At 45.8% G+C, this 57,671-nt stretch carries 50 protein-coding genes (2 of these 50 running past the window's edge); 25 read left to right on the forward strand and 25 right to left on the reverse strand.

Annotated features, from left to right (window positions below):
• Together OJ16_RS01330 and OJ16_RS01335 are read right to left on the reverse strand one after the other, a co-directional pair.
• Positions 1-382, reverse strand: the beginning of a protein-coding gene (locus tag OJ16_RS01330; RefSeq protein WP_236688467.1) for a UxaA family hydrolase. It extends 791 nt beyond the left edge of the window; the window shows 382 of its 1,173 coding nt (coding positions 1-382); its start codon is at positions 380-382; its stop codon lies off the left edge, out of view.
• The gene (locus OJ16_RS01335) at positions 382-711 is read right to left on the reverse strand and encodes a UxaA family hydrolase (RefSeq protein WP_040986607.1); all 330 of its coding nucleotides are present in this window, start codon (positions 709-711) and stop codon (positions 382-384) included. The genes OJ16_RS01330 and OJ16_RS01335 overlap by 1 nt, the downstream gene beginning before the upstream one ends.
• A 652-nt stretch (positions 712-1,363) precedes the next feature.
• Here OJ16_RS01335 and OJ16_RS01340 point away from each other — a divergent pair.
• Positions 1,364-2,284 carry a sensor domain-containing diguanylate cyclase gene (locus OJ16_RS01340; protein WP_040986611.1) on the forward strand — a complete coding sequence of 307 codons (921 nt, stop codon included), beginning with the start codon at positions 1,364-1,366 and terminating at the stop codon, positions 2,282-2,284.
• Positions 2,285-2,411: 127 nt separating this feature from the next.
• Here the strand turns inward: OJ16_RS01340 and OJ16_RS01345 are convergent, their stop codons facing one another.
• From OJ16_RS01345 to OJ16_RS01365, 5 genes are all read right to left on the reverse strand, one after another.
• Positions 2,412-2,618: a hypothetical protein gene (locus tag OJ16_RS01345; RefSeq protein WP_040986613.1), complete on the reverse strand. Its 207-nt coding sequence runs from the start codon at positions 2,616-2,618 to the stop codon at positions 2,412-2,414.
• Positions 2,619-3,844: 1,226 nt separating this feature from the next.
• Positions 3,845-4,198, reverse strand: coding sequence for a DUF3147 family protein (locus tag OJ16_RS01350; RefSeq protein WP_040987106.1), 354 nt, complete (start codon positions 4,196-4,198; stop codon positions 3,845-3,847).
• 217 nt (positions 4,199-4,415) lie between these two features.
• The gene (locus tag OJ16_RS01355) at positions 4,416-4,922 is read right to left on the reverse strand and encodes an AAA family ATPase (protein WP_040986615.1); all 507 of its coding nucleotides are present in this window, start codon (positions 4,920-4,922) and stop codon (positions 4,416-4,418) included.
• Between the two features lie 213 nt (positions 4,923-5,135).
• Positions 5,136-6,023, reverse strand: a complete 888-nt coding sequence (locus OJ16_RS01360; protein ID WP_040986617.1) for a lipase family protein — start codon at positions 6,021-6,023, stop codon at positions 5,136-5,138.
• Positions 6,024-6,277: 254 nt separating this feature from the next.
• Positions 6,278-7,063 (reverse strand): class I SAM-dependent DNA methyltransferase, encoded by a 786-nt coding sequence (locus OJ16_RS01365; protein ID WP_052810420.1) that lies wholly within the window; start codon positions 7,061-7,063, stop codon positions 6,278-6,280.
• 705 nt (positions 7,064-7,768) lie between these two features.
• Between OJ16_RS01365 and OJ16_RS01370 the strand changes: the two genes are divergently transcribed.
• Positions 7,769-11,176, forward strand: coding sequence for an Ig-like domain-containing protein (locus tag OJ16_RS01370; RefSeq protein WP_040986619.1), 3,408 nt, complete (start codon positions 7,769-7,771; stop codon positions 11,174-11,176).
• A gap of 148 nt (positions 11,177-11,324) precedes the next feature.
• Here the strand turns inward: OJ16_RS01370 and OJ16_RS01375 are convergent, their stop codons facing one another.
• The 4 genes from OJ16_RS01375 to OJ16_RS01390 form a co-directional block, all read right to left on the reverse strand.
• On the reverse strand, positions 11,325-12,341 hold the full coding sequence (locus OJ16_RS01375) for a helix-turn-helix transcriptional regulator (RefSeq protein WP_040986621.1): 1,017 nt from the start codon (positions 12,339-12,341) through the stop codon (positions 11,325-11,327).
• 187 nt (positions 12,342-12,528) lie between these two features.
• Positions 12,529-13,527 carry a DUF2860 domain-containing protein gene (locus OJ16_RS01380; protein ID WP_040987111.1) on the reverse strand — a complete coding sequence of 333 codons (999 nt, stop codon included), beginning with the start codon at positions 13,525-13,527 and terminating at the stop codon, positions 12,529-12,531.
• A gap of 112 nt (positions 13,528-13,639) precedes the next feature.
• Entirely contained in the window at positions 13,640-15,223 is a 1,584-nt protein-coding gene (locus OJ16_RS01385; protein ID WP_040986623.1) for an amidase, read from the reverse strand.
• 197 nt (positions 15,224-15,420) lie between these two features.
• Positions 15,421-15,765: a hypothetical protein gene (locus OJ16_RS01390; protein WP_040986625.1), complete on the reverse strand. Its 345-nt coding sequence runs from the start codon at positions 15,763-15,765 to the stop codon at positions 15,421-15,423.
• Between the two features lie 249 nt (positions 15,766-16,014).
• Here OJ16_RS01390 and OJ16_RS01395 point away from each other — a divergent pair, with 249 nt between their 5' ends.
• The 3 genes from OJ16_RS01395 to fdhF all read left to right on the forward strand — a co-directional run bounded on the left by OJ16_RS01395 (position 16,015) and on the right by fdhF (position 22,320).
• Positions 16,015-16,878, forward strand: coding sequence for a helix-turn-helix domain-containing protein (locus OJ16_RS01395; RefSeq protein ID WP_040986627.1), 864 nt, complete (start codon positions 16,015-16,017; stop codon positions 16,876-16,878).
• 97 nt (positions 16,879-16,975) lie between these two features.
• Entirely contained in the window at positions 16,976-17,587 is a 612-nt protein-coding gene (locus tag OJ16_RS01400; RefSeq protein ID WP_040986629.1) for a GNAT family N-acetyltransferase, read from the forward strand.
• Between the two features lie 341 nt (positions 17,588-17,928).
• Positions 17,929-22,320 (forward strand): formate dehydrogenase subunit alpha, encoded by a 4,392-nt coding sequence (gene fdhF, locus OJ16_RS01405; RefSeq protein ID WP_040986631.1) that lies wholly within the window; start codon positions 17,929-17,931, stop codon positions 22,318-22,320.
• 149 nt (positions 22,321-22,469) lie between these two features.
• Here the strand turns inward: fdhF and OJ16_RS01410 are convergent, their stop codons facing one another.
• The 7 genes from OJ16_RS01410 to OJ16_RS01440 all read right to left on the reverse strand — a co-directional run bounded on the left by OJ16_RS01410 (position 22,470) and on the right by OJ16_RS01440 (position 30,325).
• A complete protein-coding gene (locus OJ16_RS01410; protein WP_040986633.1) occupies positions 22,470-23,222 on the reverse strand; it encodes a 5'-methylthioadenosine/adenosylhomocysteine nucleosidase in 753 nt (250 codons plus the stop codon).
• A 196-nt stretch (positions 23,223-23,418) separates the two neighbouring features.
• The gene (locus tag OJ16_RS01415; protein WP_040986635.1) at positions 23,419-24,258 is read right to left on the reverse strand and encodes an SDR family NAD(P)-dependent oxidoreductase; all 840 of its coding nucleotides are present in this window, start codon (positions 24,256-24,258) and stop codon (positions 23,419-23,421) included.
• Between the two features lie 56 nt (positions 24,259-24,314).
• Positions 24,315-25,544: a permease gene (locus OJ16_RS01420; protein ID WP_040986637.1), complete on the reverse strand. Its 1,230-nt coding sequence runs from the start codon at positions 25,542-25,544 to the stop codon at positions 24,315-24,317.
• A 220-nt stretch (positions 25,545-25,764) separates the two neighbouring features.
• Positions 25,765-27,144 carry a GTPase HflX gene (gene hflX / locus OJ16_RS01425; protein WP_040986639.1) on the reverse strand — a complete coding sequence of 460 codons (1,380 nt, stop codon included), beginning with the start codon at positions 27,142-27,144 and terminating at the stop codon, positions 25,765-25,767.
• A gap of 242 nt (positions 27,145-27,386) precedes the next feature.
• A complete protein-coding gene (locus OJ16_RS01430) occupies positions 27,387-28,379 on the reverse strand; it encodes a D-cysteine desulfhydrase family protein (RefSeq protein WP_040986641.1) in 993 nt (330 codons plus the stop codon).
• A 98-nt stretch (positions 28,380-28,477) separates the two neighbouring features.
• Positions 28,478-28,963, reverse strand: a complete 486-nt coding sequence (locus tag OJ16_RS01435; RefSeq protein WP_040986643.1) for a GNAT family N-acetyltransferase — start codon at positions 28,961-28,963, stop codon at positions 28,478-28,480.
• A gap of 474 nt (positions 28,964-29,437) precedes the next feature.
• Positions 29,438-30,325 (reverse strand): PA4780 family RIO1-like protein kinase, encoded by an 888-nt coding sequence (locus OJ16_RS01440; protein WP_082030205.1) that lies wholly within the window; start codon positions 30,323-30,325, stop codon positions 29,438-29,440.
• A gap of 532 nt (positions 30,326-30,857) precedes the next feature.
• Here OJ16_RS01440 and OJ16_RS01445 point away from each other — a divergent pair.
• The 3 genes from OJ16_RS01445 (at position 30,858) to OJ16_RS01455 (ending at position 34,494) form a co-directional block, all read left to right on the forward strand.
• The gene (locus OJ16_RS01445) at positions 30,858-31,277 is read left to right on the forward strand and encodes an Hsp20 family protein (RefSeq protein WP_040986645.1); all 420 of its coding nucleotides are present in this window, start codon (positions 30,858-30,860) and stop codon (positions 31,275-31,277) included.
• A 291-nt stretch (positions 31,278-31,568) separates the two neighbouring features.
• A complete protein-coding gene (gene dnaK, locus OJ16_RS01450; protein WP_040986647.1) occupies positions 31,569-33,464 on the forward strand; it encodes a molecular chaperone DnaK in 1,896 nt (631 codons plus the stop codon).
• Between the two features lie 130 nt (positions 33,465-33,594).
• The gene (locus OJ16_RS01455) at positions 33,595-34,494 is read left to right on the forward strand and encodes a DnaJ C-terminal domain-containing protein (RefSeq protein WP_040986649.1); all 900 of its coding nucleotides are present in this window, start codon (positions 33,595-33,597) and stop codon (positions 34,492-34,494) included.
• 98 nt (positions 34,495-34,592) lie between these two features.
• On the opposite strand, the gene OJ16_RS01460 is transcribed toward OJ16_RS01455, so the two are convergent.
• Positions 34,593-35,810, reverse strand: a complete 1,218-nt coding sequence (locus OJ16_RS01460; RefSeq protein WP_040986651.1) for an acetyl-CoA C-acetyltransferase — start codon at positions 35,808-35,810, stop codon at positions 34,593-34,595.
• Positions 35,811-35,820: 10 nt separating this feature from the next.
• Positions 35,821-36,555, reverse strand: coding sequence for a beta-ketoacyl-ACP reductase (locus OJ16_RS01465; protein WP_040986654.1), 735 nt, complete (start codon positions 36,553-36,555; stop codon positions 35,821-35,823).
• 317 nt (positions 36,556-36,872) lie between these two features.
• On the opposite strand from OJ16_RS01465, the gene OJ16_RS01470 reads away from it, so the two are divergent.
• From OJ16_RS01470 to OJ16_RS01530, 13 genes are all read left to right on the forward strand, one after another.
• Positions 36,873-37,781 carry a LysR family transcriptional regulator gene (locus tag OJ16_RS01470; protein WP_040986656.1) on the forward strand — a complete coding sequence of 303 codons (909 nt, stop codon included), beginning with the start codon at positions 36,873-36,875 and terminating at the stop codon, positions 37,779-37,781.
• Between the two features lie 173 nt (positions 37,782-37,954).
• Positions 37,955-39,559 (forward strand): acyl CoA:acetate/3-ketoacid CoA transferase, encoded by a 1,605-nt coding sequence (locus tag OJ16_RS01475; protein ID WP_040986658.1) that lies wholly within the window; start codon positions 37,955-37,957, stop codon positions 39,557-39,559.
• A gap of 115 nt (positions 39,560-39,674) precedes the next feature.
• The gene (locus OJ16_RS01480) at positions 39,675-40,091 is read left to right on the forward strand and encodes a MaoC family dehydratase (protein ID WP_040987116.1); all 417 of its coding nucleotides are present in this window, start codon (positions 39,675-39,677) and stop codon (positions 40,089-40,091) included.
• A gap of 19 nt (positions 40,092-40,110) precedes the next feature.
• Positions 40,111-41,313 (forward strand): enoyl-ACP reductase FabV, encoded by a 1,203-nt coding sequence (fabV, locus tag OJ16_RS01485; RefSeq protein ID WP_040986660.1) that lies wholly within the window; start codon positions 40,111-40,113, stop codon positions 41,311-41,313.
• Between the two features lie 198 nt (positions 41,314-41,511).
• The gene (locus OJ16_RS01490) at positions 41,512-42,714 is read left to right on the forward strand and encodes an MFS transporter (protein WP_040986662.1); all 1,203 of its coding nucleotides are present in this window, start codon (positions 41,512-41,514) and stop codon (positions 42,712-42,714) included.
• Positions 42,715-42,723: 9 nt separating this feature from the next.
• Positions 42,724-43,668 carry an alpha/beta hydrolase gene (locus OJ16_RS01495; RefSeq protein ID WP_040986664.1) on the forward strand — a complete coding sequence of 315 codons (945 nt, stop codon included), beginning with the start codon at positions 42,724-42,726 and terminating at the stop codon, positions 43,666-43,668.
• Between the two features lie 87 nt (positions 43,669-43,755).
• Positions 43,756-45,018, forward strand: coding sequence for a hypothetical protein (locus OJ16_RS01500; protein ID WP_040986666.1), 1,263 nt, complete (start codon positions 43,756-43,758; stop codon positions 45,016-45,018).
• A gap of 776 nt (positions 45,019-45,794) precedes the next feature.
• On the forward strand, positions 45,795-48,230 hold the full coding sequence (locus OJ16_RS01505; protein ID WP_040986668.1) for a DMSO/selenate family reductase complex A subunit: 2,436 nt from the start codon (positions 45,795-45,797) through the stop codon (positions 48,228-48,230).
• 12 nt (positions 48,231-48,242) lie between these two features.
• Positions 48,243-48,869: a DMSO/selenate family reductase complex B subunit gene (locus tag OJ16_RS01510; RefSeq protein ID WP_040986670.1), complete on the forward strand. Its 627-nt coding sequence runs from the start codon at positions 48,243-48,245 to the stop codon at positions 48,867-48,869.
• Positions 48,866-49,708: a dimethyl sulfoxide reductase anchor subunit family protein gene (locus OJ16_RS01515; protein ID WP_040986672.1), complete on the forward strand. Its 843-nt coding sequence runs from the start codon at positions 48,866-48,868 to the stop codon at positions 49,706-49,708. Before OJ16_RS01510 ends, OJ16_RS01515 begins: the two co-directional genes overlap by 4 nt.
• A 91-nt stretch (positions 49,709-49,799) precedes the next feature.
• The gene (locus OJ16_RS01520) at positions 49,800-50,453 is read left to right on the forward strand and encodes a TorD/DmsD family molecular chaperone (RefSeq protein ID WP_040986674.1); all 654 of its coding nucleotides are present in this window, start codon (positions 49,800-49,802) and stop codon (positions 50,451-50,453) included.
• A gap of 69 nt (positions 50,454-50,522) precedes the next feature.
• Positions 50,523-51,092: a 4Fe-4S binding protein gene (locus OJ16_RS01525; RefSeq protein ID WP_040986676.1), complete on the forward strand. Its 570-nt coding sequence runs from the start codon at positions 50,523-50,525 to the stop codon at positions 51,090-51,092.
• Between the two features lie 341 nt (positions 51,093-51,433).
• Positions 51,434-52,375 (forward strand): Dyp-type peroxidase, encoded by a 942-nt coding sequence (locus OJ16_RS01530; protein WP_040987117.1) that lies wholly within the window; start codon positions 51,434-51,436, stop codon positions 52,373-52,375.
• Between the two features lie 100 nt (positions 52,376-52,475).
• Here the strand turns inward: OJ16_RS01530 and OJ16_RS01535 are convergent, their stop codons facing one another.
• Positions 52,476-52,697 carry a hypothetical protein gene (locus OJ16_RS01535; RefSeq protein ID WP_040986678.1) on the reverse strand — a complete coding sequence of 74 codons (222 nt, stop codon included), beginning with the start codon at positions 52,695-52,697 and terminating at the stop codon, positions 52,476-52,478.
• 304 nt (positions 52,698-53,001) lie between these two features.
• On the opposite strand from OJ16_RS01535, the gene OJ16_RS01540 reads away from it, so the two are divergent.
• The 3 genes from OJ16_RS01540 to OJ16_RS01550 all read left to right on the forward strand — a co-directional run bounded on the left by OJ16_RS01540 (position 53,002) and on the right by OJ16_RS01550 (position 54,552).
• A complete protein-coding gene (locus OJ16_RS01540) occupies positions 53,002-53,346 on the forward strand; it encodes a YajD family HNH nuclease (protein ID WP_040986680.1) in 345 nt (114 codons plus the stop codon).
• Positions 53,347-53,495: 149 nt separating this feature from the next.
• Positions 53,496-54,173, forward strand: coding sequence for a winged helix-turn-helix domain-containing protein (locus OJ16_RS01545; protein ID WP_040986682.1), 678 nt, complete (start codon positions 53,496-53,498; stop codon positions 54,171-54,173).
• Positions 54,151-54,552 carry a hypothetical protein gene (locus OJ16_RS01550; RefSeq protein WP_040986684.1) on the forward strand — a complete coding sequence of 134 codons (402 nt, stop codon included), beginning with the start codon at positions 54,151-54,153 and terminating at the stop codon, positions 54,550-54,552. The genes OJ16_RS01545 and OJ16_RS01550 overlap by 23 nt, the downstream gene beginning before the upstream one ends.
• A 228-nt stretch (positions 54,553-54,780) precedes the next feature.
• On the opposite strand, the gene OJ16_RS01555 is transcribed toward OJ16_RS01550, so the two are convergent.
• Positions 54,781-55,803 (reverse strand): leucine-rich repeat domain-containing protein, encoded by a 1,023-nt coding sequence (locus OJ16_RS01555; protein WP_236688466.1) that lies wholly within the window; start codon positions 55,801-55,803, stop codon positions 54,781-54,783.
• Positions 55,804-56,223: 420 nt separating this feature from the next.
• Here OJ16_RS01555 and OJ16_RS01560 point away from each other — a divergent pair, with 420 nt between their 5' ends.
• Positions 56,224-56,484, forward strand: coding sequence for a hypothetical protein (locus OJ16_RS01560; RefSeq protein ID WP_040986686.1), 261 nt, complete (start codon positions 56,224-56,226; stop codon positions 56,482-56,484).
• 70 nt (positions 56,485-56,554) lie between these two features.
• Here the strand turns inward: OJ16_RS01560 and OJ16_RS01565 are convergent, their stop codons facing one another.
• The 3 genes in view from OJ16_RS01565 to OJ16_RS01575 are tightly spaced (at most 3 nt apart) and all read right to left on the reverse strand, a layout consistent with a single transcriptional unit that may run on beyond the window.
• Positions 56,555-56,869 (reverse strand): hypothetical protein, encoded by a 315-nt coding sequence (locus OJ16_RS01565; RefSeq protein WP_040986688.1) that lies wholly within the window; start codon positions 56,867-56,869, stop codon positions 56,555-56,557.
• Positions 56,866-57,204: a YidH family protein gene (locus tag OJ16_RS01570; RefSeq protein ID WP_040986690.1), complete on the reverse strand. Its 339-nt coding sequence runs from the start codon at positions 57,202-57,204 to the stop codon at positions 56,866-56,868. Before OJ16_RS01570 ends, OJ16_RS01565 begins: the two co-directional genes overlap by 4 nt.
• 3 nt (positions 57,205-57,207) lie before the next feature.
• Positions 57,208-57,671, reverse strand: the 3' portion of a protein-coding gene (locus OJ16_RS01575) for a MurR/RpiR family transcriptional regulator (RefSeq protein WP_040986692.1). 388 nt of this gene lie beyond the right edge of the window; only the last 464 of its 852 coding nucleotides appear in the window; its start codon lies off the right edge, out of view; its stop codon occupies positions 57,208-57,210.

Consider the following 57,671-nt stretch of genomic DNA (forward strand, 5'->3'; position numbering starts at 1 on the left):
TTAGCTCTTTTGCTAGCTCAACACCATCTTTAATTGTTTCGATGGTACCTTTGTTTTTGATCACAGTCAGAGCGTGAACAGGTAAACCTTCTTTGCGTACTGGTTCAGCAATCATTTGTGGGTCAATTGAGCCACAACCCATTGCGATAACAAGAACACCCGCAATGTTCGGGTTGGTTGCAGTGTGGATGATGGTATCGATCATCTCTTCATTGCCGCCGTACATACAGGTGTAGTGGTTAGTCACAACAACTGAATCATCAATTTCTTTGCTGATATTGCGTGCAATACCTTCGCAGCATTCATCAATCGCAATAATTAGTACACTGTTGCGCACACCAAATGTACCGTTTGGACGAGGGTAACCTTTAAATGTCGTCATTATTGCTCGATCCCCATTTGCTTGATGATTTCTTCAATGATTGATTCTGGAATGTCTAAACGCTCACTACGAACGTTTTGTACATGAACAAGTTGGCCTAATGGAATTTCAACAATCGACTTACCAATTGAATGGCCACATTTCAAAATGTGCTCGCCGTGTGCAATGCCGCAAAGCGCGATCTTATTGCCGAAGGTGATTTTTTGCAGTGCATTCACTTCTGCGATCACTTCGTTTTCAGCCGAAATAATTTCTACTAGTTGATTTTTTTCCACGTCACCTAGTAGCGTCGCTACATTGTCTGTAGGAGAAAGTTTTATTGCTTTCATTGTTCGATTCTCTGTTTAGCGATTAACAGTTAACTGTCTATTGTTCGACAATCGGCAGTATACAGATCTATCTTTGACAAAATATGATGCACATCACAAGTTTCAATATATTTTGCAATATATTGATATTTGCACTAACAACCATTCATAACAATGAAGCGAAAAAAGCAGAAAGAACAATCGCAAGACATTGAATTTAATAAAAATAAAGCACTACAAGATCAGTTAACTCTGGAGAGAGTGCGCATTGAAATCACCCGATAAAAAATTCATTTTTTATCGCAAAACCGTTCGGATGACGGAAAATTCATTGTCGTGTGAAGATTTATAGGCGTTGTCGCATTGAGGTATCGCGATTAAATCGCAAGCGGCGGTTGAGCCGATGAATGGGTAACCGCGGTGATTATTTAGCGGTTGTCGCGTGTATTTTCGGTCTTATGTGTATGAAAATTGCGACTTGTTAACAAGGATTTTTCAGATAAATATTAGCAACTTATCACGCAGACTAAATTTTTGAACCTATACTCTAAGAAGAGACATTAACAAGATAGAATGCCTGAATACTCGACATCACAATACTAGGTATAAGCAGAACCCAGCAAAAGAGCGAGGATTGGAAACGCAAAATGGATTTGCTTAACAGGGATAGGAAATGACAACTCATAGTCAGTATCGAAATGAGGAATATGCAGCGATCATCGCTGCGCTGCCTGATTTGGTTTTTATTTTGACTGAATCTGGCCTGTATGCCGATATTTTAGGTGGTAACAGTTCGGAGATGTATCACAATGGCTTGTCACTCGTCGGTAAAAATTTACACGATGTTTTATCACCAGAACATGCCAACTGGTTTTTAGGGAAAATACACGAAACGCTCGACCAAAATAAACTGATGTGTTTTGAATATTCGCTTGCTGGCACTGATGTAGCTTGCTTAGACGTTCATTCAGGCCCTCCAGGAACCTTGCGATTTGAAGGCCGAGTTAACCCACTAAGATCACGCTATAACGGTGAAAGAGCCGTTGTTTGGGTCGCGCGTAACATCACTTTTCGCCATGAACTGGCACAACAACTCACCTATTACGCTGAAATGGATTATCTCACCGGTGTCTATAATCGTCGAAAGCTCTACGAACATTTTTCTGACGCGTTAACGCATTTTCAGCAGTCTCAACAGCACTACTGCTTCTTACTCATCGACATCGACGAATTTAAGAAAATTAATGACATCTACGGCCACCAGACGGGAGATGATGCGATACGTCAAGCGACCAAAACATGCCAATCGATGCTGGGAAATAACGATATTATCGGGCGCCTGGGCGGGGATGAATTAGGGATCATTCATCAGTGTAGCGAAGCGCTCTCTTGCACTGAATTAGCACGTAAGCTCAATGAGGCTGTGGCCACGCTTTACATTAATGAGAGTGTACCCGAGTACCCGCTCTCGTTAAGTATTGGCATTACCCATTTTGAAAAACACGATGACGACATAGAGGCCATCTATCAACGAGCCGATCTCGCACTCTATGAATCAAAAAACAATGGCAAGAACCAATACTCGTTCAAGTAGCTACCCTCACCTTTTTTGCGCATTCATGCGTTTACAAGCAGATATTTCGTACCGCTTGAACGCGTAAAAAGCGCATAAAAAAAGACAGCCCGCAGATTATGCGGGCTGTCTTTATATACACGTTATATTAATTCTTAACGGAATTGATGAAACGTTCGGCGCTAGCAAAGAGAATGTCACACTGCTTTTGTTGTTTGCTGTGCTCAGCAGTGCCTACCGTTAGCGACTCAAGGATTTCCTTCGCTTTGTTGTATTCGCCAACCATATTTGCGAATCGCTCTTCGAAATCATTTTTGCGCATTTTTTTAACGTTCTTTCTTACCGGTTTTTTCATAACTTCCTCTTACCATCAAAGATCTAATCGTTCTTTCCGTTCTTTTTCCAACAGAATATCTTCGATTCTTCGCCTTACTTGATGGATATTATTTGACTTGTCATCTTTCGCTTCACTCTTATCTTTTTTCGGCTTATCGGTAGGGTTTTTCATTTTCAAAGTTTTACTTCCATTTCTGTTTCAATATGAGAACCCTCAGCCTTAAACCAATGTGGTACACACCATGATGGCAAATAAATAATTTGCTTAAACACTGGCATCCACGGTGGATAAGAGATGACGCTCCAATACATCGCTCGTGAGTCAATGCATTGTTTTAGATAAAGTTTACTTTCCGGTTCATCGAAGATGATTTTTCGTACTAGCGGCTACAATCGTTAACACGTTGTCACACTGAAAAAAACCATCTCGACTATCGATTAAGCGAGAGTAACATCTGACGCGACGAGCTTTCACCGCCCTGACCTTCTGCCAACATTTAAGACTGTCTGTAGCAATAATATTGAAATAGACAAAAAACAACGGCTCGACTCTTTACTGGAGTACAGCCACAATTTTTGTTTCGTAACCATTTAGCGGAGTCTATTGCCTTACTTGGCGAACACCTCGATAACATGGAAATCTAAGATAGAAACGACTCGATCGGGAATGAAGAAAAATTATCTCAGGACAAACAGGGTGGATGACTTAGAGATCAAATGGAGACGTTATCAAACTCAACATTTCATCAATAATTAGGCTACGTTAGCTGTGGCCACTATACACCTGACCTACAGAATAGATAGCTATTTCTAAACCTATTTACAATATATTTAAAAACAGACACTTAACCTTAATAATTTGGCGTGGAATCGACTTAACTCTCCGATTATTGACATATTATCGAGTGTTTAAACGACGATCGGGAAAGAAGAAGCGCTCGTTGAGGACTGACCGCATGGCCAGTTTCGTCGCTTGGGAACGGTCATTATCGCTGTTTTTCAAGCAAGGTTTCGTTGATTTGTTCGGTGTTCTACTGAACCCTTTTCTTTCGCCTGGCGTGCGCGGGCCAGCCACCCTTTGTCTTGCCACCAAGTAACCAGAAAACCGCTTTTGCTTGCTTTAGGACGATGGCAATAACGCTCACTATGACGTCAAGATATGGCGCTATGCGGGATAACAACAGCGGTCAAACGTGCGATTGACGCTATCGATATATGTAAGAGGCAAGGAGCAAGGTTCAAAGCTCAAGATAACAAATTCACGCCAAAAAACTTCGCGACCACACTTATAATGGCAAAGCAAAGAATTGAGATTAAACAACTTATCAGCAAAGTTAACCAAAATGAGTATTTACTCAGTAGATATGGAAACAGCAGAAACATTGGCAACGTTGGAACGACAAACCAAAATGTATAGTAGGCATGATTTGAAAGCTTTTCAGTGCCTTGCCCTTCGATATACATCCAGATCAAAGCCAAGATAGTCACCGTAGGCAGCGCAGCAACCATCGCGCCAAACTTGTCGCTTCTCTTCGCGACCTCAGAGATAAGCACGACGATTGCAGCCGTCAGTAGATATTTAGTCACAAGCCAAACCATCATTACTCTCCTTGCCTGGCATCTAACGTTTCATACATTGTGCCTAGTCGCGTTAAGTTAGTCAGCAACGCCAACCAATCAAAACCATTGTGATATAAACACTGAAACCGAACAATACTAACGCAACGATGATCCGAGAATATTTCACATTATCCAGAGAGCCCCACTTTTGATAACTCGATGTGAGTAACGGCTGGGGTCACCATTGATGAGCTTGCTAAACCGCTAATTTTTCGGTGAGTTCTGCAAACGATTGGTCGACATTTTTGCCTGATGTGTCGATTTTAATAACCTCCGTTTTCCATGACTCATAGTGGCGGCTTTGTACTTGCTGCCAATTGGGAAGCGTCAGATTAACGACTTCACATTGCCGCGTGTTAACCCGCAGCTCATGTTCAGCGCGATCTGAGCAACTCACTTCAATATTAACGAACCGAGCGCCAACACTTTCCGCGACGTCTTGCCACTCGTTACGCGTTAACTCAATAGGATTACAAGAGTCCGAAATACAACTAATCCCAAGCGCCAGATTGTCTCGGATAATACGGTAACTTAAACGATAGCCCTCACCTTCAACCTTGAAACGGCAAAGGTCTCTCAGCCCTTGCTCTACCGTATCAATACGAACATACATCGCGCCCGTTTTGGTCGCTAACAATTTCGCCAGTGTCGATTTACCTGAAGCGGGAAGCCCCGAAAATATGTACAAAATAGGTTGATTCAATAGACCTCCAAACGGTTCCTGTATGGCTCAGAGCAGTGCCCGTCATACCACGTGTTTTTTATACGTGACTTCAACTTATTGATCAATAAGCGCACATTGCCATATTGAGAACACACCGCTCACTGATGCATTGGTTTAGACAAAACGATACAAATAACAGTGCAAACCGCTCGGGCGAGAAAGACGTGATTCTTCACCTTTCTTGAGTCTGTTCTACGCCATAAGATCCCACTTCGTCACGGCCGCTAAGTACTTATCAATATCGTGGTCTTCAACCAAATCGATGCCCTCTTCCAATAAAGCGGAAACCGCGCCATCGACATAATCAACAAACTTAAACCATAACCCGACTTCTTGATGAATTTGCTGCTCCGATGAAATGTACAAATAACGGCCAATGTGGCTATACCCCATCATACGAGCGGGGGCTCGGGTGACAATGTCATTATTGTTATGAAAACGAAAGTAGCGCGATTTACATTCGGCATTAAAGAGACGAGCGGTATCTCGAGTCACGGCGCGCGGCTGGCCAAAAGTGTAAACGCTCGTGAAGGGTTTATCTTCGTGTAACAATTTGGCCGCGGCAATGGTCGCCATAGCCCCGCCTAAACTGTGGCCAGTGATAAATAGCGGTCGAGGCTTTTGCTGCTGTAGTTGGCGAAATCGCGCATTAAGCGGTCGCCAAACATCCTCTAGCGATTGCCAAAAACCACGATGAAACGCACCAAACAAATCGTTAGTTGCAAAGGCGTTAAGGTTATCAAGCCAATCGGCTAATTCATCTGTCCCACGAAAAGTAATGCATAAGTAATCTTGGTGTTCGATTACGGCCGCTTGTGCGCTATTACAACTCACACCAAGCACACTGACAAAGCGTTTGTCGTCTTCCAACAAATTAGCCAGTATGCGCTCTTCATCGGGTTTCGGGTTAGGCGTGGAATCGCTGAGGTAGACTTCTTTTGATAATCGCGCCATCCAATAGGCATTCCCGGCATGTAAACCCGTGGTGTATGGTGCGACGGCTTTATTGCTGACGATGTGGTGCTGTTCGTGTGAACGCTTCGTTGAGGGTTCCGATGATTTAGTCTCAAACGTAGGCATGTTGCTTCCCTATTTATTTACCTTGTGGGTTTTATAGTGGGCAAAAGCGCATTTGAGGAGAATAGTAAGACGAGGTTTTACCGATTTTCGTTGGCCGTTATGAGAGGCACTATTTTGATTGCCATGCTTTCGTTACGTCTTTTCACATTGCGGACGACATCGATTTCAAAGTTCATACGGGGCGCTAGGCTCAAAAAGAACAAAAGCCAGCGGGTTAAGGCTGGCTTCTTAATGTCATTATGGGCACATCTAAATTAGCGTTTTACACAAGCAAAGAACGCATTACCAGATTGACCATCCCACGGTAAGATTTTTTCGTAGTCATGCTCGAAGATATGCACTTCAAAGTACGGTTCGAGCAAAGCACTGAGCTCTTCGTAGTTGACGGCGACCATTGGGTGCTCATCGTTCCACAATTGCTTTTCAAGATCGGTGTGCTTTTCGATGCTCAAGGTTAAGAACTGTTGTTCACCTTCACCACTGTATTTCCAGCCAGAGCTAAAAATAAACTCGCCGTCACTATGCATCGCGCTGTGGCGAACAAATGAACGGTTGTCGATCTTGTTGCGGTTCACCGAGTTAAAGCAGAACATGCCCCCTTCTGCCAATGCAGCGTGCGCATGCACAATGCACTGCTTAAGGTTCTCGATACCATCGCTGTAGTGAATCGAGTATAAGAAGCAAGTGATCAAATCAAGCGGTTGTTCTACGGTGAAATTACACATATTGTGCAGTATAAAGTCCGCTTCAGGGCAGCGAATTTTTGCTAAATCGAGCATCGGCTGGTTCAAATCTAAACCGCTACTTTGGTAACCAAAATCTAGAAAATGTCGAATATGTGGGCCAGTGCCACACGCTAAATCGAGATGTTGTTTACCTTCGTTACCAAACAGTTGGTGCAATCGACGTACATAGCCACTTTGTGCTTGGTAATCGATGTCGGCACACATCAAATCGTAGTAACCAGAAAGGTCGGTATAAAGGGCGTTTGAAGAAGTAGTACCCAATGTCAGATGCTCAAATAAAATTCGGTGGCGCATCCTATATCAATTACACCAATTTACGAAGAAAAATTATTCCCCCGCCCTCTTTTTGTGCCCTCTTTATTTCCGGCCTGAAATCAGCGATGCATAATCAACTCATGGAATAATCAGCTTCATATTTGCTGCTCAGTATTCATTCTTCCTTGTGTGACTTTTATTCCAAACCAATAAATAATTGGAATTAACGTCATAAATTCATAAAAACCTTCACACTGAAAAATCTCTTTGTTTGCTAATATACAAACACAACATGTTTAAATATATTTCCTGATATATAAATTAATGACTCTATATTTATTATTATTTAGATCGCCTGTTTTGTAGCCTATGGATATATTCAAACCTCGTAAGGATCATGAATTATTTAACGCTTTAGTTGTGATAAAAAATCTGACATAAGCGCGCACCTCAAGCCCATGCACCTTGAGGTTTCAACCCATACTCCCTGATGTTTTGGGGCTTAAAAACCAACAATAACAGTACCTTCTAAATTTTAGTATTTGCCTTTCATGTCGGAAATAACTGACAAACGAAGGTGTGGAAATAAATTCAACCGTTCATTTATACTCAACATCGTAGGCAGATAGCCCCCCGCAATGTCGCCTATATTTCGGTTCAGAGGTTTCGGTAACACCATCACTCACCTCTAATCACTAATACATTTATCTGCATGGATAAATAAAAACAAAGAAGATATAAACCGTGAGAAAAATAAATAAAATAACTGCTGTTATTACCAGCGTTATGTTCAGTGGCTATTTATACGCCGCTGACGCAAGCCTAACATCCGGCGTCATCACTTTTGTTCCAGGCGAAACGAAAGTCCAAAATGGCGATATGGTTGCTTATAACGGCGACTGTTTCATCGCTAAAAACAACCCTGGAGTATGGGAAACGCCGAATGCTAGCTCATGGTTTTGGGAAGTCGCTGTATGTTCTGGTGAACCAGAGCCAGATCCTGATCCAACGCCTGACCCGGATCCAACCCCAGATCCTGATCCAACACCGGACCCAGACCCTACACCAGATCCAGATCCAACGCCTGACCCAGATCTAGGCGATGTCATCCCGTTCGTTCCGGGCAAAACCCAAGTAAGCAACGGCGATGTGGTTTCTTTTGACGGCCAATGTTTTATTGCCCAAAACAACCCAGGTGTATGGGAAACGCCAAACGCAAGTTCATGGTTCTGGAAGCTGACTGAGTGTTCTGACGAACCTGGTACAGGTGAACCTGAGCCAACTGAGCTATCAGTACTTTCTCCTGTTTCTGGCCAAGTGCTAAAAATCGATCAACCGGTTGCAATCAAAGCAAATGTTGACGGTGAACTTGCGGCAAAAGTAGAGTTTTGGGTGAACAGCACCAAACTGGCTGAAAAAACGGTTGATCAAAATCAAACGCTTTACTCGCACACTTGGACACCAAAAGATGCGGGTAACAGAGCGGTTAACGTTTTTGTATTCGATAGCAAAAACCAGAAGCTAAAACAGCAATCAGTGAATGTGACTGTCGAAGCCGATGTGGAAGACGATTTCGTTGCGCCTGTTGTTTCTTTCATTACACCAGCAAACGGTACAACCATTAAAGAAACAGAGTCAGTTGCGATTTCAGTAAACGCGACCGATGCGGACAACGATCTGGCTAAACTGGTTGTTAAAGCAAACAATCAGGAAATCTGTCGCTTTGATGCAACGACTACTGAGGCATTTGCGTGTAACTGGCAAGCGACTCAAGCGGGTAACGTAACGCTTAAAGCCATCGCAACTGACGCTCAAAATCTGACGTCTACGGCAAGCGTGAAAATCACCGTGGAAGAAGAAGCGGTTGAGCCGCCACCAGTAACACCACCAGGTGGTTTGTGTGCGGATTTCAATGTTTACCCAGACTGGACGCAAGGTACACATGCGACTGGCGGCGACATCATGGTACATGACAACATCGCCTACTCTGCGATTTACTGGACTCAATCAGTACCAGGTAGTGATGCTTCATGGTCTCTACACCTAAACTGTGATGGTTCAGAGCCAGGTACTGCGCCACTGCTATCACTGCCAAACCCGATGGACCCAGTTCGTCTGGAAGTTGCAGGTTGGCCAAATACATTGGTTGTTGCAAGCCCTGCAACCATGATTTCAACAGACGCTCCAGCAAACGTAACCATCGAAGCGATCAACAGTGCTGATTTGGCTGATTTCGATGCGCTAACCAACGCATTTGTTTCTGTTATCGAGGCGGCAACACAAGCAGGCTCAGCTTCTATCATCATTAGCAGCGACGTGCTTGATAACGCGACTCAAGATCTTGGTTCTATCGCAGTGAAAGAAGCGCTAATCAACGCGGTTGACATCACGGGTAGCCGTATTGATGTTGATGCGATCAACGCGCTAACGAACGATACAAAAGGTTGGGCACAAGCACATAACCTAATCATCACTACCGTTGCACCAGAAGCAAGCTTCGGCTGGTCTCTAAGCATTGGTGAGTTTGCTTTTGATACGCATTCAGGCCGTCAGTCTGTTTGGGATGCTGCGTCTAACCACTCGGCTGATCTACTCGACAAGTTTGAGTTATACAAAGCAGATTCTGCAACTAAAGCGGATTTCATTGCGTTCACTAAATCAGACGCAACAGAAGCATTGTCTTCAGAGCAATGGCACAACGCGCTTGAGTACGTGAAGCAAGTTTCTGATTATGTGAAGACACCTGCAATACTGGCAAATCTGCCAACAGAGCAAGCGGCGACCTACTTCATGGGTAACACCACGAGTGAGCAGCAACTTCGCAAAGCGGCATTTAGCAACGTATTTGCTATTGTGTTCGATAACGATACGGCAGAGCTAACCAGCAAAATTGAACGTTACCAAGATGTAAAAGTGCCACTGTACTACGTGGGTGAAGAGCTTGAAAAAGGTTCTCTAACGCGTATTGAAGCACTGAACATTGAGCTGACCAATGCTGAAGATGTTATGAACAATAAAGCGTTCCTTTACGAAACGCCGCAATCACAGTGGGAACCTTCAACGGTATACAAATGGGCTGACTTCCTAGATGGCCTAAATGCAATGCACAACATTGGTGTGGCGGGTAACAAGTTCTGGCTACTCACCGATGAAGCGGATGATCAAACGAACATCACTTACGCAAAAGTCGCGATCGCCGCTTTCCTTGCGCAAAGTATGCAAGAGACCATCCGTTACAACGCTTGTGATGAGAACAACTGGTCTGAAGTGAAATACGGTGCTCCAGCGGATTACCCAATGACAGCAAGCTGTGGTCAGCTTGGTCAGAAATACGCGGATTACGGTGTAAACCCAGTTTCAGGCCTAGACTACGCTTACTCTTGTCCTCGTGATAACAAGATGGAAGTCAGCGCTCTGACCCACGCGAAATGGTACGGCGCACCAGCTCCTGTATTTGCAGCACCTGACGCGGTACTAGAAGAGAAAGGTCTACTGGTTAACGGTGCGGTTGGTCGTTGGACAAACAACGGTCACTGTAACGATGTTCCAGAAAAAGTAGATACCTCTAAGCAAGTTTGGGAACGTGACGATTGTAAAACGTACGTTGGCCAAAAAGCAGGTAGCTTCATTTGGGATGGCAGCAGCCAAGAAAGCGTTGAAGGTTGTGGTTGGTGGGGTCGTGGTGTAATCCAAACAACGGGTCGCCAAAACTTCGGTACGCTTAACCACTACCTAGGTCGTTCACACGTTGATCCATCAACGATTGGTCAAACGATCGATGGTGTAACCGTTGAAGCGCCACCAGCGAACCCGCTATACGCTGAACTTGATTTCTGTTCAAACCCAGGTCTAATTTGTAGCTCTGAAGAGAACCGTGAAATCAAGTGGATCGCAGGTCTGTTCTACTGGGTAACATCAGTACAAGCGTACAACGATGAAGGCGGCCAATACGGTGACTGGAACTACCACAACGAACTGAAAAAGTACGTGGACAGTGGCCTACAAGGTTCTCAGTTCATTGATGACGTTTCTGGTATCGTTAACCGTGGTTGTCCTGACCTAACGTGTTCAACGGGCGATGTACACAACGTTAAAGAACGTCGCGCTAACTTTAAGCTAGTGCTTGAGCAACTAGGTCTTAACCCGCAATAATCGCTCAGGCGATAAGCCACAGGGCAATTTGCGAGAAACGATTTAGCTGCGGTTGTCATTGGCAACCCTAAATAGAAACACCCGCTGGTGAAAACTGGCGGGTGTTTTTTTATGCTGGGTTAAACGCCTCTTGGTTAACGCCTCTTGGTTAACGACGCTGTGTTGGCGTTTCGCCCGTCCATCGTTTAAACGCGCGGGTAAAGGCACTGGAATCTGAAAACCCTAACTCTAGAGCGACATGCGTAATATTAACGTTGTGCTGGTTAAGCATGTTCAGGCTCTGCTCTAAGCGGTATTTATCATACAAACGACGAAAGCTCACACCTTCTTGTTGCAGCTTACGGTTCAGTGTTCTTCCACTCATATGCAGCTCTTGCGCAATGCTATCAAGCGTGATGTCGACGACGGCTTTACTCTTAAACACCTCATTCACTTTAAAAATGATACTGCGTTCTAGGCTATGCGTCGCTTGCTGCTCCGCCAACACTTTAAGGTGCTCGTGTAACTCAGGATCGTAACGGCGATGGGCTTGCTCAACCAACTGGGGATGAAACAGAAAATAGCGCGCCGCATAACCGGGCTTGACCTCAATATTGAACACACGTTCCAATAGTGGCATGACATCCCCCGCCACGGTAATGCGATTAATGTAAATTGGCAGACGCAAATTGGGCGCTTTAAGATAACGACGGATCAATTTTAAGATCACACTCAAATACAGCCCCAAACTGAGATGAGACATTAAGGTTATTTCATCAACGTATTCTTGAGTTATCGTCCACAGTTCCAATTCCCCATGCTCAGTCTCACGGCAAATAATTTTTAACAGCGGGTGGAGATGAAAAGAGTAACGGCACAGTAAATCGCAAAAAGCGTGCAAGGTAGGCGCAGTAAGCATGGCGAGAACAGGGGCGCCCTGCTCAAGCTCATCGAAATGCTGGGCTGTTTGACTAAACAATTCAATTAGCTCGTCACCATAGCGCAGATATAACTGATTAACGGCAAATTCAAGTTGATAAGCAGAGACCGTTTCCGCCTGACACAATTGCGCATATTGTGTTGACCCTCCCCAAATATCGGCACTCTCCTGACTGCGTTGCTTAATCGCGCTATCAAGGCAGTGAAACCAGAAAATGGGTAATTGGGTACTAAAATCAGTGGTCATAAATACTCGTTAGCCAGTACAGCCTTCGTTAAGCCTATACGTACTGATATTGGTGACGGGATAGCTAGCGAGAAATTGTATCTAAGGGCAGAATAAAAACCATTATCTTGTCCGTTATTTGGGATCTGGCCCGTTGGCGGCCATGACCAGCAATGGCATCATTTCTGCCCGACCAACGGCAACGGCGCTAGAATTTATAATCTAAACCGATAGAGGCGATGTATTGTTCGGATGTGTAGTAATCAATATTCGATTGCGTGGTTTTTGCCCCAACAAACCAAACCAGTGCCCAATCTTGGTAGCCTAAGATATCGGTATATTCGTAAGCGAGGAACAAGCCGTAATCTTTGTCTTTACGTGTTTGGCTAAACACTGGATTTTGCGTGTCGTAATCTCGCAGAGCAGCACTTGCCGTTAGCGCAAAGCCGTGTTTGTCTATTTTGCGCGCATAACTCAACTCCCCACCGTAGCTAACAAAAGAGAACGCATCCCCTTTTGGTCTTGAACTCGTGACATAAAGTGAAGGTTGTAGCAAGGCTTGATGCTCGACTAGGAAGTGACGATAGCCGGCTTTTAGATAGAAATAGTTTCGCTCTCGCGTTAAACGCGATTGTTCTTCAGGCGTAAGATCTAAACCTTTTGTGCCTGATCGCTCTTCATCCACCTTCGATTCTCCTGCCGCCATATCGACACTAAAATTGGATCCCGCGATTTGAGATAACTGCATACGAATAACATTACCGCTTAAGTCGGTTTTGTTACGGGTTTCATCAATAGCGTATGGGTCATCCCACACTTCACCTGAAATCAACGTGGGTAGCGCTGAAATGTCAAATACCATGCCGCTGGAAAACTGCTGACGGTAGCCGACTTCAAACGCTAATGAGCCGGTCACAATGTCGTCTCGCGATGTCCCCATAAACAATTGCTTATTAAGCGAATCGCCAAAAGTATATTGTAGTGTTCCTAGCACGCCCGGCATCACGCTTACCTCACCACTGCCTTTTGAGTTCAAGTCACTGATGCTTTGCCTTTTGTCTTGATCGACATGCAAATTACTGGTGTTGGATGTCACAACAGTGAGCACTGACACATTGCCACTAAAACCTTGCTCTGGTTCCAAAGCGGCCAAACCTGGCGCTGCGGCGAATGCGGAACACAAAAGGATGGGATAAATCGTTTTCATAATCATTAACTCTTAACTCTTAATACTTAGCTCTTAGCGCTGGGTGGTAAAACGTTGACTGGGCCGCGCGCTCGCGATGCCAAACTAGACAAGGATGACTAGACAAGGATGACTAGACAAAGATTGGCGATCTCTTGTTCGCCCATGGGCGTGCCACTTCAAGCTGATACGCCAATTCAAATAACAAGCGGTCATTACCACGAGCGGCGGAGAAATGGCTACCAACTGGCATGTTATCGGCAGTCCAATAGAGAGGAACCGACATCGCAGGGTTACCCGCAACATTTTCTATTGGCGTGTAAGACATCAATTTTTCTGACCGCTTCCAGATCTCTTCTCCCGAGTGTGTTTTCTGATCAAAATAACGGATCTCTTTTGGTGAATGCTGCGCGCAAGGGGTTAACCACACATCGATCGTATTGAAGAACTCTCGATTATGTTTTGCCGCAAAGATGTCACACTGCCCTTTTGATTCTTGGTACAGATTCGGATTCTGCTGCAATCGCGATTGCATGGTGCGCGCTAGATAAGTGACATTCTCACTGACTTTATCTGGCATAGACTCTAACGGGGCGCCCAACGCATCAAACTGAGCGGCAAACTGCGCCATCTTGTTGCCAAATACACCCATGTAACTCTTCATGAACGATTCGCCATCTTTCACTGGCATATCCACCTCTAATACGATGTGGCCCAATTGCTCTAGTAGCGTTACTGTCGATTGAATCGCAGCTTGAGTTGACTCATCGGGTAATCGGCCATAAATATCACGCATTGTGACACCGATGCGGATCGGGCGATTTAACGGCGTATGAATCATGCCAATTGGCGTTCTTGGAAATGCGGTATCAAAACGGTCTTTCGTGTGATTTTCAGTGACTGAGATAGCCAAAGCGGTGTCTCGCACGGTTCGCGACATAAACGATTGGTGGGTAAAATCTTCCATCGTTGACCCGTTATTGAGCCCAGTAATCAATTGTTCGCGACTCGGCTTATAACCAAAAATGCCTGTCGCAGAGGCCGGCATTCTTGATGACCCACCGCCGTCGGTCGAGTGAATGATGGGCGTATAACCCGCCGCCACCGCCGCCGCACCACCACCGGTTGAAGAGTGGACGCCTTTGCGTAAATCCCACGGGTTGCGCGTCGCACCATAAAGCGGGTTTTGCGTACAACCCAGCGTCATCATCTCTGGAATGTTGGTCATGCCAATGGTATTTAAGCCAGCATTGTGCGCAGCTTGGATAAACCACGCGGTATTGTCCGGTTTGCGGCCTTTATTCAAAATCGATCCCAAAGTGCAATCCAGCCCCTCAATATCGACGCAATCTTTCGCTAAAAATGGCACGCCAGCAAACGGCGAATTTGGATTAATTTTATCGGCACGTTGCAAAGCGATGTCGTAGCATTCTGCGACAACAGCATTGACTTGATCGTTCGTTTGCTTAATTTTGTAGATAGCTTCTTGGACTAGCTCTTTTGGCGTGGCTTTTTTATGCCTAACTAATTCGGCCATTGCCGTCGCATCCAGCGGCATTTCAGGGCTTCTAAAATCAGCCGGCACACCTTGGTTGATGGCTGTCGTCGAAGTCGCCGCTGCGGTGAACGAAGCGGGAATCGTCAAAGCCGCAGCTGAGACGGCACCCTTGCCCATTGCTTTAAAGAAGTCACGACGCTTTACGTTATTGTTCATCATTTTTCGCTCTAGGTAAGCCCAACCGATGCACATAGATTACGAAAAACGTTGTATTGCCACTCGACATATAGCGACAGCTTATGAGCCCTTTACGCCAACTTGACCAAATGCACTACGTTTCTGCTCAGCCCAAAAACAAAAAAACCTACACAAGGTAGGCTTTAAACGGTAGGTTTTAAACGGCAGATTTCAAAACGTTAATGCTTAAACGTATTGGCATCATTGGGGCCACTCGCGGTAATATCGCCCGCAGGGTTAAGCAGGTGCGGCAATATTTTTGGTAAATTAAGCTCAATGTCGTTATCTATCACTGGATTAATCACTTCGTTATACCACCCGAGCAAACCAAGCACCGCATAGCCAATCGCATCATCGTCTTCACTGTGATCGAGGATGATTTGAAGAAAGCGCAGGATAGCACGGTCATTCGTTTGAGCCTGTACGCGCGTCGCGTGGAAGATATCCGTCGCTTCAGCCACTAACCCTTCGAACTCAGTCTCAATTGCGACTTTAAATGAGCCACCATCAACAGAAATTTTCATATTCTTGCTCGCCAATTCTTTAATCTGATTAAAAAAGAATAACGCCTTTCTTCTGCGCTGTCCTCAATATGCGCCTTGTAACTGTTGATCTAGATAGGGATTACAGCGCAGATGGTGAATTTATCGCCACTCTGATTTTGCTCCAAGCGCAATACGACCAGAAGCGACAGATAGATTGATTTAACCAGCGTAAACTGAGTTAAACTCTATAGGACTCTGAATTTTAAATAGTTGGGTAAAGGCATACCAATGGTCGCTTGGAAACACGCATTAGCAGGATACGAATGGCTGATCCATCAAGTCTGGTACTTAGAGGTGGAGGCTGGCGTGGAAATCAGTCCAAAACCACATTTGATTCCAAACCCTCGTGCCCACTTATTGTTTACCCCTCACGATCAGCCCTATCGCTATGACAATGGTGAGAACGTATTATCGGGCAAAGGTAGCCACCTACTGACCGCCAACGAGCATCTACTGCTACTCGAAGATCACGCCCCGTTAAAGCGTATCGGCATCACCTTTCGCCCTGAATGTTTATACCTTCTTAATAGCGCAGCAAACAGCACTGCCTCTGTCGTGGAGATAAATCAATGCCAGTGGTTTGATTGGCTAACCTCCTTATTTAACCATGATTTTCAGCAAGGCTTGTGGCAAAACACTGCAAGCCAAGAGCAACTGATATCGTTTATCAAGCAGCACCTCGACACGCTCAATCTTACCCCCAGTACAGACAAAGCTTTTGTGGTTTCACAAAAAGCCATCGCAGCCTCAGATGCCAGTCTACATAATACCGACTTCGCCAATCATCCTATCGATATCGACGCATTAGCCGTCGCCTGCGCCTGTTCACGTCGTACGTTAGAGCGCAGCTTCAAACAAGTAGTGGGATTGAGCGTGAAACAATATTTGCAGATGGCTCGCCTTGAGTTGATGATCCTCGCTTTGTATGAACAAGAAGACGATGTGGACTGGAGTGCTTTTTCGCAACAATTCGGTTTTAGCGACCAATCGCATTTGATTCGTACTTTGAAGCAGCAACTTAAACAAACACCTTCAAAATACCTAAAAAGACGCGACCTCACGATCGATATCTACGGTGATTTTGAGCAATAGACTCAACCACAAAAAACATCACTGAAAACTTGTCGCAAAAATACAATTGTTATCGGCAGCGCTAAGCTACTATGCGCCGTAGATAACGAGGTAACTAATGACTAATTCAAAACAAAACCTATATAACACTCTTAAAAAAGGGCACGCGATCCCATTTGGCGAAACGCTACATATTGCACTTGTCCAACCCAATGACTTGGCCGATATCATTGAGATGCTCAATGATGACAAAGTAAATCAGTATTTGTTCTTTGCCCCTGCGGACAACAGTTTGTACGAAGGTTTCTTTGGCCCAATCATTGAAGGCACTCAGCAAGCCATTCAAGACGGTGTTTGGCCTGACGCCCCTACGTTCGTTCTGCGAGACAAACAAGGCCAATACATGGGAATGACGGCGGTAACGCCAGTGATGTTTCTAGCTGGTAATTATGAAGTTGGGTATCAACTGCCATTCCACGCTTGGGGACAAGGCATTGCCACTCGCGCTTGCCAAATGATGACGGACATTGGTTTTACTGAACTCAACGCGCATAAAATTAGTGCCGATTGTTACGCATCCAATATCGGGTCATACAAAACCATGGAAAAATGTGGCTATGTGCTTGAAGGTCGACAGCTTGATTACTTCAAAACGGAACTCGGTTTTGACGATAAGGTTTATTACGGCATCACGGCCAAGCAATACAATGCGCTTAGCCTAGACGCATAGCCTTACCGAACAGCCTTGCCAAATAATCTCAACGCACAAAGCTATCGCCTAAATCATCAATCAAACCAAGAAAAAGCCATCAATCTCTCATTGATGGCTTTTGTGTATCCGTAACAATACAGAAAACTGAGTGATGACTCGCACGTTGATTTTCGCCATTCATGTACTCAATCTCAGCTAAAAGTGAGCAAATTTAGAACATACCACTTATTTTTCGCTCAAAAATTACTTCAAAATGTGACTTTCTGCTAGGTCGGATTTGTTTTACCCTCAATTATCCTTATAGAATGTACGGATTACGTAAGCCGCTTTGGCTTAGCTTGCAGTACTCCGAGGGTTGCATGATAGAAATCGTTATTGATGGAAAATATCGAATCGTAGAAAAGGGGCGCACCCTTCTAGAAGTCGCGAAAGTGTGTGGTGTTGAAATCCCATCATTGTGCGGCATGAACAGAAGCAATGAGAAAGTGCCTTGTGATTTGTGTGTGGTCGAAGTCGATCGCCAAAGTGCGCAACCTAACGCGTCAGAATCCATCGCATCAAAACCCACTTCATCACTACAGAGCTCAGCACGACAAAGCTCAACGCAAAAAAGTAATGAGTTAACCTCGTATGAGCTAAAACGTGCGTGTGAACTGGAAGTTTATCATGGCCTCAACGTCGTGACGCAATCAGAGCAACTCAGCGCCCACCGCAAGCAAGCGCTTAACCGCATCATGACGGATCACTACGCCGATTGTGAAGCGCCATGCAAAACCGCCTGCCCTGCCGGTGTCGATATTCAATCTTACCTTTATCACATCGCGCAGAACGATCATCAAAAAGCGATTGAAGTGATTAAACGCACTCTACCAATGCCTCTTTCCATTGGCCGCGTCTGCCCAGCATTCTGTGAAAGTGAATGTCGCCGCGCCTTAGTCGATGAACCCATTGCGATTCGTCAGCTTAAGCGCCATGCCGCCGATGCCGATCTGGCCGCGCACGAAGCCTATACACCGGAAAAGAAAGCCGACAAAGAACGTAACATTGCGATCGTTGGCGGTGGTCCAGGTGGATTGACCGCGGGTTATTATTTATCAAACGAAGGCTACAACGTCACGGTCTTTGAATCGATGCCCAAAGCCGGTGGCTGGCTGCGTTACGGTATTCCTGAATACCGCTTGCCAAAAGACATTCTTGATAAAGAAATCGAGTTGATGTGTCGTAACGGCATGCAAATTCAAACCCACCAAAAGCTCGGTGAGCATTTTACCCTTTCGCAGTTGAGCCAAGATTACGACGCGGTCTGCCTTGCGGTCGGCGCGTCACAAGCGGTTGAGATGAATTATACCGGCAGTGATTTGGATGGCTGCTATCTCGGTGTCGACTACCTCAAAGATTATGTCACGGATCAGCACTACATTACGGGGCAAAAAGTCGCCGTCATTGGCGGTGGTAATACCGCCATCGACTGCGCACGTACCGCCCGCCGCGCTGGGGCCGATACCACCTTGATTTACCGTCGTACTCGCGATGAAATGCCGGCAGAAGATTACGAAATCGTTGAAGCGGAACACGAAGGTGTGAAGTTCCACTTTTTGACCAACCCTGCGGAAAATATTGCCGATGATACTGGTCGTGTGAGTGCCATTCGTCTTGAACGTATGGCACTTGGTGAGGCGGATGCTTCAGGCCGTCGCAGCCCAAAAGCCACCGGTGAATTCTTTACCGAAGCCTTTGATACCGTGATTGCCGCGGTATCCCAAAAACCGGATTTAAGCTTCTTAGACAACGACTCACTGAAGATCCCACTGACTCGTTGGAATACCGCCGATGCCGATGACTTAACCATGCATACCGGCACGGGCAACATCTTCAGTATTGGTGATTTTCGTCGTGGTCCTGCCACTGCCGTAGAAGCGGTGGGAGATGGCCGCATCGCCGCCAAAGCGATCGACTTATTCCTCAATGGCGATATGACAGACATGCCAACGCCAGCCTTTAATTCACGCAAAGAGAAGAAACTGGCGCAAGTCGATCCACTGCATTTTGAGAATATCGTAAAAGTCTCGCGTTCAATTATGCCAGAGTTGACTCCAGCACAGCGTGAACAGAGCTTTGCGGAAGTAGAATTGGGCTTTGATAATGAAGAAGCCATGAGAGAAGCGGCGCGCTGCTTAGAGTGTGGCTGTCAAGCAAACACCGATTGCGCCCTACGCGACTATTCCACCGAATACCAAGCTGAGCAGCATTTCGACCAATCGCTAAACGTCTCTGCTGCCAAGCCTTCTCCTGCAACCGTCGTCGATCATCATGATTGGCTTGATCTGCGCGCAACCGATCGTCGCCACAAATACAGCGTGGACCGGAGTTCTGAATTTATCGAGTTTGATGCTAACCGTTGCATTAGCTGTGGCCAGTGTATTCAAGCGTGTCGTGAAACGGCCGTGCATGGCGTCTTAAGTTTTCTGTGTGACAAAAATGGTCGCCCAGCCCTACGACCAGACGATCGCCCGCGCTTTACGATGAACAGCAAAGAGACACGGGGCGCAAATAACCGCTCTGCGGCAAACACAAACTGCGACAGCTTCACCCTAATGGGCGATTCTAACTGCGTACAATGCGGTGCGTGTGTTCAAGCCTGCCCTACCGGGGCGATGGTGGACAGCCGAGATCGCTCTCAAGGCCGCGACGAGCAACTCAAAGCCGTTGACACCATTTGTACCTATTGCGGCGTCGGTTGCAAGCTCACAATGATGGTCGAAGAAGCAAGCAATACCATTCGCTATGTCAAAGGCGGCGACTCCCCCGTCAACCAAGGCATGTTGTGCGTGAAAGGCCGTTTTGGCTTTGATTTTATTCGCAGTGATGAACGTTTAACCACGCCCCTCATTCGTAAAGATGGCTGGCTACAACCGGCCAGTTGGGAAGAAGCGATCGGACTAATTGCCAATAAATTCCGCGACATCAAGCAAGACTTTGGCAGCAATGCGCTGGCGGGTTTCTCATCGGCGAAAACCACCAATGAAGACAATTACGCCTTCCAGAAGTTTATCCGTCGTGAATTGGGCACCAACAACGTCGATCACTGCGCACGCTTGTGTCACGCTTCAACCGTAACGGGCCTTGAAGCCTCGTTAGGCAGTGGCGCAATGACCAACGATATCCCAAGCATTCAGCACTCAGATGTGATTTTTATTATTGGCTCTGATACCACTTCAGCACACCCAATTATTGCCTCTCACATTAAACAAGCGATTCGTCATCACGGGGCTCGTTTGATTGTTGCGGATCCGAAACGCATAGATATGGTTGATCACGCTGAGCTCTATCTGGCTCACCGTCCTGGCACTGACGTCATGCTGTTGAATGGCGTCATGCAGCAAATCATCAAAAACGGGTGGTACGATCAAGAGTACATCGAAGAGCGTGTGGACGGTTTCGATACCTTACTGCAAGAAGTGATGTCTCCGGCTTATAGCCTAGAGAAAGTCGAGTTAGTGACCGGAATCAAAGCGCAAGATGTGTTCGCCATGGCGCGAATGATCGGCACAGCTAAGCGCACTGCCGTTTATTACTCGATGGGCATTACCCAGCACACCACCGGACACGATAACGTCCGCTCTATTGCTAACCTGCAATTGTTGTGTGGCAACATTGGCATCGAAGGCGGTGGTATTAACCCATTACGCGGCCAATCGAACGTGCAAGGGGCTTGTGATATGGGCGCTCTACCAAACAGCTACCCGGGTTATCAAAAAGTGTATAACCCAATGGTGCGCCAAAAGTTTGCAATTGAGTGGAATGCACCAAACCTACCCGAAGAGCATGGCTTAACGCTCACCGAAATCATCGACGGCGCTTGTCATCGTGATGTGCGTGGTTTGTACATCATGGGGGAAAACCCAGTATTGAGCGATCCTAACCAATCGCATGTGATTGAAGGTTTAGAAGCGCTCGATTTCTTGGTGGTGCAAGATATCTTCTTAACCGAAACCGCGCAGTACGCTGATGTTGTACTTCCCTCTTGTTCGTTTGCTGAAAAAACAGGGCATTTCACCAATACTGAGCGTCGTGTGCAACGCATCAATAAGGTGGTAAATCCGCCGGGTGAGGCCAAAGAAGATTGGTGGATTATCCAAGAAATCGCTAAGGCGATGGGCAGTGATTGGCATTACCAAACCGTGGCAGACATTACCAATGAGATTGCTCGTGTTACGCCACAATACGTCGGTTTGCAGTGGAAAAACATCCCACCTAACGGGGTACAGTGGCCAAGTAACAAGAACAATCCGCAAGGCACACGCATCATGCACCAAACGCAATTTACTCGCGGCAAAGGGCAAATGGTGGGCATTCCGTTCCGTTATGCAGCCGAACTGCCTGATGAAGAGTATCCTTTAGTGCTCACCACCGGTCGTGTATTAGAGCAGTTCCACACCGGCACGATGACGCGCAAAACAAAAGGACTGGATAACCTTGCCGGCCCTCGAGCAATGATCAGCGTTGAAGATGCCGAAGCATTAGGGATTGGCAACGGGCAACGCTTAAAAGTGTCCACACGCCGAGGCAGCATCGAAATTGATGCGTTCGTGACCAAGCGAATTCAAAAAGGTGTGGTGTTCATTCCATTCCACTTTGTTGAATCGCCAGTCAACCGCTTAACCTCGACTGCGACCGATCCGCACGCGAAAATTCCAGAGTTTAAAGTAGCGGCCGTGCGGGTTGAAATCTTCGATGCCCAACACGCTTAAACGGAGAGTATTCGTTTAAGCCGCTTGCCATAAAACGCGTTGGCAAAAATGGAAAAAGGGCGATGAATCTCCTACCGATTCTCGCCCTTTACTTCCCGATTCTTCACTCGTGCTGCAATCGCACTTAAGCCAACATAAGTCTGTGGTTATTACATACGTTTAAGCATATTCAGCGTGATATTCGCAGAGTTGTCTGCCGTGGCTTTTTTCAACTCGCTGTACACCATCTCCGCAGAACCATCCGCTTTATCTGAAATGGTACGAATCACAACGTAAGGCACGTGAAACGCATCCGCCACCTGCCCAAGGGCTGCGCCTTCCATTTCAACCGCCATCGCATTAAATTCTTTGTAGATACCCGTCACGATCTCTTTATTGGCAATAAATTGATCGCCTGATGCAATGATACCTTGGTAAACACGCTCTTTCCCTAACACGGCAACGGACGCATCAAAGGCGTATTTTTGTAAATTTTTATCCGCGTAAAAGTGACGGTCTTCATAGCCGGACAATTCACCTTTTGGCTTGCCAAACATGGTTAAGTCAACATCGTGTTGAACGAGGCTAGTCGAAACGACCACATCTAATGGCTCAAGTTTTGGTTCACTCGCACCCGCAATGCCAGTGAAAATCAGTTGATCAACACCGAATGATTGAATCAGTAATGTTGTCGCGACAGCCGCGTTTACTTTACCCACGCCAGATTGAGTGACGACCACTTCTTTACCTTCGATCGTACCGGTATAAAAAGTATGGCTACCGACCTTTGTCACTTGTTGGTTTTCAATTTTTGGCAAGAGCGCTTCAACTTCTACATCCATTGCACCGACGATACCAATCGTTGAAGCCAAAGAAGGAAAAGCACAAAGAGTAAGCATTGTTACAACTGATTTTTTAAACATGGTCACTTTCACTGAATTAACGCATCACCCCTTTGCGATACGCCGCGAACAATACCGTGTAAAAGACAAATGGCAAACGTTTGCTTGCGAGTAAAATCTCATTTGGTGAGAATCAAAAGTGAAGATAGGGTCATAACGCGATCTTCACTTTGCAAGAGTTGGTCGTCACACAGCAGCTGACGCTAAACCGACTTGCTTACTCAAACTGCACCTTATCGACATCAAAATAATAACGAGACGTGGCAATATCCATCCCTCCCGTCACCGGCAAACAGACACCGGTAATAAAACTCGCTTTGTCACTGGCTAAAAAGCTCACCGCATTGGCAATATCATCCGGTTCACCCATGCGTTTGATCGGCTGAGTGGCTAGAAAATGATCAATGTACTCTTGTGTCAGATTTTTTTTCACCGCATCCGTGGCGATCATACCCGGCAAAACCGCATTGCAGCGAATACCAAAATTCGCGTATTGAATCGCGATTTGGCGAGTCATGTGGTTGATGGCATTTTTCGACGTGCCGTAAGCAATACTCGACATTTCCGCGCTTAATGATGACAAAGAGGAAATGTTGACGATCGCGCCCCCACCCTGCTTCACCATCGTCGGAATAACCGCTTTTGATGGAATAAAGACACTGTTGATATTGGCGAGAATGTTCTTCTCCCAACTGGTCACTTCCGTATGGGCTAAATCTCTATCTTGGCGTAAATCGACACCCCCAAAATTATTGATCAACACATCAATTCTGCCTTCTTTTTCAAGAATCGAATCAATTAAAGTGGCGTACGTTTCATTATCAAACGCGTTAAAGAACACCCCGACCGCACTGCCTAGACAGATGCTATTGGCATTGATTTCACCCGCCGTTGCACTGGCCAGATCGAAATCCCAATCAGCGATATACACCTTGGCCCCTTTTGCTGCCAACAGCATACTGCATGCGCGGCCAATGCCCTGTGCGCCCGCTAGAACCAAGGCAATTTTCGTCTCAAAATCATTATTCACTGGATGGTTATTCGTCACTAATGACATATCAATTCCTTACTCAGTTTCATCGCGTCATCGATACGCGATCGTCTAAACAATAATCACATGTTCATTCCCGTAGCCGCATTGGCGCTTTTACCCAAACGGTAGTACCAAATAGAAAGAGGGATAAAAATCAGGTTCATGATGGTGGTCAAATTCCAACCAAACCCATCTTGATTGATGGTTCGCAAACCTTGTGCCGTTGCATCAAGGTTGAGCCCATTAAAGATGACATCAACGCACAAACCGGTAAATAGAATCGCGACAAACAGCAAGCCCACCATCCATTTCGCCGGGCGTTTACCATAGTATTTTTGATAAACACGCATCATAGGAATGGTTAAAACATCGGCCAGAATGAAACCAATCACACCGCCAAATGAGATGCCGCCATGCCACAGCGCCGCCGCCAAAAGTAAATTACCGACAGAACAAACATAGGCGATGACCGCAACAAAAATACCAATAATCACATCAAGAAAGGAGTGTAACCAAACCGGCAAATGGACGTCGTTGCTAATAAATAGCATGCGCCACCCTTCAATGGGCACCACCGCAATCAACACCGATGACACCACCACACCGATAAGGATCTCTTTGCCGATCATCGATAAATCCATTTGGAAGAAACCGGCTGATTTGGTCACTTTTTCCATCAACAGTGACACCGCCGTTTGGGATGCCATGTGCATGGTTTTGTCTGGCGTCGATGACATATCCATACCGCAGTCGCTATCGTCATGCGCCATCGAAGCCATATCCATACCGCAATCGCTGTCACTATCACGATCACTGTCACTCATGCTCGGTTTGTTTTCTTGCTCTGCGGCGATATGTTGACGTAATTCCGCTTCGACTTCTTTAGGATAAAAACGCTGGAAGAGCACGGCCACAGTGACGATCAAAATGAGCCCACCGAGCACTTCCCCCCACAGGAATGTCCAACCCAATAAGGCCACCAGCACGATAAACATTTCAACAATTAAATTGGTACTGGCCACCAAAAATGCCACCGCATTCGCTACGGTCGATTTTTTACTCAGTAAGGTATGTGAGAGCGATGCTGCGGCATAGGAGCAAGAAGACGAAACCATGCCGAGAACCGTCGAATATGAAAGACTTTTTACGTTGGTTTTGCCCAAGTGTTTGACCACCGTTTCAACGGGCAAAAAGTGACGAATCAGAGAGGATAAGATCAAGCCAAACGCCAACGGCCAAAAGATTTGCCACACCATATTGCTAAACACTGAGACAATATGGAAAAGAAGATTACCGCCATCACTTTGCATAAGTGACCCCTTTGTTTTAGGACGATTAAATGCTCTCTAAGCATAGTACGCCTATCACAAAGCTTTGTGTCTTGTCGAAAACTCAATCTATAAATGCAGATTTAACGAGGTGCGGGAGGGGGATTTCATCAGAAGTGACGATATCGATAATGGGGTTGAAGTGGAGGGAAGATTGGAGGATCTCAATCGGCCAAAGCGCTGATTGAGATCCCCTGACCGCTTATTTCATGCGCTTTTTCAATCTTGCCAGTTCAATGGCATTTGAACGCACCGTAAGTTTGATGTGGTCGTATTCATATTCTTCTTTGATCACGCTCATGCTGCTGCGAATTTCACCGATGATGCCTTGCGCGTCATATTGAATAATGAACTCTTCTTCAATCATATCCTGCTGCGATGCATTCACGATATATTGGTGCAGCTTAGCCACATCAAGTGGGTTGCGCGTCGAGGTCATCATCGCATCAGGAAATTCTTCCATCAGCGCTTCTTGCTGCTCAATACTCAGTTGGTCCGATTTGTTCAGTACCAGCAGTTTCTTAATATCTTCTACGCCCACTTCGCCCAACACTTCATGGACCACGTCCAATTGAGTACGGAAAGTGGCATCGGAGGCGTCAACCACATACAACAGCAAAGAGGCATCATGTGCTTCTGCAAGTGTCGAGTGGAATGAAGCAACAAGATCATGAGGTAGCTTTTTAATAAAGCCCACGGTATCGGATACCAGAATACGCGGTTGAGTCGCTGGGTAAAGTGCACGAACCGTTGTATCAAGCGTGGCAAACAGTTTGTTTTCCACCAGCACTTCGCTGCCCGTTAAGGCGCGCATCATCGACGACTTGCCGGCGTTGGTATAACCAACCAGAGCAACACTGAAAAGTTCTGAACGTTGGGTACGACGACCTTTTAATTCATGTTGTACGCTAACCAGTTCACGTCTTAGTTCAGCCAATTGGTCACGCACTTTACGGCGATCGAGCTCAAGGGTCGTTTCACCGGCCCCTTTACCCATTTGGCGCTCTTTGTTACCGCTGGTTGATTCACGTAGACGTGGCGCTAAGTAGTTTAGGCGTGCAATCTCTACCTGCAGACGTGCGGTACGTGTACGAGCATGACGGCTAAAGATTTCAATAATGATGCCGGTGCGGTCAAACACTTCCACGCCAAGTTGGTTCTCAACATTGCGCAGTTGCGATGGGCTAAGATCACAGTCAAACACAACCACATCAGCACAATGCAGAGGCAGGTTTTCTGAAGGGAGATCTTCAAAACGCATCTCGTCGTAGATAGGCGCATCAAATGCCATATCGCCGAACGATTCATCATCGAACAGATCTTCGGTATCGAGATCTTCTTCCATCTCTCCTTGATTACCCGTTAAACGGGCAATTTCTGCCATTTTACCCACACCCAGAACACTCTGCTTCTGAGTCGAAGCAAGGTTTTGCGATTGAGTACCAACAACGTTAAAGCCTAGCGTCGTCACAAGACGTGCTAATTCAGCAAGAGATTCGGTCGCCTCTGCCCCTTTAAATTGCGGTGTGCAGATGGAAATAAGTAAGGCGTTATTCTGTAATGGTTTTGCGGTTAGCTGCATAATTTTTTGTGTTTGCGCACTCGTGTGCGACCTGCGTTTTTATCGATAATTACCGTCGATCCTACGCTGTTATGCGCTTGCTTTATAGAACAATAGAGAACTAAATTGAGAATAAATTCCAACAAGCATTAACCCGTTGAATCTATGATGTTTTATTTGAGGTATTCGTCAATAAAAACCACGAGTCAGCACCGGTATGTCTGGCTCGTGGCAAGAATCGTACTTAAAAGTTGAGGATCAAACTAGAAAGCTTCGCGGTAACCAAACAATCCTTGGCTGCCACCAGTATGTAAAAAGAGTTGTTTACTGCCTGCTTTAATCACGCCTTGTTCACACAAGTCCATAAAGCCAGACATCGCTTTACCGGTATAAACAGGATCAAGCAGTAACCCTTCTTGCTGAGCGCAACGTTTTACCGCCGTGATCATTGTCGGAGTGGTCATGCCATAGCCTTCGCCATAGTAACGACCATCCGCCACCACACGGCCTTCGGCAAGGTTCGGATCAAGACCCAGAAAAACCAAAATTTCGCGGAGTAATCCTTCCACTAAGGCTTGTTGATCTTCGGTTGAGCGACTCACCGTGATTCCCAACACTGGAATGTGAGAGTTGGCCGCAATGAGACCGGCAAGCAACCCCGCTTGAGTGCCCGCGCTGCCTGTTGCCAACACAATCTGATCAATATGAAGATCTTGCTCTGCCAATTGCGCCAGTATTTCATGAGCACAGCGAACATAACCCATGCTCCCAATCACATTTGAGCCACCCATAGGTACAAAATAAGGATGACGGCCTTCGGCTTCTAACGTGGCCATTAAAGAGTGAGCGACCACACTGCAATCGTCCCCCTCTTCAACCGCATGAATGTTCGCACCCAACAGATGATCGAGTAACATATTGCCATTGTTGTAATAATCGGTCTTTGGCGTACCTTGCACATCTTCAAGCACCAATTCACAATCAAAACCAAACTTTGCCGCCGCCGCCGCGGTTTGTCTTGCATGATTTGACTGATAACCTCCGACGGTCACTAACGTATCTGCGCCTTTTTGCTGCGCATCGGCAATCAAATATTCCAACTTACGGGCTTTGTTACCACCACCGGCTAACCCTGTACAATCATCACGCTTAATAAATAACTCGCAACCAAGATCATTGGAAAGTCTTGGCAGGTATTCTAATGGTGTCGGAGTATGGCTAATCACCGTGCGAGGGATCGCATCAAATTCTTTCATTTTTAGTCTTCTTATTCGATGTAGGGATTGAGTTAGCCTCTGCCACTTTCGTCGATTGTCGCCGAAGCTCGCCGAAGAGGCATGACTGTCACTGCCGATTAAAAGGTCAGCAGCATATCGTTCCAGCTTGAACCACCATGACTGGAAGCCGATTGGCCTAAGCGCTGAAAACCTTGCTGTTGGTAGAAATCAACCAAGTAATCTTTGCAGGTTAAAACGATGCCGTGATGGCCACGACTTTTACTCACCGCAATAAACTGCTGAGTCAGTAACGAGGCGTAACCTTTGCGCTGATGAGCAGGATCCACCGCTAAACCAAAGACCGTTTGGTATTTACCCTTTGGGCGATGAAGTGACGCGTCCGCATAAAGCGCATCGGGCAATGTGGGCGTATCATTAATGCACCCATTGATATGGCCGACAATTTCACCGTCAACTTTCAATACAAAGAAGCACTCTGGAAAGACCGCAAAGCGTTGTTTGAATGACGATAAGCTCGCCGCCTCTTCCGCGGGAAAGCAGACATTTTCAATTTCAGAGATTCGTAGAATTTCGTCGGCATTCGCCTGAATAAAAGTCGGCATTTTTACATTTTCCTTTTACGACAAGAACCCAATAGGCAAGCGCCTTTGTTCTAATCCAGATCATATTAGCTCTTCATCATCGTAGTGTACTCTTAAAAACCACATGAAAATAATGCATTTTATTCAACCGACAATGAATCAGGCACAAAGTGACATTACCCAACTATCGACACCCAAATAACGACTCACACTGTATTGGCACAAACGCGCCAAAGTGCTCCAAAAATTCGTTGGTTCATCGAACAATTTTCAATCTTTCATGGGGTTGAGACAACGCGCTATACCCAAATAACGTCAAGTTAGCGGGTAAGGGTAAGGCAGAAATAAAACTAAAATAGGGAGGGGGATATAAGGGACTAACCAGCAAGCACGCGTTATATCATGACATTGCTGGTTATTTAAAAAAGCAGACAGAGACGTTATCGAGCGATGTTGGTTTGTTTTCCACTCTTTCGCGTAAAACAAACCATCGAATTAATCTTCGCTCCAGTTGAACTTACTTTCATCGACACCATGCTTCGCTTCTTTCTGCCGCTCTTTTCTGAAACGTTCTTCATCGCGAGCAGCGTCAATTTCTTGCATGATCGTCGCAATATCCGCTTCTGTTTCGATTTCAGCGAATTGACCCGTCAGCACGGTATCTGGTGTTAACTCGCCTTTCTCATACAGCGCCCACATTTCTTTTGCGTATTCGGTATCACGCAATTCTGGGGCGAACTGGCCGTAATATTCACGGATATTGTTCACATCACGTGCCAACATCCATTCCGCGTTATTGTTTGCTGAAGCATCAACCGCCTGTGGTAAATCGATGATCACTGGACCATTTTCATCTACTAACACGTTAAACTCTGACAAGTCACCATGAATAATGCCTTCACACAGCATTTTCACCACGTAACCCATCATCGTTAAATGATCTTCACGCGCTTGTTCTGCCGACATCTCGACATCGTTTAATCTTGGCGCAACATAGCCTTCTTCATCGGTCACCAACTCCATTAATAGAACGCCATCAAAGCATCCATAAGGGACTGGAACACGCACGCCTGCCGCGGCAAGTTTGTACAAAGCATCGACTTCTGCACTTTGCCAGGCTTGCTCTTGCTGCTCACGACCAAAGCCGGAACCTTTTTCCATCGCACGAGCGCGACGGCTGTTGCGTACCTTTCGGCCTTCTCGATAAGCAACGGCTTTTTTAAAGCTGCGCTGAGTTGCCTCCTTGTACACTTTGGCACAACGGATCGTTTCACCACAGCGCACGATGTACACTGAGGCCTCTTTTCCACTCATTAACTGGCTTGTCACTTCATCGACTAAACCATCGTCAACTAAGGGTTGTATTCTTTTCGGTATTTTCATGGCGTCGTTATACCCTAGGAAGCAAAAGTAAGCGAGTAAATCCATATCTGATTTCGCAAGAAATTCTTCTATTATCACGATTGGTGTCGATTTAAATCGCGTTCACCCTATCGCCCCACCCTCGAGTCGTTCGAGTCTCACGCCCACATCCCCCGCATAACGCCCTTATCGACCTCCAAACGCAAGGAGGCCACCAACGAATCGCTCTGGCGTCGTGAATTGTATTTTTTTTGCATTTCGAGTTAATTTTTCTAATCACTGACTTGACAGCTGAATTACGGAAGCATATATTGATTACACGAACTGCCATATGGAGTTTGTTGATAGCTTGATTCGCCTTATTAAGGGAATGCAAAAGTTATCGGTTTAGAAGCGATGACCTAATCGACCACAGGTTGGTTAGTGGGCATAACTTCTAATTATTCACTGTAGAACGGTATGTCTCAATAAGCCTAAACAAGGCTTAAGAATACGAGTTCGATCTCTTCGCTATCGCGTCGAGAACTATTGCTTATTATTGAAGGATAGTATTATGCGTAATGTAGATATTTCTCCCCTATACCGCCATGCCATTGGTTTTGATCGCTTGTTTAATCTTGTAGAGAACAACGCGAAAAAAACACCTCAAACGGGTTACCCACCCTACAACATCGAACAGAAAGATGAGCACAACTATCGTATTACGATGGCCGTTGCAGGTTTCTCTGAAGATGCGTTAACACTGACTCAAAACGAAAATATGCTGATTGTTTCTGGCGAAATCAAGGCCGAAGAAACAAAAACCACTTACGTCTATCAAGGGATTGCTGAACGCAACTTTGAAAGAAAATTCCAACTGGCTGATTACGTTACTGTATCGGCAGCAAGTATGGAAAACGGTTTGCTACATATTGATCTCGTACGCGAAGTACCAGAAGCAATGCAACCACGTAAGATCGCTATCAACAAGTAGTTCTTTATAAGTGAACACTGGTAGAACATAACTCAGTATTGCCGTTAAACACCATGAGACAAAGCGTAGAAAGAGATCGCTTTAACCCTGGCTAAGATGGGTTTACACCCTAGTCAAACAGGTGGCCAACATTGCGTTACCACCGGTTTAGTGGCAAGACTGATAACAGTATATTTCATTGAGAATGAGCATAGTGATAGCAAAAATGCATTCTATGTTCTTATAAAATCAACATTCGAATTTAGCTAATTTGCATTAATATAACTAATGCAAATTACAGAGGTAATTATTATGGGTAAAATCATTGGTATCGACTTAGGTACAACGAACTCTTGTGTTTCTGTTTTAGATGGCGACAAACCACGCGTCATTGAAAACGCGGAAGGTGAGCGCACCACCGCTTCTGTTGTGGCCTACACAGATGGGGAAACGTTGGTCGGTCAACCGGCAAAACGCCAAGCCGTCACTAACCCAACCAACACGCTATTTGCAATCAAGCGTTTGATTGGTCGTCGATTTGAAGACAAAGAAGTTCAGCGTGACATCGAAATCATGCCTTACAAAATCGTTAAGGCGGACAATGGTGATGCTTGGGTAGAAGCAAAAGGCCAAAAAATGGCAGCGCCTCAAGTTTCAGCTGAAATTCTGAAAAAAATGAAGAAAACGGCGGAAGATTTCCTAGGTGAAGAAGTCACTGGCGCGGTTATTACGGTTCCGGCTTACTTTAACGACGCTCAACGTCAAGCAACCAAAGACGCTGGCCGTATCGCCGGTCTAGAAGTAAAACGCATCATCAACGAACCAACAGCAGCAGCGTTGGCATACGGTCTCGATAAAAAAGGCGGCGATCGCACTATCGCGGTTTACGACTTAGGGGGTGGTACGTTTGATATCTCGATCATCGAAATCGATCAAGTGGAAGGCGAGCAGACCTTTGAAGTGCTTGCAACTAACGGTGATACACACCTTGGCGGTGAAGACTTTGATACTCGTTTAATCAACTACTTGGTGGATGAGTTTAAAAAAGAACAAGGGATCAACCTAAAAGCGGATCCGCTGGCGATGCAACGTGTGAAAGAAGCGGCTGAAAAAGCGAAAATCGAGCTTTCTTCTACCACACAAACTGACGTGAACTTGCCATACGTGACAGCTGATGCAACCGGTCCTAAACACCTAAACGTGAAAGTGACCCGTGCCAAGTTAGAATCGCTCGTTGAAGATCTTGTACAACGTTCGATTGAACCACTGAAAGTGGCACTGGCAGACGCAAAACTGTCTGTAAACGACATCACCGATGTAATTTTGGTGGGCGGTCAAACCCGTATGCCAATGGTTCAAGCAAAAGTGGCGGAGTTCTTTGGCAAAGAAGCACGCCGTGATGTTAACCCTGATGAAGCCGTTGCAATGGGTGCGGCCGTTCAAGGTGGTGTACTGGCTGGCGAAGTAAAAGATGTGTTGCTATTGGATGTTACCCCACTCTCTCTCGGTATCGAGACAATGGGCGGCGTAATGACCAAGTTGGTTGAGAAGAACACCACCATCCCAACCAAAGCGAACCAAACGTTCTCAACCGCGGAAGATAACCAAAGTGCAGTAACGATTCACGTTCTGCAAGGTGAGCGTAAGCAAGCGACCTTCAACAAGTCTCTTGGCCAGTTCAACCTTGAAGGCATTCAGCCTGCACCACGCGGTATGGCGCAAATTGAAGTGACTTTCGACCTCGATGCTGATGGTATCTTGAATGTCTCTGCGAAGGATAAAACCACCGGCAAAGAGCAGAAAATCACTATCCAAGCGTCAGGCGGTTTGAGCGATGCTGAGATTGAAAAAATGGTTCAAGAAGCGGAAGCAAACAAAGACGCGGACAAAAAGTTCGAAGAACTCGCAGCGGCACGCAACCAAGCGGATCAGATGATTCACGGTACGCGTAAACAAATCGAAGAAGTGGGTGAAGCGCTGCCTGCTGAAGAGAAAGCGAAAATTGAAGCGGCAATCAGCGACGTTGAAGTGGCTCGTAAGGGCGATGACAAAGAAGCGATTGACACCAAAGTTCAAGCTCTCGCAGCAGCGGCTCAGAAACTGATGGAGATTGCTCAGCAACAAGCACAAGCACAGCAATCTCAAGGCAATGATACCCAATCGAAAGACGATGATGTGGTTGATGCTGAATTTGAAGAAGTGAAATAACGCTTTAGCTCAACTATCTGTACCATCTTAGGTGGTTGAGCGATATCATATTAGCAATGGCATTAAGGGCGTAAGAGATTTCTCGTACGCCCTTTTCCAGTTTTAGTCAGGAATAAAGCAAGAGGCTGACATGTCCAAACGAGATTATTACAGCGTGCTAGGCGTCTCTAAAGGAGACGACGTTAAAGATATTAAGAAAGCGTACAAAAAGCTCGCGATGAAATATCACCCAGACAAAAACCCAGGTGATGCAACGGCTGAAGACAAATTCAAAGAAATTAAAGAAGCCTACGAGATTCTGACCGACACCGATAAACGTCGCCAATATGACCAATTTGGCCATAGTGCATTTGACGGCAGTCAAGGCGGTTTTGGTGGTCGCTCTCATCACGGCCATGGCGGTTTTGAAGATATGTTTGGTGGCGGTGGCTTCAGACAGCAAGGCGGCTTTGGCGGTGGTTTTGGTGGCTTTGAAGACATCTTCAATCAAGGTCGTGGCCGACAAGCACGCCCGCAAAAAGGGCAAGATCGTGAATTTACCTTTACGGTCGATTTTGTTGATGCGGTACAAGGCGCAGAAAAAGTCGTTGAGCTACCAATCAACGGTGAACAGAAAAAAATCAACGTCAAGATCCCTGCGGGTATCAAAGACGGTGAGAAGATTCGCTTTGGCGGTAAAGGTGGCCCTGGTGTCAATGGCGGCCCAGCGGGCGACTTATTGTTGATCATTGCGACTCGTTCACACGCTTTCCTAAAACGCGATGAAGACAACCTTATCTGCACTAACCATGTTGACATGATCACCGCAGCATTAGGCGGCGAAACAGAAGTTAACGTATTAGATAGCCGTTTTAAACTGAAAATCCCAGCGGGCACACAAAGTGGCCGTAAGTTTAAAATCACCGGCAAAGGTGTGACTAACCGTAAAGGCGTGACCGGCGACTTGTTGGTGGTGATTCAAGTGGATACACCAACGAATCTGACCGATGAACAGAAAGCAATTCTAACGCAATTCCAAGCAACGCTTTGATCTTGCGATTCTCCGTTCTGATATAACAAAGCCACCATTACGGTGGCTTTGTTTTTCTCTAACAGATCGTTTTCAGTTTTTTCTATTGGGGGCTCTATTTAACGGGAAAACCAGATCTTTTTAATTAGGATTGCGGTCCCCATTCCTCCGCCAATACAGAGTGAAGCAAGGCCAAATTTAACTTCTCTCTTCTCCATTTCATAAAGCAGAGTGGTCAGTACACGCCCACCTGATGCGCCCAGAGGGTGCCCTAGAGCAATCGCGCCACCATTCACGTTAGTTTTATCATCGAACCAATTCATTGGTAAGTCGTAGTGATCACTTAACCCATGCATCACACCTAACGCCTGTGCGGCAAATGCTTCATTCAGTTCAAGAAGCTGAACATCGGCAAGTGTCATATTGGCTCTACTAAGTGCTTGTTTGATTGCCGGTACAGGCCCTAAACCCATGAATGCTGGGTCCAAACCACCTTGACCGTAACTGACGATTTCAGCCAGTGGGGTTAAGCCGTGCTCTTTGACTGCTTTTTCAGAAGCCACGACAAAAGCGACCCCACCATCGTTAATACCCGAAGCATTGCCCGCAGTGACTGAACCGTCTTTTTTAAATGCTGGTCTTAGCTTTCCTAAACTTTCAAGTGACGCATCTGCTCGTGGGTACTCATCTTGCGCAAACGTGACCGTTGAACGACGTTGATGCACTTCAACTGGTACAATTTCATCAACAAAACGGCCTTGCTCAATCGCAGTCATTGCTCGTTGCTGACTACGTAACGCAAACGCATCCTGAGTTTCACGGTCAATCTGGTACTTTTCAGCGATGTTTTCTGCTGTCATACCCATGTGGTAACGATTGAACGCATCCGTTAAACCATCGTGGATCATGGTATCAACCAATTGCTGATTACCCATTTTGCTGCCGAATCGGTTTTGCGCACTCATTAAGTAAGGCGTGCTCGACATGTTTTCCATACCCGCTGCGACCACTAAATCGGCATCGCCCGCTTTGATCTTCGTCGCCGCTTCCATCACTGTTTTCATGCCGCTGCCACAGATCATATTGAGTGTGTAAGCAGGAACCGAATCGGGTACATCGGCAAATTTAGCCGCTTGACGACCTGGGCCCATGCCTTGGCCTGCAGTTAACACATTACCGACAATCACTTCATCAAGTAAATCAGGAGAGACGCTCGCTTGCTCTAGTGCCGCCTTGATTGCATGCCCCCCCAACTCAAATGCAGGAACCAGTGATAAAGATCCACCAAATGCGCCTAAAGCGGTGCGCTTTGCACCAACAATATAAACTTTACTCATCAGTTACTCCTTAAATCACCAAGCCGCCGTCGATTTTTAGTGTTTGCCCAGTAATGAAGCTCGCGCTGTCACTGGCTAAGAACACTACACCGTTGGCAATATCTTCTGGCTTACCCATGCGGCCGAGCGGCGTTTTGGTTTTCATGTAATCTAAGACTTTTTCTGGCAAGTCGATCGTCATTGGCGTTTCAATAAAGCCTGGGGCAACACAGTTCGCACGCACTTGGGCGCCTTTACGAGAAAACTCTTTCGCCCAACCTTTCGTCATTGAAATGACACCGCCTTTGGTTGCACCGTAGTTACTTTGGCCGACGTTGCCATCAGTCCCCACGACAGAAGACATGGTAATGATCGAACCGACGCCATTTTCAATCATAATTGGCGCCACCGCCTGGGTCATATTGAAAACGCCTTTAAGGTTCACATTGATGACCATATCCCAGTCATCTTCACTCATACGATCAAGAAGGTTATCGCGTGTAATACCAGCGTTATTCACCAACACATCAACCCTGCCATGCTCTTGCTTGATTGCTTCGACTAATGAGTGAATATCACCACGTTCACATACGTTCAGCTGTTTAACGCGAACATTGCTGTAAGTCGCTTGTAGTTCTTCAGCAGCTTGAGCATTCATATCACACGCATAAACCATTGCTGCATTTTGCTTGGCAAATGTTTCCACGATGCAGCGGCCAATTCCTTGAGCGCCACCAGTAACGATACAGATTTTGTCAGTAAGCATAGTTTTCACCTTAATCAGGAGGGATGCGAAACTATGTCTTGGCATAGTTCAGTTGTTCGCAGTAGGTGAAATAATTCTATGGATTAACATTCGCTTTGTGGACTAAATTACGATCAAAACACTATTGCAAATATGGGACAATATATGGCAAATACCCGCTTGCTATTTTTGGTTATTTCTCTGTTCGAGCCTTACCTGCACGATATTCTGCTTTAATTTTGACCTACATTAACAAATGAACCTTTTTCGGTTTCCTCAACATTTCCGTTCCGCTATAACGTTGATTAAACGAATTTTGCAATAATTAAGGATGCATCATGTTAGATAAAATCGTTTACTTTCTACATGTTGTACGTACGGGTTCATTCAGCCTCGCCGCAAAACAATATGGCATTTCGGCTTCTGCAGGCAGCCGCTGGATCATTGAACTCGAAGAGAGTATGGGCATCAGCCTATTAAAACGTTCAACGCGAAAAGTCGTCCCAACCCAAGCGGGTTTGAGATTGTTCGAACGCTTTAATCAGGTAAACAGTGAAATCGATGACATTTTCACTGAGATTCAAAACTTAGGGAATGATGATCGCGGTATTATTCGTATCGCCTCTACGCCACTATTTGCACGCGATTTCCTTGGCCAAATTGTCGGAGAATATTTACAGCAATACCCTCACGTCACTTTTCGCATCCTCGAAACCGCTTTCGATATGGACCATTTAGACGAAATCGACTTTGCCATTCGAGCCAGTGCTGTCTACCAAGGCTTCCAAGAGAAAGACAGCTTGTTGGTCAAACGCTCTTTGCTTAAATATCCGCTGATGGCGTGTTGCTCCCCCGAATATATCAACAAGTACGGCCAACCCGAATACCCCGAAGATCTTCGTCGCCACAATTGCCTCTATGCCTCGACTCTCGTCGGTGGAAACAAATGGGTATTTGAACGCGATGGTGAAATGACCACGGTAAACATTTCACAAACGGTAGAAGTGGAAGATAGCCAATTCATCAAAACAGTCGCGTTAAATGGCGGCGGTATTAGCTATCTGCCGGTTAGACTGATTCAAAATGAACTGGAAGATAAGCAATTGGTGCAAGTTTTACAGCAATACACCAACAGCGAGTTTGAGTTCAGCCTCTACTATCGCCCTCGTCGCCAAATGCCAATGCGTTGTGTGAACTTTAAAGACTACCTGATCCGTCGCGTACGAGAAATTTCAGGGCAAGACTGACCACACCACCACCTTTCTAGAGCAGCACCACGCTGCTCTTTTTATTATCCCAAATTCGCAATTATCTTTCCTTTTATTGTCTATTTTTTCATTAATCAGAAATGCTTACACTTTTTTCATTCGCTCTGGATATCAATGCCCAGGCCACAATAAATTTCCAGAAGGAAAGTAGAATGAAAACAAAAGTGTTAACTGCCCTACAAGCAGCAGCTTTGATAAAAAATGGCGACAAGGTGATCTTAGGCGGCTTTATTGGCGCAGTTGTGCCCGAAGCCATTGAGCGCGCCATTGGCGAGCGCTTCATTAACACCGGTCAACCCCACTCATTAGAACTCTATTTTACGGCAGGCCAAGGTGATGGTGTTGATAAAGCCACGAACCACCTCGCTCATCCGGGTATGGTGAGTATGGCTTGTGGCGGCCACTGGGGATTAATTCCGCGCCTTCAAAAACTGGCAAACGAAAATAAAATTCAAGGCTATAACTTCCCTCAAGGTGTTATTGCCCAACTGCTAAGAGACTCTGCCGCAGGCAAGCCCGGCACTCTTTCTCATGTTGGCCTAGGTACATTTGTTGACCCACGTTTAGGCGGCGGAAAAATCAACGCCTGCACAGAAGAAAATCGCGTCTCGTTGATGGAAATCGAAGGCGAAGAATACCTATTTTATAAGCGACTCAACCCAACGGTCGCTTTGATCAGAGGCACAACGGCCGATGAAAATGGCAATATCACCATGGAAGATGAATGCCTATTTCTAGAAAACCTAGCGGCGGCGCAACTGGTCACAAACATGGGTGGTACAGTGATCGTACAAGTAAAGCGCGTGGTGAAAAACGGCGAGCTTGATCCCCAACAAGTGCGTATTCCTGGCATCTTTGTTAACGCGGTCGTTATCGCAGAAGAATCCTTACACATGCAAACGTTCGCGGAGCCAATGAACCCCGCTTATTGTGGCCGAGGAGAAAAAGCGCAAAAAGCCGTTAAACCTCGTCCATTAGATGCGAAGAAAATTATCGCTCGTCGTGCTGCCATGGAGCTGCAACGTGGGGCCATTCTTAACTATGGTATTGGCGTGCCAGAGGTGATTGCACAAATAACCGACGAAGAAGGTATCACCGATCAAATGATCGCGACGGTTGAGCCCGGTGCAATTGGAGGTACGCCAGCAGGCGGTCTTAGCTTTGGCGCCTCTGCGTTCCCTGAAGCGGTGATCACTCAAGACCAAATGTTTGACTTCTATGATGGTGGCGGTATCGATCAAGCCTTCTTAGGGCTTGCTGAGTGCGACCAATACGGCAACCTAAACGTGTCAAAATTTGGCACCAAGATCGCCGGTTGTGGTGGCTTCATTAACATCACTCAAAATGCGAAGCAGGTATTTTTCTGCGGTACGTTTACTGCCGGTAAGCTTGAAATCGAAACTGGAAATGGTGAGTTGTCGATCGTGAATGATGGTCACATCAGCAAACTAATCAATGAAGTACAACAGATCACCTTCTCTGCGGATATCGCCAGACGTAATCACAAACCCGTGCTTTATATCACTGAACGTGCCGTATTTCGTTTGGGAGAAACCACACTTGAATTGATTGAAATTGCACCGGGTATGGATCTTGAGAATGACATTCTCGCCAAGATGAACTTTACGCCCGTGATAAGCCACAACCTAAAAACCATGGACGCGCGTATTTTCCGTGATGAACCAATGGGCCTCACCCTGCCAGAGACGCTCGACGCCCCGGTACAAAAAGCAACCAAACAAGCAATGATCGCATAACCACCTCCCTCTCATAAGAGTCCGCTTTTGTGAGAGGGAAATAATTTTGCCATACAACGGCAGTGCTGTTTTCGCTACGCCACTTTATCGCAAAGTTATTTTAGAGATCAAAACCATGAGTTACTCCATAGAACAGCTCGTTGTTGGCCAACGAGCGCATTTTGAAAAAACCATCAGTGAATCAGACATTCAACTGTTTTGTGGCATCAGCGGCGATATTAACCCCGTGCATGTCAGCCAAATCGCTGGTCAAAACAGTATTTTCGGTAATCGTGTTGCCCACGGCATCATGGTTTCAGGGCTAACGTCTGCCGTCCTTGGCATGCAGTTACCAGGGCCAGGAACCATCTATCTTGGCCAAGAGCTCAAGTTTACGGCGCCGGTTTTTATTGGCGATACGATTCGCGCCGAGGTGGAAGTTATCGAAATTAATCCTGAAAAAAACATCGCTAAATTGGCGACTCGCAGCGTGAATCAACATAACAAAATTGTGATTCAAGGTGTCGCCACGGTTATGCCCCCAAAACACTAATGATTACAAAGGTATTATTATGATTATTGAACCTATTGTTCAGGGCGTGGTTGCACGTTCAGCTCACCCTATCGGTTGCCGCCAAGCGGTATTGAACCAAATTAACTATGTACAAAACGCTCAAACGATCCAACAAGGCCCTAAAAAAGTACTCGTACTTGGTGCGTCATCTGGTTTTGGCTTGGCTTCACGAATTAGCCTTGCTTTTGGTGGGTCAAATGCCGATACCATCGGCGTATCATTTGAACGTGGTCCAAGTGATAAAGGCGTGGGTACCGCGGGTTGGTACAACAACATTTATTTCCGCCAAGAAGCAGAAAAACAAGGTTTGATTGCCAAGAACTTCGTCGGTGATGCCTTTTCAGCGCAAACACGCCAAGACGTTTTAGACTTCATCAAGAATGAATTCGGCGGCACCGTAGATCTGGTTGTTTACAGCCTTGCAACCGGTGTTCGTCCGAATCCTGAAACGGGTGAGCTATGGCGCTCATCCATCAAGACAGTTGGCGAGGCTATCTCTGGACCCACCATCAACATTGAGATGGATTCATTCGAAACCATGGAAATTGGAACGGCTTCTGAATCAGAACTAGAGGCGACGATTAAAGTGATGGGCGGTGAAGACTGGCAGAGTTGGATCACCATGCTTTCTGAAGGGGGCGTATTAGCCCAAGGTTGTAAAACCGTTGCTTACTCTTACGTTGGCCCAGAAGTCACCTACCCTATTTATCATCAAGGCACGCTGGGCCGTGCGAAAGCGCATCTGCACGCCACTGCCGATACGATTAACGAGCAACTCGGTGCCATTGGCGGCGAAGCTTATGTATCCGTTTGTAAAGCGCTCGTCACTAAAGCAAGTGTCTTCATTCCTGCCTTTTCGCCTTACATCCTTTCACTGTTTAAAGTTATGAAAGAAAAAGGCACGCACGAGGGTTGTATTGAGCAAATGCAAAGACTGTTTGCACAACGTTTGTACAGTAACCAAGCGGGTGTGCCGGTCGATAACGCTCGTTTAATTCGTATTGATGACTGGGAACTTGCGCCACAAACACAAGCGGAAGTGAAAGCCATGATGGCCCAAATGACCAACGCTAACTTCCAACAAATTGGCGATTATCAGGGCTACAAACTCGACTTCATGCAGTTGAATGGTTTTGGTTTCGCAGAGGTGGACTATTCCGCTCCAGTCAATATACAAGAATTGGCATTATTAACCCCATAATGGCTCGCTAACCAATCGTTATAGCTCGACTACCCAAGTCGGGTTATAACTCTATATTACTGATTTATAATAACTTTAATTCTATTCTTGATTGAGTTCACACAATTCATTCTTGCAAAATCAGCATAATGCCACAGTTTTTATGGGGTATTATAAATATGAAAAATAATCCAAGTATCACCCTACAAGGTACATAATATGAATAAGAAACATCTTATCGAAATAACGATATTTCTCACCTACGCCCTCTTTGCTATGTCCTGGGTTGCTGGCTCTATGATGACACCAAACATCATGGCTTTTTACAACATCGAAGGTATGGCGGCAGCCACCTGGATGAACAATGCCATCACCATTGCTAAGATCATTGGCAACCTTGCAGCAGCATGGTTATTGGTTAAAATGGGGCCTAAAAAAGCCTTTGCTATTGCTTCCTTGCTCATCGCAGCAGGCGCGGCTGGGGTCTTTGCTGGCAGTTACTCACTGTATGTCGTATCACGCTTAGTGATGGGTTTTGGTGGCGCATTTGCCATTGTTTACTTCAACCCTATCGTCATTAACTATTTCAATGCCGAAGAGCGCCCAATGATCAATGGTATCAATGCGGCAGCGTTCAACATGGGTAACCTACTTGCCTTGCTATTCACCGGTTCACTGCTTTCAACTTTGGGCAACTGGCAAAATGTTATTCTCGCCATTTCAGCGATCAGCTTGGCCGTATTGGTTGTCTGGTGGTTCGTTAGTGATGATTTTTCTCTGTCTGCTAGCGCTTCAGGCGACAAACCACAAGTCACTTACACACTAAAAGATGGGGTAAAAGAGTCTGTAAACTGGTGGTTACCCATTGCTTACTCTGGTCTTCTTTTCTGCTACATCTCTGTTTTTGCGCTTTTCCCATTAGTCCCTACATTCGCTGCCGAAGCTAAATACCTGTCTTCTATCATGATTGGCGCTGGAATGGTGGGAACTATCGCAGGGATTATGATTGTTAAACGCTACCCTCTACGTGTCCCTGTTATCCGTGGTTGTGGCTTGGCGATGACACTTTTTGCCGCGGTGATGATCACCACCAGCAACGCGACTATTGCTTACGCTGCTGCGTTTATGGCTGGCTTCTTCATGTTCATGCCGATGACGGCACTGGTGACACTGCCACAAGAACTGCCAAATATGACCCCTGCCCGCATCACGGTGATCTTCGGCATGTTCTGGTCAATATCTTACATGATCGAAACCGTTTTAATGTTCTTAGCGGGTGTGCTTGCCGATACAACGGGTAATATTGCTTATGCGGCAACCTTCGCCGTGATCTGTTCTTCTACCTTTTTCCTTGCAAGCTTCTTCTTACCAGAGACCGGTAAAAAGCCAGAGCTTACTAATACTACAGCCAAGACAGCTTAAGGAGGCGTTATGCGTCAAGTTAGTCCAAAATTACAAACATGGTTAGAGAACTTTAACATCGCGGTAGGCCAACTGATTGAAAACGGTTTTAAACCAACAGCAACAAACGCTCGTGAAGGTTTAGCGAATTTAACCAAAGGGTTAGTCACCGATATTCCGGCCGTTGCTTGGGTACAAGATGATTTAGTCGCAGGTGAAGCGTACAACGTTCCAGTGCGTATCTACCATCCAGGTCCTGAAACGGCATTGCCTGTACTGGTTTATTACCACGGCGGTGGCCACATGGCTGGTAGCGTTACGGTTTACGATCCTATCTGCCGTAAGTTAGCACTCGCGACGAAACACATTGTGGTCGCCGTTGATTACCGCCTTGCGCCTGAGTGTCCTTACCCTGCGGGTATTGTGGATGCATACACAGTGGTCAGCAACCTATGGGCAACACTAGATGGCCGTGAGCTGAAATACTTACCAACGCTTTCTATTGCCGGAGATTCTGGTGGCGGCGCTCTGGTCGCGAGTGTCAGTGCCCAAGCGCAGTTTGATGAAAACGTTTCTATTACCAAGCAAGTGATGCTTTATCCAAGTCTCGATTACACGATGGACAGTGCTTCAATGGAAGAAAATGCGACAGGCTATCTACTACAAAAAGGGAAGATTGCTTGGTACTTCGATAACTACTTCCATAACAATGAAGATCGTCGCGAAGCATCGCCACTGTATCAACCAATGACGGCGCAACTGCCAGCTACATTGATGATGACTGCAGAGTTTTGCCCACTGCGTGACGAGGGTATTGCCTATGCAGAAATGGCGCAAAGTGCAGGAGCGCATGTTGAGCACTACCACTTCAATGACATGATCCATACCTTCCTTAATATGGAAGATCTGGTCAAAGAAGAGTGCGATACCGTTTACCAAAAAATCAGTGCATTCCTAAACTCAGCACACGCCTAAATAAGTACCCTCTTAAACTTGGTGCTTACTTCTGACCCTCATATGGGTAACTCCCTGAAGTAAGCACCCTATTACACGGAAATTAATATGAAAGCGCATACGTTATTTTTAACGGTAGCGGGGCTTTGTTCGTCTTTTGCTAACCAGGCCGCCATTGTGGAACTCAATGATGACATCAAATTAGACTGGGGAATGGATGCTTATATTCGCGGCCATGCCATCGATGCTAGCGATGAAGAAAGCAGCAATGGCTACACCAGCAGAGTTCGCGTAAAAACCAACCTCATTTTTTCTGATGGCTGGTCAATCAATACACGCTGGCAAGGCTACTACGATTGGTCTGGTGACCGACGTCATAGCGGGGGCGCTGGCAGTAACTATACTGATGGCAGCAATGCCGATGGCCTATCGATGGACTTAGGTTTTGTACAATATGCTGATCAAGGCTTGGTGCTCAGAGCCGGCCGCCAACGTGCCGATTGGGCGTACGGTTTCAATATTGAAAATGATCGCCGTGATCGCTTATTGGCCATGAAATCCTATCAATATGGTAATAACGACCAAATCAGCCTACTCGGCATTTACGATCTCCGTTTTGCCGAAAGTGAATATGAGTCAAGTTTAGATGTTTATGACGATGTTCACATGTACGCACTCGCGGCCGTTGGCAGCCATGGCGTAGTCGATTGGGGCATGCTTTGGGCCTACTTCGACGGGGGTGAAGGTAATATTGGCGACGCAGCGTCAGGCATTCCACAAGCGGGCTACGGCATTGATTACTTCCACAACATTTCACCTTTCATCAATGTCGCAGTGAATGACTTTTCGGTAAAAGCCGCCGCAAACGTTATTTTGTCAGACTCAACCGACAAAAATGGCTACCACACTACTTGGGGTAAAGATGGCTTAGCCGGTTTTTTTGAAACAAGCTATCAATTAACCCCAGCCGTGAAGCTGCAAGCGCAAGCCATTGGTTTTATTGATGGTGGTTTGGTTGGCCGTGGTTTTGATACTTACTCTGGCCTAATTAATAACAGCGATCGTAATGACCCAAGTCCAATTTCGCGTCAATTCTTTGGTGGTTTAGGTCATGAGAATAACGATGGTCAACTGTATGCGGCGCGTATCGATTGGCAAGCCTCTGACCAATGGAACATCAAATTTGCGGGCGGGCAAATGAATATTGATCACAACCTTGGTAGTGATACCGATTTAGAAGCCACCTTCTTAGATCTCAGCACACAATATCAATGGAGCAAGTTTACTGACTTTGTGGTGCAAATGAGTTGGGCAGATAAGGATATTGATGATCTCGCCGTCATGGCGATGGTGAACATCAAATACAATTAACGTTGGGTAGTTCTCTGCGATAAGAACTAAATAAGACGAAATATCAATGACGCTACCTGCTCTTGGCTAGCGTCATTTTTGTATCCATCACTCGTTAATTGTGCATTCCTCCGCCTCTGTGATGAATGAATGACTTCTGACTAAAATATCAGCATCAATCCCCGTTGGTTTGTGTAATAAATCGTCATAATTTCTCTCTATCAGCTACCGCTCGCCTTCTATTTGCAGTAAAAGTCGCCTCGTAACGTCACTTCTGGCCGATCTAGAACCTCTTTAGCATCACTCAGCGGTTCTTTATTGTTAACAGAACGACACATTTGTTGCCTTTCATTGCTGATCATTCGCATGCATAACGACCACGACGAAAGACACTAACAAAGTGATGCCTCATGACTTTTATCTAGTAATTAAGTGGTAGTTTCCAGTCTATTTTATGCAATAAACATTCATTAATTGTGTCGAGTTATGTTTATCTTCTGAATTTTGTTCACATTTTAAAAGAAAGAGCAACACAACATCACAGCAACAAATAAACAGAACATGAAACACTTATGAATAAATACATCAATAAGAGTCAGAATATTAATAGAAGCACCTCAAAGAAATCCCTCCGTCGAGCGTTAACGTGATTTCAATCAAATAAAAGGTTCGCTGAGCTCATTACATTCTCTGTTAGCAAAAGTTTGTTAAAAAACGTCATTTAATGAAATTTAAACAAAGCTTTTCGTGAGCATAAATAATCAAAAATATAAATATTCATTCATTATGGAACTCATATGAAGAACTGGATTAATGAAGCAATTTTGTCGCCTATGAAGCGCCGCACGTTTATGAAGTGGGGAGCAGCTGTCGGTGGAACAACAGCTGCTGTTGGTATGGGTTTACCATTAAAAGCCGCCGCCGCAGAGGCAACAACGCAACAAGATGGCGAAACGAAAACGGTTTGGTCTGCCTGTATGGTGAACTGTGGTAGTCGTTGTGCGCTGCGTGTACACACTAAAGACGGTGTGATCACACAAATCGAAACCGACAACCGTGGTGATGACAACGGCGAATTTGGCACCCACCAAATCCGTGCGTGTCTACGTGGCCGTTCAATCAAACACCGCGTTTACAACCCTGATCGTCTGAAGTACCCAATGAAGCGTGTGGGTGAACGTGGCGAAGGCCGCTTCGAGCGCATCAGTTGGGATGAAGCCATGGACCTTATGGCAGATAAACTCAAGTACACCATCAAAGAATACGGTAATGATTCGATCTTCATTACTTATGGTTCAGGTACGCAAGGCTACCGCACCGACGGTAAAGACTGCTTTAAGCGCCTGTTCAACATGATGGGTGGCTTCCTCGATTACTACGGTAACTACAGCTGGGGTCAAATCATGTTTGCCCTACCTTTCACCTATGGTGACAAAAAGGCCGCAGCTTATGGTTCGTACACGACTGAAATCGAAAACGCTGAACTATTGGTGATGTTTGGTTACAACCCTGCAGAAACTCGTATGAGTGGCGGCGGTGAGATCCACGAACACATTAATGCACAACGTAAAAACAATGTACGCACTATCATCATTGATCCTCGTTACACTGATACCATGTTGGGTAAAGAAGACGAATGGCTACCGATCCGCCCAGGCACTGACGCGGCATTGGTTGAAGGTATTGCACACGTATTGATCACTGAAAACTTGGTAGACCAAGACTTCCTTGATAAATACTGCCAAGGCTACGATGAAAAATCTCTGCCAGCAAGCGCACCGAAAAATGGTCACTATAAAGCGCACATCCTAGGCCAAGGCCCAGATGGCATTGAGAAGACCCCTGCATGGGCGGCTGACATCACGGGCATTCCAGCGAAGAAAATCCAACAACTTGCGCGTGAAATTGGTACCGCAAAACCATGTTTCATCACCCAAGGTACGGGTATTCAACGTCAAGCAAACGGCGAACAAGCTTCTCGTGCGATCGTTATGCTGCCAATCTTGACGGGTAACATTGGTCTGCCAGGCACCAACACGGGTGATATGCCAGCAAACTACAGCTACCCAGCACCACGTATCCCAGTGGGTACAAACCCTGTACAAGTTAAAGTTCCATTCTTCAAATGGAGCGATGCGATTTGGCGTCACGAAGAAATGACGAACAAAACGGACGGTATTCAGGGCGACGAGCGCATGCGCACGCCAATTAAATTCATCCTTGCTTACTCTGGTAACGTATTGATGAATCAACACGCTGACTTAAACCGCCAAGCCGAAATCGTCAAAGACGAGTCGCTAGCAGAGTTCATAGTGGTGTGTGATAACCATATGACGGCATCGGCACGTTATGCAGATTTGCTATTGCCAGACGTTACCACCATTGAGAACAACGAAGTCAGTTCTGATGGTTACTCGTCAGGTTCACTGGGCGGACTATTCCCACTAGTGCGTGCGATTGAGCCACTGTATGAAACACGCAGTGCATACCAAATGTGTGCAGAGCTATCTAAGCGCTTTGGCCTATACGACCAGTACACCGAAGGTCGCGACCGTGAACAGTGGTTGGAATACTTGTATAGCGAGCGCATGAAGCAAGATCCAAACATTCCTTCACTGGAAGATCTGCGTAAAGACGGTCCTTACACCGTGGTGGCACCAAAAGAAGGCCGTATCGCGCTGGAAGATTTCCGTAAAGATCCAAAGGCAAATCCAGTCGGTACCCCATCTGGCCTAATCGAAATTTACTCGACCAAGCTAGAAACGATTACCAAAGAATGGGATATCGAAGACGGTGATGTCATTTCTCCACTGCCACAGTACGTGACAACATGGGAAAGCCATTTGGACCCGAAAACAGAGCAGTTCCCGCTGCAACTGTTCGGTTACCACACCAAAGGCCGTACACACTCGACTTACCACAATATCCCATGGCTACGTGAAGTCGTGTTCGATGGTATTTGGATGAACCCGATGGATGCGGCAAAACGCAACCTGAAGAGCGGCGATTTTGTTAAGGTCTTCAACGACCGTGGTGAAATCCGTGTTGCAATCAAAGTGACTCCGCGCATCATGCCGGGCGTAACAGCAATGGGCCAAGGTGCTTGGTATAGCCCTGACAAGAAAGGCGTTGACCAAGGCGGTTGTATCAACTCGCTAACGTCACAACGTGCGACCCCGTTATCAAAAGGTAACGCACAGCACACCATTCTTGTTGAAGTTGCTAAAGCGTAAGGAAAATAACAAATGACTCAATACGGTTTCCACGTTGATACCAGCAAGTGTACTGGTTGCAAAACGTGTCAGGTTTCTTGTAAAGATAAAGGCGATCTGCCTGTTGGCGTAAACTGGCGTCGTGTATACGAATACGCAGGCGGTGACTGGCTACAGCATGAAGACGGCACTTACTCAAACGATGTATTTGCTTACTACATGTCGATCAGTTGTAACCACTGTAGCAATCCAGCGTGTACCAAAGCCTGCCCAACGGGTGCAATGCACAAGCGTGAAGAAGACGGCCTTGTGGTCGTGAACGAAGACGTGTGTGTGGGTTGTCGTTACTGTGAAATGGCGTGTCCTTACGGCGCACCGCAGTACAACCCAGAGAAAAAGCACATGACCAAGTGTGACGGTTGTTACGAGCGCATTGGCACAGGCCAAGATCCAGTTTGTGTGGAATCTTGCCCACTGCGTGCGATTGACTTCGGTCCGATCGAAGAGCTACGTGCGAAATTTGGTGACCGTGCAGATATCGCACCACTACCCGATCCACGCCTAACCAGCCCGAACCTTATCATCAGCACTTGTTCAAACAGCAAGTTAACTGGCGATAAGACCGGTAGCATTCAAAACCCAACGGAGGTGGGAGAATGAGCCAGTTATCACTCGTCTTCTTTACAGTACTTGCACAAAGCGCTGTCGGCATGTTCATTGCGCTTGGTTTGATTGAAATGCTATTCAAGCCAAACGAAAAAGCCATGACGCGCAGCTTCATGGCCGTATTTGTCCTACTGGGTGTGGGTGCGATTGCCTCGGTTACGCACCTTGGCCAACCTTTCCGTATGTTCAACGTCATGTTTGGCTTGGCACACGGCAGCGCACTGAGCCTTGAGATTGTCGGCCTGAGCTTGTTTGGTGGTGCGGGTGCTGCATACACGGGCATGCGTCTGTTTAACATCATGCCTGCGATGCGCAAGCTTGTGCTACCAGCGGCGATGATATTAGGCGTGGTCTTCATCTTAGCGATTGCCAACGTTTACACGCTAACAACCGTACCCACTTGGAACACATCGTTCACGGCATTCCAGTTCCTAATGACCGCGGGTGTGGTTGGCCCTATCGCTGCAGCGTTGATGCTTCGTGCTCAAAAAGCAGAGATGGGTGAAATGGAAAACGTTGACAATGCATTGGCTGCGGGCGCTGCACTGTTTAGCATCATCACGCTAATGGGCTACGCCGCTTACCTAGTTTGGCTAGGTCAACTGGATATTCAACACAATCCATTTGAAGTGGTTGGCTACTCATTCGAGCTTGCTATGTTGCGCGTAGGTGCATTGCTGATCGGTCTGCTTCTGATCCTTGTCAGCGCGCTTAAGCGTTGTGAGAAAGCCATGTTTGCCGCGCTGATTGCCTTCATTCTTGTGCTGGCATCAGAATTTATGGGCCGTGCCTTTTTCTACGATGTTTACATCAGCGCAAGCGCAGGCATGTAATCACCCATTGTAATAATATGATGCACTCACATCATTGGAAGGCTGAGTAATCAGCCTTCCCTTTTTTGGATAACCTGTTTCTAGGTAAATTATGACAGAACAACAATTTCACACGATCGCGGGTTTATCCTTGGTAAGCCGTTTCTTCTATCAGGCTTTCCACCAAGCGCCAAGCGCTGAGTTTATTCAATCTATCTATCAAGATGATTTAATTCAACAATGGCCACTAGAAGCGAACAACGACACATTAGAACAAGGTTTAACGCTTCTAAAACAACAACCGGACATGGCCGCAATTAACCATGATTTTGCTGATTTATTCATCGGTCCTAACGCATTAAAAGCAGCACCATGGGCATCCGTTTACCTAACAGAAGAGCAAACGCTGTTTGGCGCACCCACCGCGGCGATTAAACAATTTTATTTGCAATTTGGTGTTGAGATTGACACCGGAGAGCATGAACCAGACGATCATATTGGCCTTATCTTCAGCTTTATTGCTCATTTGTGTGAAATGGCATTACAGCAAGATATCGCTGACGACCAATCATCCCCTCTTTTATGTGCACTAGAGAAGTTTCTGTCCGAGCATGTTCTAACATGGGCACCGCGTATGCTGCATATTATGCGCGACGAAGCCTCGACTGATTTCTATAAAGGGATAAGCTTGGCTGCAGAAGGAACGTTACGTCAGTTCGCACAACTAACCAAAGCGGATTACCGCATTGTGCGCTTATACCGATAAGCGCGCACAATCGTGAGATCACAGAGCATGCTCGATCACCGATACGATTACTGAAAAAAAGCGAAGGTCATGGCGGAAAAAAGCGAAAAGTATTACCAAGCCGTAATGGAACACAAACAGATAAGCCGCCGTGGGCTCTTCCGTGGGCTCTTATCTGGCGCACAGAAAACGCACCAACAGGCGGTGATTGAGTCTTTTACTCGCCTGGTCGCAAGGCCACCTAGCGCGGTCGATGAATCTTCGCTGAGTAAGTTATGTGATGGGTGTGGGCTATGTGAACAAGCCTGTCCGCAGCATGTGATCAGCATGATTGCGGGCAAACCTGAATTGCATTTAGACTGTAATTTTTGTACTCACTGCGGTGAATGCCAGCGTGCTTGTCCGACATTAGCGCTGTCCAACAATTGCGCTTCAACTGGCGTTATCCCGGAATTTAGTAGCGCTTGCCGCCGCCTACTTTATGGCTACTGCGATATGTGCGCAGAAGAATGCCCACAACAGGCGATCAGCCTTGAAGAAAAGCGCCCTAGCGCACTCAGTGATAAATGCAATGGTTGTGGCCAGTGTCGTACGGCCTGCCCAATGGGAGCAATCAGCTACACGCTTCACCCTATCATTCCCATCACCGCGATAGAATAAACTCAAGTCATAGCCAAGATCCCGCGAATACCTCATTGACGTCACAATGAGGTTAACGCCACGCTCAAACTCCCCTGCCTGATTTTTACCGCCTTCCACCAAGACACCTTTATTATCAAGCCCTTTACGGCATGCCTTGCATTGTAGGAATGAACTTATTAGAGGACCGATTCGTACATCAGGTTAGCTCGGCTTTTGGTATAGCGCTTGCTTATCGCTTGTATAGTGCAATATTAGCATGCAGGAATACGCAACTCCTCAAATAGGTATATAGTTCTTCTAGGCGTTCAATTGTGATTGAACGAAGTTTAGGTAATGGATGATTATAAGGGCTTTTTATGATGACGAATAACATTGCAGAATGCGCACAAGTGGGCGTGCTATCCGATCCTTCTACATTTGCTGAGTACCTAACGTTTGTACTCAACAGCGATACTGACACTGAATCGGTTCAAGATGCACTTTCTCAAATTGCAGGTATTGAAAAATCCATTGCTCAAAAAGATCCCAGCGCCAATTTAACCATTACGGTTGGTGTATCAAAAGTAGCATGGCCTTTGGTGTTACCTGATATCGTCTTGCCCAAACACCTTACGACCTTTACCGAAATGGAAGACGGACAGCGTCACTTCCCAAGTACCGCTGGGGATATCTTTGTGATGATCAAATCAGAACGTATCGACCTGAATTACCAAGCGGCCAAATACCTCTTCGCGGCCTTTAAAAACGCTGCCGATTTGGTCGAAGATATTCAAGGGTTCAAATATTTGGATAATCGAGATTTAATTGATTTTGTCGACGGGACAGAGAATCCAAAACACCAAGCCCGCGTGAATGCTGTTTTGGTGCAAGATGAAGCCGAAATCCATCTGGGGGGTAGCTACCTTACCGTACAGCGCTACGTAGACCGAGAAATGTCTTGGCATGAACAGCCACAACACTACCAAGAGCAAGTCATTGGCCGAACCAAGTTTGACAACATTGAACTGGATGACGACGTAAAACCCGCTTGGGCACATAACAACAAGAGTAAAGTGATCATCGACGATCAAGAAATCAAAATGTTGCGTCAGAATCGTCCTTTTGGTAACGCTCTCGAGCATGGCACCATGTTTATTGGTTTTGCCGCAGACTCGAATGTGATTGAAACCTCGCTGAGACAAATGATGTACGCCGATGAAAACGGCGATTATGACCGCTTATTGGATTTTGTGGATGCGAAATCAGGCGCCAATTACTTTGTCTTGTCGCAAGCCGCGATGGATTTATTTGACGACGAATAATCGTTGGCTGCATTCACTTGACTATGAGTACCATGAGAGTCGCAAAGTGGCATACCACCACCCTCGCTCTCATGGTGATAACTCAAACAAACAATCACACTTACTGCGCGCTACCGCGGTATTCGATGCGCTCTTCAATATAATCCTCTTCGCTGTACCACATCACGACACCCTCATAGTGATGCTCACGCAAAGCAGCATCAATTTGCGCAGCAATACGCACGGTCATGGTAAACCAACCATCCTCGTGTTCCAGCTCTTCAAGCCATTGCGCGGCGATCACCTGTGCTTCTTTGTCTAACTGCAAGCTCATCAAATTCATCGATTATTGTCCATTTAGAAACGTCTCATTATTACCTAACGTCATCACCACTTACTTCATCTGAAGCCATGGAGACTCCGAGGTTTATTTGGCACGAATCGTAACACAAGTTACCTCCGGTAGAGAGAGAATCGCCATGACGGATTAAGCGTGAGCAACATTTAAAACAACGCCTAGTCACACGTCTGAGCCCATCACATTTTTTCTATCAAAAAAGACTTTTCATTGTCTGGAAGGGATGCCAAAAACGCGGTTTGTGGTAAAGTCTTTTTAATTCCATTAAAAAAATAATCTAGGTTAAATTATGTCGTCTGATTACAACGGTTCTAGCGCCGCTTATGCTCGTCAAGAGCATGGCTACCGCGAAAAAGCACTGAAACTTTACCCTTGGGTATGTGGCAAATGTGCCCGTGAATTTGTTTACTCAAACTTACGTGAACTTACCGTTCACCACGTTGATCACAACCACACCAATAACCCAGAAGATGGCAGTAACTGGGAGCTTCTTTGCCTATATTGCCATGACCATGAACACTCAAAATATCTTGATCACGACCGTTATGGTGTCGCGGCAACCGCTCGTCTTGATGACCACGTTAGCGCAACACATAATCCGTTTGCAGATCTTGCTAAGATGATGAAAAAATAGCAAGAAACCGCTCGCTTACCGCTTTAAATGCAGACCACATTAATTAATGTGGTCTTCCCTACCGATTACCGACTTACACGCAAAAGTTACGGTTGAAAAATGTGCGCCACATCACTATAATCCCGCCTCATTTTGTAGGTTTGATATGCATGCACACACCCGAAAAAATCATTATTGGCCAATATCGTTGGGATAAACTCAGCAAATATCTCTACCCGAATACGGACGGCGGAGATGACAGCGCTAATAACGGCAAGAGTTTAACGAACAAACAGCAAGCGCTTCTTCAGTGCTTATATGACGCTGCGCCAAACACGCTAACTCGTGAAGAACTAACGCTAAGCATTTGGCAATCTGAGCATATCTCACAAGAAAGTTTACCTCAGTTAATCAACCGTACCCGTCGTACGTTAGAAGATAATGACAAGTCCATTATTATCAATACGCCAGGCATTGGTTACTCTCTTAACTGTATAACCGAACACCCTCAGGCAGACTTGACTCAGGCTGACAGCATACAAGTCATCGAGAATACTGATGATGCTCAGCCGATCAATGTCGTCCGTAGCACCGCTCAAAAACCTCGGTTATTCTTGGAAAAGAAAAAAATTAGATTTGCGATTGTAGCGCTAATAATAGGGCTCAGCGTATTTAATGCATGGAACTTGTGCAGTGCGTATTTAGACAAGCAAGCCTTCATAAAAACACGGTTTGCAACGCCATGCACAAATATTGAGAAAACTAACGACAGTAATAAACTCAAAGTCACTATTGATAATATCGAATGTATTTATGAAAAAAATAATGAAATCATTTACTGTTTATAAGTTCTACATATTTTTGGCGTGGGCATTCATCGCCAACGGGATCATGCTATCTGCAACTTACATGCAAAATTCAATATGGGTTGGAACAGTAAAAACCAATGACAAATTGGCCGTCATGCACACCGTTCAATTTAAAGATTCACTCGATATCGAATGGACTAATTACACTAATAATTTTAACGCTGAAGACTATGATACCAAATTTTTCAATTACCGCTTCGAGCTACAAGCTCCAAATGGAAACATGCTTTTCAACGAAGAAATGACGCCTCAAAGCAGTCTTCATCGTTACTTTGCTCTCGATGAGCATTGCACGCTAATTTTCCTAAATCCGTTTAAGAAAACCGTTCATAATATGTCGATCGGTTGCCTTTATTAATCCGTTTCTCGCGGTCAATTGGCGTTGATCTAAAAGCAATAAAAACGACCTATTGTAATAGAGCAATCGATAACACTCACCAGTCTCGAATGTTACTCAACAATGTTACTCAACAATGTTAATCAACAATATTACTCAGCAATGACACGGGTAACAGCGTCTTAAGTTCTCTTTCGTCGTCAATCTTGATTAAGCTCGACCTTAATTAAGCTTGATTAGCAAGAGTCACTACTGAATCGCTCTGGTTACCTTCTCCTGCTGTTCAAGCAAAGTGCGCTGATCAAATGCTAACCTTTCTAAGCCGTTAAATGCACTCGGCAATACCACTTTCGTGAGTTGATTACAGGAAAATGCTCCGGTTTCAATACGAGCGACTGAATTAGGTATCGTCACATGCGTCAGTTGATTATTCGAAAATGCCGATTTGGCAATAACCTCAAGATCTTCCGGTAATTCCACACTCGTCAATTTATTATTGGCGAAAGCCTTTGGACCAATACGAACCACCCCATCAGGAATAACCATCGCTTTTAATTGGTTGCCGAAAAAGGCTTCCTCTCTAATTCTGGTCACGGAGTTTGGAATCGCAACATACGTTAATTTATTGGCAGCGAAGACTCGACTTGGTAACGTTAGGAGTGATTGAGATAAGGTCAAACTGGTTATTTTGTTATCGAGAAAAGCACCCAGTCCAATATTCCGTACCGTGTCAGGCACGACTAAACTGGTCAGATTATTATAAGCAAATGCTTTTTGCTCAATACTTTCTACTGACGGCGGAATCACAACGTGAATCAATTTGTTTTCGACAAACGCCAGAGGACCGATAATCGTCACTGAATTTGGGATGGTTACACTGGTTAACTGATTATAAGCAAAGGTTTTCTTTTCGATAATCGAGAGTGATGATGGGATAGTGACGTGCGTAAGTAAGTTTTTCGAAAACGCATTCTCTTCAATTCGCGAAATAGATTCTGGTATTGCGATTGCCGTTAGTCGATTCTGACGAAACGCCTGCGGACCGATATGGACAACCGAACTTGGGATATTAACGTGAGTTAATTCATGGTTGTAAAATGCTTCAGCGCCAATACTCGTGACAGCAACACCCATCAACTCATCAGGTATAGTAATATTTTTAAATTCTGCGTGATAATGCGTTATCGTGCCGGTATGCCGCTCAAAAGTGACATCTTCTTCCGTGAGTTCGTATGAGCTCTTACAGCCAAATAGAGTGAGCGATATAGCCAAAATAGCTATCCATGCTCCAACACTGTTTTTTAATTTCATAGGTGAAAAGCGAGCAGATCGATTCACAATCAATGTTAATCGACGCACCACACTGCGTTATCCAATCATTCAAGACGAAAGAATGTACCTGAGAATGAACGCCATCGCACACCAAATTAACATCCATGATACCAATACTTGACTTGCATCATCATATGCAAAATGATTCGCACTAAATTCACGCCTTCCGCCCCTACACTTAGATTGAGGCCCCCAAAGATAGTCAATAATTCGGCTAAAATGGCTCGGCGCACGATAGCATAAGCCCTCACAGCAACTCTTATGCTAAAATAGTCCCATCAGTAATGAATGAGATCTCATTTGTTTACCTGACGGTAGTGAATTTGTCCTACCCTGATTATTTTATAAGGTTATAAAAACATGAGCAAATTAAGTTCAGCTGAGCGCAAAGCGCGTGACAACGAGCGTTTTTCACAACGAGTGAACGAGCGCCGCGAAAAAGGTGAAGATATCGTTGCGTATGCGCTGACGAATAAAAAAGCAGTGAAGTTTTTGACTAAATCAGAAAAGAAAACACTGAACGAACGTAAAGCCGCTCTGCAAGAAGAAATCAAACTCAAAGAGCAGGAAGAGCTAAAAAGAATTGAAGAATCGTTTATGGTTGGTCCAAACGAAGACTAATTTTTTACCCTGCCCAGTTTGCCTTCCATTCGCATTCTGGGTAGGGGTTATCGTAAAACAAGCGCAAAATCTAAAGACGTATCAGTAAAAACGTTATCGCTAAGATCACGACACAACCCGCCAGCCATGCCTTACGCAATAATTCCTTTCGCCCGACAACCTCTACAACTTGAGCAATCAACACTCGCCGCTTAATGCATTGACTCAGGCAGAACCACCAGCCCAAAAAGATGGCTAACACCCCGGTCATCGAGAGCCCGCCCAGCTTCACAATGAGCAAACACACCGACGTAAACACGAGACTGCTTCTCGTCCAGGCCAATTGGCTTCGTTCACGCTGTAGACCGATGTCTCGCACAATCCCTGCGCTTATGCGTTCGCTCATATAAGGGCGATCCCACCCAGCACGCCACTCACTACAACCACCACACTGGTGAGTAATAATAAGCTTTTACTGTAGTGAAAATTGCCCGCAAGTCGCATCGCTTTCTCATTTTGATACCACCGTAAAAATGCCCAAATAGCGCAGAACAATGCGATGATTGCGAGCAAGGGCGATAGCCAGTCAACATAACTCGGCACGGTGGCTAATGTATGGCCCGCAAGTATATCGAGCCCAATGGCGGTGGCCAAAAAGGCTAACGCCGTACGAATCCACGCGAGGAACGTACGCTCGTTAGCCAGTGAAAAACGGAAGTCTGGATCTTCGCCCATTTTCATCGTTTATTTATCCTGCTGAATATTACGAATTGTTGTCAGTGCAGTGTTCATACTGCCTTGGTCAATCAAAGTATTGAGTTTGAAATACAGCACATCAAACGCAATCATTTGCAATAGCTGTGATGTGACCATTCCCAATTGTTCGTGGGTTTCACTGTAGCTATAAGGAATAACATGATCCGAAAGTTGGGCAACTTTTCCACGACCATAACGTGTTAATGCGATGACTTTTGCACCGCCCTCTCGCGCCTTTTCAATCGCCGTAATCACTTCTTGGCTATTACCACGAGCTGAGATGACGAGTAAAACATCGTGCTCAGTCAGCAAAGACGCTTGCACGATTTGAGTATGGTAATCCGGATTAAAATGCACATTTAAACCCGTACGAATCAATTTATGGTTAATGTCTGCCGCAACCAAAGCAGAAGTACCGATTCCGGTCAGGACAATTTTGCCACTGCCCATCA

The sequence above is a fragment of the Vibrio renipiscarius genome (assembly GCF_000827885.1).
GTDB classification, from domain to species: Bacteria; Pseudomonadota; Gammaproteobacteria; order Enterobacterales; family Vibrionaceae; genus Vibrio; species Vibrio renipiscarius.

What these genes read in the sequence shown, in the direction of transcription:
- OJ16_RS01335 (WP_040986607.1), bottom strand. Translation starts at nt 711, where the DNA reads ATGAAAGCAATAAAACTTTCTCCTACAGACAATGTAGCGACGCTACTA.
- OJ16_RS01340 (WP_040986611.1), top strand. Translation starts at nt 1,364, where the DNA reads ATGACAACTCATAGTCAGTATCGAAATGAGGAATATGCAGCGATCATC.
- OJ16_RS01345 (WP_040986613.1), bottom strand. Translation starts at nt 2,618, where the DNA reads ATGAAAAAACCGGTAAGAAAGAACGTTAAAAAAATGCGCAAAAATGAT.
- OJ16_RS01350 (WP_040987106.1), bottom strand. Translation starts at nt 4,198, where the DNA reads ATGGTTTGGCTTGTGACTAAATATCTACTGACGGCTGCAATCGTCGTG.
- OJ16_RS01360 (WP_040986617.1), bottom strand. Translation starts at nt 6,023, where the DNA reads ATGCCTACGTTTGAGACTAAATCATCGGAACCCTCAACGAAGCGTTCA.
- OJ16_RS01365 (WP_052810420.1), bottom strand. Translation starts at nt 7,063, where the DNA reads ATGCGCCACCGAATTTTATTTGAGCATCTGACATTGGGTACTACTTCT.
- OJ16_RS01375 (WP_040986621.1), bottom strand. Translation starts at nt 12,341, where the DNA reads ATGACCACTGATTTTAGTACCCAATTACCCATTTTCTGGTTTCACTGC.
- OJ16_RS01380 (WP_040987111.1), bottom strand. Translation starts at nt 13,527, where the DNA reads ATGAAAACGATTTATCCCATCCTTTTGTGTTCCGCATTCGCCGCAGCG.
- OJ16_RS01385 (WP_040986623.1), bottom strand. Translation starts at nt 15,223, where the DNA reads ATGATGAACAATAACGTAAAGCGTCGTGACTTCTTTAAAGCAATGGGC.
- OJ16_RS01390 (WP_040986625.1), bottom strand. Translation starts at nt 15,765, where the DNA reads ATGAAAATTTCTGTTGATGGTGGCTCATTTAAAGTCGCAATTGAGACT.
- OJ16_RS01395 (WP_040986627.1), top strand. Translation starts at nt 16,015, where the DNA reads ATGGTCGCTTGGAAACACGCATTAGCAGGATACGAATGGCTGATCCAT.
- OJ16_RS01400 (WP_040986629.1), top strand. Translation starts at nt 16,976, where the DNA reads ATGACTAATTCAAAACAAAACCTATATAACACTCTTAAAAAAGGGCAC.
- fdhF (WP_040986631.1), top strand. Translation starts at nt 17,929, where the DNA reads ATGATAGAAATCGTTATTGATGGAAAATATCGAATCGTAGAAAAGGGG.
- OJ16_RS01410 (WP_040986633.1), bottom strand. Translation starts at nt 23,222, where the DNA reads ATGTTTAAAAAATCAGTTGTAACAATGCTTACTCTTTGTGCTTTTCCT.
- OJ16_RS01415 (WP_040986635.1), bottom strand. Translation starts at nt 24,258, where the DNA reads ATGTCATTAGTGACGAATAACCATCCAGTGAATAATGATTTTGAGACG.
- OJ16_RS01420 (WP_040986637.1), bottom strand. Translation starts at nt 25,544, where the DNA reads ATGCAAAGTGATGGCGGTAATCTTCTTTTCCATATTGTCTCAGTGTTT.
- hflX (WP_040986639.1), bottom strand. Translation starts at nt 27,144, where the DNA reads ATGCAGCTAACCGCAAAACCATTACAGAATAACGCCTTACTTATTTCC.
- OJ16_RS01430 (WP_040986641.1), bottom strand. Translation starts at nt 28,379, where the DNA reads ATGAAAGAATTTGATGCGATCCCTCGCACGGTGATTAGCCATACTCCG.
- OJ16_RS01435 (WP_040986643.1), bottom strand. Translation starts at nt 28,963, where the DNA reads ATGCCGACTTTTATTCAGGCGAATGCCGACGAAATTCTACGAATCTCT.
- OJ16_RS01440 (WP_082030205.1), bottom strand. Translation starts at nt 30,325, where the DNA reads ATGAAAATACCGAAAAGAATACAACCCTTAGTTGACGATGGTTTAGTC.
- OJ16_RS01445 (WP_040986645.1), top strand. Translation starts at nt 30,858, where the DNA reads ATGCGTAATGTAGATATTTCTCCCCTATACCGCCATGCCATTGGTTTT.
- dnaK (WP_040986647.1), top strand. Translation starts at nt 31,569, where the DNA reads ATGGGTAAAATCATTGGTATCGACTTAGGTACAACGAACTCTTGTGTT.
- OJ16_RS01455 (WP_040986649.1), top strand. Translation starts at nt 33,595, where the DNA reads ATGTCCAAACGAGATTATTACAGCGTGCTAGGCGTCTCTAAAGGAGAC.
- OJ16_RS01460 (WP_040986651.1), bottom strand. Translation starts at nt 35,810, where the DNA reads ATGAGTAAAGTTTATATTGTTGGTGCAAAGCGCACCGCTTTAGGCGCA.
- OJ16_RS01465 (WP_040986654.1), bottom strand. Translation starts at nt 36,555, where the DNA reads ATGCTTACTGACAAAATCTGTATCGTTACTGGTGGCGCTCAAGGAATT.
- OJ16_RS01470 (WP_040986656.1), top strand. Translation starts at nt 36,873, where the DNA reads ATGTTAGATAAAATCGTTTACTTTCTACATGTTGTACGTACGGGTTCA.
- OJ16_RS01475 (WP_040986658.1), top strand. Translation starts at nt 37,955, where the DNA reads ATGAAAACAAAAGTGTTAACTGCCCTACAAGCAGCAGCTTTGATAAAA.
- OJ16_RS01480 (WP_040987116.1), top strand. Translation starts at nt 39,675, where the DNA reads ATGAGTTACTCCATAGAACAGCTCGTTGTTGGCCAACGAGCGCATTTT.
- fabV (WP_040986660.1), top strand. Translation starts at nt 40,111, where the DNA reads ATGATTATTGAACCTATTGTTCAGGGCGTGGTTGCACGTTCAGCTCAC.
- OJ16_RS01490 (WP_040986662.1), top strand. Translation starts at nt 41,512, where the DNA reads ATGAATAAGAAACATCTTATCGAAATAACGATATTTCTCACCTACGCC.
- OJ16_RS01495 (WP_040986664.1), top strand. Translation starts at nt 42,724, where the DNA reads ATGCGTCAAGTTAGTCCAAAATTACAAACATGGTTAGAGAACTTTAAC.
- OJ16_RS01500 (WP_040986666.1), top strand. Translation starts at nt 43,756, where the DNA reads ATGAAAGCGCATACGTTATTTTTAACGGTAGCGGGGCTTTGTTCGTCT.
- OJ16_RS01505 (WP_040986668.1), top strand. Translation starts at nt 45,795, where the DNA reads ATGAAGAACTGGATTAATGAAGCAATTTTGTCGCCTATGAAGCGCCGC.
- OJ16_RS01510 (WP_040986670.1), top strand. Translation starts at nt 48,243, where the DNA reads ATGACTCAATACGGTTTCCACGTTGATACCAGCAAGTGTACTGGTTGC.
- OJ16_RS01515 (WP_040986672.1), top strand. Translation starts at nt 48,866, where the DNA reads ATGAGCCAGTTATCACTCGTCTTCTTTACAGTACTTGCACAAAGCGCT.
- OJ16_RS01520 (WP_040986674.1), top strand. Translation starts at nt 49,800, where the DNA reads ATGACAGAACAACAATTTCACACGATCGCGGGTTTATCCTTGGTAAGC.
- OJ16_RS01525 (WP_040986676.1), top strand. Translation starts at nt 50,523, where the DNA reads ATGGCGGAAAAAAGCGAAAAGTATTACCAAGCCGTAATGGAACACAAA.
- OJ16_RS01530 (WP_040987117.1), top strand. Translation starts at nt 51,434, where the DNA reads ATGACGAATAACATTGCAGAATGCGCACAAGTGGGCGTGCTATCCGAT.
- OJ16_RS01535 (WP_040986678.1), bottom strand. Translation starts at nt 52,697, where the DNA reads ATGAATTTGATGAGCTTGCAGTTAGACAAAGAAGCACAGGTGATCGCC.
- OJ16_RS01540 (WP_040986680.1), top strand. Translation starts at nt 53,002, where the DNA reads ATGTCGTCTGATTACAACGGTTCTAGCGCCGCTTATGCTCGTCAAGAG.
- OJ16_RS01545 (WP_040986682.1), top strand. Translation starts at nt 53,496, where the DNA reads ATGCACACACCCGAAAAAATCATTATTGGCCAATATCGTTGGGATAAA.
- OJ16_RS01550 (WP_040986684.1), top strand. Translation starts at nt 54,151, where the DNA reads ATGAAATCATTTACTGTTTATAAGTTCTACATATTTTTGGCGTGGGCA.
- OJ16_RS01560 (WP_040986686.1), top strand. Translation starts at nt 56,224, where the DNA reads ATGAGCAAATTAAGTTCAGCTGAGCGCAAAGCGCGTGACAACGAGCGT.
- OJ16_RS01565 (WP_040986688.1), bottom strand. Translation starts at nt 56,869, where the DNA reads ATGAGCGAACGCATAAGCGCAGGGATTGTGCGAGACATCGGTCTACAG.
- OJ16_RS01570 (WP_040986690.1), bottom strand. Translation starts at nt 57,204, where the DNA reads ATGAAAATGGGCGAAGATCCAGACTTCCGTTTTTCACTGGCTAACGAG.